Origin of the sequence: Nocardia aurea, from assembly GCF_003123685.1 — a bacterium.
GTDB lineage: Bacteria > Actinomycetota > Actinomycetes > Mycobacteriales > Mycobacteriaceae > Nocardia > Nocardia aurea.
Map to the genome: position 1 here is coordinate 519045 of NZ_QCYJ01000005.1, position 55815 is coordinate 574859.

Here is a 55815-nt window from a genome sequence, read left to right on the forward strand (position 1 = left end):
CGACGGCCGGTGTGGTCGCACCGGGGTAGAGCCGGGTCGCCTTGTCGAAGGTCACCGTTGCCATGAAAAATTCACATCCCATCACCGGCAGGAACGTGCCGGACGATCCGAGTACAGGGCTCGCGAATGGTAACGGATGCGCGCCTGATCCGACCGCCGCACTTCGCGGATCGGACAACCTCGGCGCCCGCGCGGCCCTCGCGCCGGGTCGGGCGTCATCGGAGCAGGTCGTCGACCATGGTGTTCGCGAGTCCGAAGGCGGTGGTCATGCCGATGCCGGAGGTCACCGAGACCACCCGCAGGCCGGGCGCGGGCTCGGCGACGAGGAATTCGGCGCGCGGAGACGTCGCGTAGATCCCGCGCCAACGCCACAGCACCCGCAGGGGTCGTCCGAACAGGCGCGCGCCCTCGCGCAGCAGGAGTTCGGCGTCGTGTTCGTCATCGAACGGCGGGGGCGTCCGGGCGTAGTGGTGGGTGTCGCCGAGAACCAGTGCGCCGTCGGGGCGCTGGGTCGACATGAGATTCATGACGACGTCGAGCAGTTCCGGAGATTCGCGCGCGATGCGCTCGCGCACGCGCGCGGCCGACGGCATGGCCGACAGTCCGCCGTAGCGCAGCATCGATGTCCCGGTGAGCAGCGCGGATTCCAGGCGCAGGTCACCGGCGTCGACTTCGAGCATCTGGAGTCGGCAGCGGTGGACCGACCATTCCTCGGCCAGATCGGGGAACAACCGGTCGACATCGTGTCCGACGGCGTGCACGGCGCGGCGTCCGCGCAGATCGCCGCGCGAGGTGCGCACGACCACCGCGCCCTCGGTCGATTCGATCCGGCCGACATGGGTGCCTCGATGGAATCGCACGCCGCGGTCCGAGAGCCAGGCGGCCAGCGCCGGTACGGCTTCGCGGGGGTCGACGCGCAGATCGAGCGGTAGCAGCGCGGCCCCGGTGACGGTCCCGGCGGCCACGGGGAGGGCGGCGATCGCCTCATCGCCGAGCAGTGTCACCTGGTCGCCGCCGCGTTCGTCGCGGAACTCCTCGAGCAAGGCGCGTTCGTCGTCACCGCGCGCGAGAACAAAACTCGAAGTGCGGCCGCGAGCGCGCACCGGCGGCCAGGGCGGAACGGTCCGCGTACGCCCGATTACCCGGTGAACAGGCGTTCGGAGGCGGCCAGCGGCGGGCATATCGCGGAGATCTGGGCCACCAGATGCCACGGTCGGGCGGTGTCGGTGGTGGCCTTACCGCTGGTGAGGACGGCGCCCGCGAGACCGCGTGCCGGGTCGGCCCAGCCGTACTGGGTGGTCAGGCCGCTGCGGCCGAAGTGCGTCGCGGTGTCGCGGCCGAATTTCGATCTGCGGCCGCCCAATTCGAATCCGGCGCGACTGACCCGGCCCGCGAGGCCGGGTAGCCACGGCGCCGGGGCGACGGCGGCGCGCAGGGTGTCCGGCTCGAGAACTCGGACACCGTCGAGTTCGCCTCCGCGCGTGAGGATTTCGTAGAAGCGGGACAGTTCGTAGGCGGTGGTCACGAGATTTCCCGACGGGAGTTCGGCGGTCAGGAAGGACGCGGTCGCGGCGTCGGATCGGGAGGGTCCGCCCATGCCGCCGCCGAGTGCCTTGCGCGCCACGAACCGGGACAGTCGGGTCGGGTCGGGTCCGGTCTTGACGCTGGGCACCACGCGGTCGACATCGACGGGATCGACGCCGAAGTTGTTCCAGCGGAAGCCCAGCGGGGTGAGCACGCGTTCGTCGAGGTGTTCGCGCATTCGCTTGCCGGTGGCGCGTTGGACCAGCAGTCGCTGGATCAGTCCGCTGGTCAGCGCGTGGTAGACGCGGAACCGACCCGGCGGCCAGCTGGGAACCAGATCCGTGAGACCCCGTACCGCCAACTCCTCGTCGACGATCAGCTGGAAACCCCGGTAGGGCTTGGTGACGAACGGCACGCCCGCCGAATGCGCGAGCACGTGACCGATGGTGATCGCCGATTTACCGTTGGCCGCGAATTCCGGAATGTATTCGGCCACCCGATCTTCCAGGCCGAATACGCCCTGTTCGACGAGCATGGACATCACCGTCGCCGCGACGCCCTTGGCGGTGGAGAAACCGCAGAAGGGGGTTTCCGTGGTCGCGAGCACCTTGTCCGCGTCGGGGGCGTCGCGTGGGCCGTTGCCCCAGCCGTGCCCGATCGCGCGATTCAGGATGATCTGTCCACGGTGACGCAGGCAGATCTGGATGGCGGGGGTGGTGCCGAGCCGGTACCACGACTGCACCGAGGACCACAGCGCTTCGATATCGGCGCGGGTCGGTCCCCCGTCGGTCGGGGCGTCTTCGTGACCGACGGTCGTCACCGAGTCCAGGTCGGTGGTCACGGTCACCAGGGTGTCGGGAGCTGGCTTCACCTCGGCGAGCCTATCGACCGGACCTGATCGGCGGCTGAGTGCCGCGCTAGCCGGGATGGACGACCATGACGGGGCACTTCGCTCGCTGGACCAGCGTCGCGCTGGTCGAACCGAGCATGAACCGGGCGAATCGCCCGTGTCCCCGGCTGCCGACCACGAGCAGCCGCGCCGTCTGCGACCAGGACAGCAGTTGATCGCGCGGCGTCCCGCGTTCGACGCGGCGCTGTAGGTCGACGGACGGGTAGCGCTCCCGCCAGCCCGCCAACCGCTCGGCGAGCAACGCCCGATCGGGCGCCGACACGTCGACGGGTTCGTCGGACGCCGCGAGCAGGCGGGAGAACCGGCCCGCGTACGGGTCGGCCCAGCTGTGCACCGCGATCAGCGGGGCGGAGGCCACGGCGGCTTCCCGGAAGGCCACACCGGTCGCGGCGTCACTGACCGGGCTGCCGTCGATCCCGACCACCACCGGCGCGGAGGGTGCCGCCTGGGATTCCCCGGCGCGGACGACGACCACCGCGCCGCGTGCGCGACTGACGACCGACAGCAGGATCGATCCGAGGCGGCCGATCCCGAGGCTGTCGGTGGGGCCGCCGAGGACGACGAGGTGCGCGGATTCCGAACAGTCGACCAGTAGTTGGCCGGGGTCACCCGATTCGAGTCGCGGGGTGATCGCCGGGGCGGCCGAATCGGTCTGCTCGGCGAGCCGGGTCGCCTCGGTGACGATCGACTCGCCGATCGCGGTCGTCTGCTCGCGGGATCGCACCGCGAACCCGTCGGTGTCGAGATCCATGCCGTGGACGATCACCAGTTCGCGTTGCCGTCGCGCCGCCGCCGTGGCCGCCCAGCGCACCGCCGCGTCGGATGCCTCTGTGCCGTCGACACCGACCACGACCGGCGCCGATGCCAGCGAATGCGGGTCGACGGAATCGGAGCGGGTCACGGGCGGACCCGGAGGGGGAGATCGGTCACCGCGGCCTCCGTTCGGATGTGCTTCGATACGGCGAGTCCGGGCGCGGCCCACCTCGCGAGCGTCACCGACGGACCCCGTCGCGGCGCTCCGAAACGCCCGAAGGTGATGTTGCCACGATATTGCCGATGGTGGGTCGTGTCGACCGTATCGGTCTCGGGAACGATCACCGGGCCGGATGACGATCACGGCGGTAGCCTCGATCGGGGAACCCACCCGAGTGACGAGGAGCGCCCGATGAGCCGTCCTGTTCGTATCGGAGTTCAGCTGCAACCACAGCACGCGCCCACCTACGGACTGATCCGCGACGCGGTGTTGCGCAGCGAGGACGCCGGTGTCGACATCGTGTTCAACTGGGACCATTTCTTTCCGCTGACCGGCGACCCGGCCGGTGCGCATTTCGAATGCTGGACCATGCTCGGCGCGTTCGCCGAACAGACCGAACGGGTGGAGATCGGCGCGCTGGTCACCGGCGGCGGCTACCGCAACCCCGATCTGCTCGCCGATATGGCTCGCACCGTCGACCACATCAGCGGCGGGCGGCTGATCCTCGGCCTCGGCGCGGGCTGGTTCGAACGTGACTACGACGAATACGGCTACGACTTCGGCACGCCGGGCACTCGCCTGGCCCTGCTGAAGGAGAGCTTGGAACGCCTCACCGCCCGGCTGGCGAAGCTGAATCCGGCACCGACGCGCGAGATTCCGATCCTCATCGGCGGTGGCGGGGAGAAGAAGACCCTGCGACTGGTCGCCCAGTACGCGCATATGTGGCACACCTTCGCCGATCTGGACGTCCTCGCGCACAAGAACAAGGTGCTCGCCGAGCATTGCGACGCCGTCGGCACCGATCAGTCGCGTATCGAGCGTTCGGTGCAGTGGCCGGGGGGCGAGCGGGCGGCCGAATTCGTCGCCGCGGGTGTCACGACGTTCACGGTCGGCGTCAGTGGACCGTCCTATGACCTGAGCGAAGTGATCGGCGCTATCCGTTGGCGCGACGAGGTGAACCCGGAGCCGGTCACCGGGATCGCCTGAGCGCGACCCGGCCCGCGTCGAGCCGCCGGGCCGACCGTATGCCGGGTGCCTTCCGCTCACCGTGAGCGAAACAGGATCGGCAGGAAACGGGCGCGACCGTGGTGGATTGCCACAGGGTAACCGGGACCCTGAGGCTAGGGTTTTTCACATGGCTGGTCTGCCCGCTGTGCGGTCTCGTGCGTTGATCGCCGTGCTGTTGCTCGCTGTCGCGTTCCTGGCGGCGGGCTGCGGTTCCGGCGACGATTCGACGACGGGACGTGATCTGTGTTCGCCGCCGGGTCTGAGCGCGGCCTCCGCCGCGCCCACGAATCTGGCGTCCTCGGCGTCGGCGGGACCGGACCGGTTCACCACCGCGAGTTCGGTGCCGCCGCAGTCCATCGATATCGGCAAACTCGGCCTCATCACGCCGGGCACGCTCAGTGTCGGCACGCTGTCGGACGCCCCGCCGAGTATCTGCGTGAACGCGCAGGGGGCGTTCACCGGTTTCGACAACCAACTGCTCGAGGCGGTAGCCGCGAAAATCGGTCTGCGGGTGGAGTTCTCCGGCACCGAGTTCGCCGGATTGCTGGCGCAGGTGGCGGGTAGGCGTTTCGACGTCGGCTCCTCCAACATCACCACCACCGACGCGCGCCGTCAGCTGGTCGGATTCACCAACGGTTACGACTTCGGCTATTTCGCGCTCGTCGTCCCCGCGGGCAGTCCGGTGAAGGGATTCGCCGACCTGAATTCCGGCAGCAGGATCGCGGTGGTGCAGGGCACGGTGCAGGACGATTACGTCGTCAACACCCTGAAGCTGGATCCGGTGAAATTCCCGGATTACAACACCGCTTACGCGAATTTGAAATCAGGTCAGGTCGACGCCTGGGTCGCGCCGTCGGCGCAGGCGGAGGGGGCGATCAAGCCGGGTGACGGCACGGCGGTCGTCCAGAATGCCTTCAGTCTGGACAATTTCGCGGCCTGGGCGGTCGGCAAAGGTAATCAGCCCCTCATCGACGCGCTCAACAGCGGACTCGACGCGGTGATCGCCGACGGCACCTACGCGCGCCTCTATGCCGACTGGGTGCCCCGCCAACTTCCGCCGGGCTGGAAACCCGGCTCGAAGGCCGCCCCGGTGCCGCAGCTGCCGGATTTCGCGGCCGTCGCCGCCGAACAGCAATCCGACGACACCGCGCCGAACGCCCCGAAATCGACATTCCAGCAGTTGCGCGAGACCTTCTTCGACTGGTCGCTCTACCGCGAGGCCTTTCCGGATCTGTTGCGGACCGGCCTGCCCAATACCCTGATTCTCGCGGTGGTTTCGGGATTCCTCGGCACCGTCATCGGCATGCTCCTCGCGGTGGCCGGTATTTCGAGAACTCGCTGGTTGCGCTGGCCCGCACGGGTGTACACCGATACCTTCCGCGGCCTGCCCGCCGTGGTGATCATCCTGTTGATCGGCCTCGGCGTCGGGCCGGTGGTCAAGAATCTCACCGGCAACAATCCGTACTGGCTCGGCGCCGTCGCCCTCGCGCTGCTGGCTTCCGCCTATATCGGGGAGATATTCCGTTCCGGCATCCAGTCCGTCGAGCCGGGGCAATTGGAAGCGGCCCGCGCCATCGGATTCGGGTACACCCAGTCCATGGTGCTGGTGGTGATTCCGCAGGGCGTGCGGCGAGTGCTGCCCGCGTTGATGAATCAATTCATCGCGCTCATCAAGGATTCCTCGCTGATCTACTTCCTCGGCCTGCTCGCCAGTCAGCGCGAATTGTTCGCGGTCGGACGTGATCTCAACGCGCAGACCGGAAATCTGTCGCCGTTGGTCGCCGCCGGTCTGGTGTATCTCGCGCTGACCATTCCGCTGACGCACCTGGTCAACTACATCGATCGGCGCATGCGCACCGGAAGGCCCGACCGGCCCATCGATGAACTCGAACAGGCAACCATCACGGAAGGACGCTGACCGATGAGCGAGACGACCACCGGCGCCGCCCTGACCGGGACCGACCTGCATCTGACCCTCGGCAACAATCACGTACTGCGCGGTATCGACATCCATGTCGACGCGGGCCGCACGGCCACCGTCATCGGTCCGTCGGGTTCGGGTAAGTCCACATTGCTGCGGGTGCTGAACCGCCTGTACGAACCCGATCGCGGCGATGTGCTGCTGGACGGGAAATCGGTGCTCACCGAAGATCCCGACCGGCTGCGTCAGCGCATCGGCATGGTTTTCCAGCAGTTCAATCTCTTCCCGCATATGACCGTCGTGCAGAACGTGGCACTAGGGCCGCGCAAATTACGCGGATTGTCCAAGGAGGCCGCGCGGGCCGCGGCGATCGAGCAGCTCGAGATCGTCGGGCTGGCCGAGAAGGCGAACGCGCGGCCGGCGAATCTGTCCGGTGGTCAGCAGCAGCGGGTGGCCATCGCGCGTGCGCTGGCCATGCGCCCGCAGATCATGTTCTTCGACGAGGCCACCTCGGCGCTGGACCCGGAATTGGTCAAGGGTGTGCTCGCGCTCATGGCCGAGCTCGCCTCCGGCGGTATGTCCATGGTCGTGGTGACCCACGAGATGGGTTTCGCGCGCAGCGTCTCCGACAGCGTCGTCTTCATGGACGCGGGACAGGTCGTCGAGACGGGTACGCCCGACGCGCTCTTCGAGGACGCGCAGACCGACCGGCTGCGCAGATTCCTGTCTCAGGTGCTCTGATCACGATCCGGCATACTGTCGGTTACCTGCAATGATGCGCACCTGATAATGTGTTCACGTTCACAGATTCACCTGTCCGTCGGTATGGAGGAGGCATTCTGATGACTACAGCACATGTCGAGCACACCGAACACGCGCACGTCCACGGGCCCGACTGCGGGCACGTCGCGGTACCGCACGGCGACCACGTCGACTACGTCCACGACGGACATCTGCACCGCGCCCACGACGGACATTTCGACGAGTGCGAGCCTGTGGGTCATACCGAACACGCGACCCACGACCACGTGCACGGCGAGGGCTGCGGGCATGTCGCGGTGCCGCACGGTGATCACGTCGATTACGTCCACGACGGACATCGCCACGCCCCGCACAACGGGCACTACGACGAGCACTGACGGAGAAGCCCACACGCCGATCAGGTAGACCGACACCGGAGGACAGGGAAGACTCCGGTTGGGCGCCTACCTGGTCGCCACTTCGAGGAGCATGATCGCGGTCGGTCCCGCTCGGGCGGGGGTGATTGCCGCCGGGCCGATCGCGTCGGTGGATAGGACTAGAGTCGGCGCCGTGATCGAGGCGATCAAGATTCCGACCGAGGCAGGTACCTTCGACGCGCTGGCCTGCGGTGCGTCCGGCGGCAGGGAAGTGATGCTGCTGCACGGGTTTCCGGAGGCGGCGATCGAATGGGAATTCCAGCTCGGCGCGCTCGGCAACGGCGGATGTCAGGTCGTCGCCCCCGATCTGCGCGGCTACTCCCCCGGGGTCCGCCCGGAGCGGGTCGACGCCTATCGCGTGGAGGAATTCGTCGGCGATGTGATCGCGATCGCCGACGAACTCGGTTGGCAGCGTTTCGATCTCGTCGGCCACGACTCCGGCGGCTACATCGGTTGGTCGGCCGCCGCGGCGTATCCGCAGCGCGTCCGTACCCTCGCCGCCATCTCCACGCCGCATCCGGCGGCCTTCCTGCGCGCACTCACCGAGGACGAGGACCAGGCCCAGCGTTCCCAGTACTTCGAACTGCTACGCAGGCCGCGCGTCGCCGAACGGATCCTGCTCGCCGACGGCGCGACCGCACTGCGCAAGATCTTCGACTGGAAGATCCCCGAGGAGCGCGTCGAGGACTACATCCACCGGCTGACCCAGCCCGAGGCGCTCACCGCGGCACTGAACTGGTACCGCGCGCTGCACCTCGCGGGCCCCACGCCACCCGTCGACGTCCCCACCCTCTACGTCTGGAGCACCGAGGACACCGCCATCGGCTCCTTCGCCGCCCAGACCACCGCCGACCACGTCACCGGCCCCTACCGCTTCGAAATGCTCGAAGACATCTCCCATTGGATCCCCGAACAGGCCCCGGAAGCCCTCACCATGCTCCTGATGGAACACCTTCTGGCCCACCGGGGTTGACGGTATCGGCAGCCACATCGCGGTGGATTCCGCGTTCTTCGAGCATCCCGCGGCAGTGAGGTGGCTGTCATCATCTCGATGGCGGATTACGAGCGATTGCACGAACACGCCGACCTTCTCGATGCGTTGCGATTGCGGCGGATGCGCGAAGACGGCTACGAGGTCATGTCGATGTCGGAGATGCTCGATGCGCTGGGTGTCGATCCCGCCTCGGTCCTGGCTTCGTGAAAGCTCGATTTCACTCCGATGTCCTGAAGCAACTCCAGAACCTGCCTCGAGAGGTGTTCGAGAGCGCGCTGCACGCGATCGTCGATGATGAGCAGTTGGCCACGATCATGACCGTGGCCAAGAGATCGGACGCCTATCGCTGACTACGGGGTCGGGTCGGTGCTGACGGTGGCGAAGGCGGACCACAGGATGGGGGAGTACTCGATCGCGCCCTTGTCGCGCCAGTGCGCGGATCGGGCGCGTTGCCAGTCGGCGAGGGCGGCGATCGGGGTGGGGAGTTCGTGGGCGGCGTCGATCGCGCAGATGGTGTCCTGGAGGGGGCGGGCATCGGGGGGCGCGCCCGCGATGCGCTGAAAGGCGAGATCTGTCGGCAGCGGCCAGCGGCTCGCGGTGACGAGTTCGGCGCCGCCGTTGATCATGGCCGCGGTGAGGCCGAGTGCCTCGGAGAACCGGAGATCGCCGCCGCTCTCGCAGGCGATGAGCGCGACCCGGCTGGGCATCGGCCAGAGTTCGCTGCCCGCGCGCGGTGGCACGTCGAGGGTGTGGGTGCCCAACAGCAGGTCCTTGGCCGACAGCGGCCGGTGGGTTCGGGTGGGTTCGGCGAAACCGACGGAGTCGGCGGTGCACGCCAGGTGGAGTTCGGCGTTCTCGCTGCGCCCGGATTCGGGGGCGGCGGCGGTGACGTGGCCGACGTAGATCAGCCGGGCGGCCCCTCGGCGCAGGGTTTCGCCGAGCCAGTCGCGGTCCACATCGGTGCGGCGGAAGATCTCCGAGGGCGCGGTGACCGGCGGGACGATCCTGCCGCGTGCGGCGTACTCGGCGACGCGCTCGGTCAGCGGGGTCGATTCGCTCATGCGACCGAGTACCGAACCCAACGCGGAATCGGCGCGGAAACCAGGAATGCGCGGATCGAGCACTGCCACGACGGGCAGATCGCGGTCGTTTGCCCACGACCGGGCGATACGACCGGGCGCGTGCACGATGCCCGCGGGCGCGAGCAGGCTGATATCGGCGATATCGATCAGCCGCAAGGTCGGAGCGGGGGCGATGATCTCCCACGGCACCTGGGCCACCCGGGGCGACGGCTGCAATCGGATATGCGGACGCACCCCGTCGTGGTGCAGCGCCGCGAGCTGTTCGGCGAGCCCCGACGGCAGCAGTGCGCGGGAAAGCCGCTGGGCCAGGCTGTATTCGGCGTCCGGTGTGGCGAACGCGCCCCGCGTGAGGGCGTATTCGAGTCCGCTCGGATCGTTCGGATTCGGCAGTGCGGCGGCGAGCAGCCGCACTGCCTCGTCGATCGGCGCGGCGGGCAGCATGCTCGCGCCGCGCGGCGCGATACCGTCGACCCACCGCCACGACATGTACAGATCGCCCGCATCGGCCATCCGCACCAGAACGGTCGGCTGTTCGGCGTTCACGCGGTGACCACCCGGTCGTCGCGGACGCTGAGGCCGTACCGCTGCTCGGCCGCCGCGACATACGCCGCGAGCGCGATATGCCCGTCCGGCCCGACGGAAACACGCGGGGGCGGTGCGACCGGAAGCCCCGCGCTCGCGGCGACTTCGGCCAGTGCGGCCCCGAGCTGAAGCGCGCTCGCCCCGGCCCGGCGATCGGCGGTGAACGGTGTGGTACCGGCCATCAAGGTAGGCGTCTCGGTGCCGTCGAGCGCCGATTCCGCGCCGGGGTCGGTCACACCGTTGTCCTCAGCGAGCCGATCGGCGGCATCACGTCGATCATCGAGTGTGCTTGCCCGAGTCGGGCCGACGTCCCGGCTCGATGGTGTCGAGTCGTTTCCCGCCTCACCGGTTCCGGTGCCGTCGGTGTGCGCGCCGAGGAGATCGGTCGGCGGATCGAACAGTGCGAAGGGGAGCTGTGCCGGCTCCCGCACCTCCGACGGCGCGATATTCAGTGCCGTACCGGCACACTGGGTTTCGATCAGATCGGTGAGCAGCGGTCCGTCGCCGGACAGGTAGGCGAAGCGGAAGGCCATGCGCATGGCCGGGTCGGCGATCTGACGATTCCACTGTTCGCGCTGGTTACCGTTGCCGAAGGTATGGCGGACGGCGTCGATGGCGACGGCCGAGGTGACCGCGAGATTCGCGGCCGCGGTGAGGATTTCGGGTGCCGGGTGATCCATGGTGTCGAGAACGGCTTCGAGCAGCGTCGCGTGCCAGTAGTCGATCTGGGCGCAATGCAGGCCGAGGCCGCGTTCGGCGTAGGCGTGGAAGGCGGCGGCGATCAGTTGCTGCCCTTCGTGCATGTGCCCGGTCTGGAAGGCGACGGTCGCCAGCCGCACCTGGACGTCGGCGGCGTCGAGTACCGCGCCCGATGCCTGGAAATATTCGTAACCGCGCAGGTAGCGATCGTGGGCGCGGTCGAGATCGCCGCGGTTCTCGGCGAGGAATCCCATCGTCTTCAGCCCGATCCCGGCGCGGTGGCCGAGTCCGGCGCGTTCGAAATACTCCTGGCTCGCGTGCAGTAGCGGCTCGGCTTCATCGAGCCGATTCAGTCGCAGCATCATGGTCGCGGTGTTCTGCTGGGTCTCGGCGACGCCGTTGCGGTCCTGCGCGGATTCGAACGCGGCGAGCGCCTGCGCGGCGAAATCGACGGCGAGTTCCCGGTGGCCGGTCTCGAAATACGCGCCGGCCAGGTTCATCAGCGGATGTCCCGCCAATTGCGGAGCGAAACGTACTGCGGCGTCGAGTGATTCGGTGGCGATCTCGATGGTGTCGTGCCACCTCCCGCGATGGAAGGCCACCGCGCACAGTGACAGCAGACAGGCCACACGCAAGGTGCCGAACTCGTCGTTGTCGGCCAGGAGGGCACGCGCCTGTTCCAACGCGGACTGGGCCCGATCCAATTCACCGACGTGCTGAAGCGCTTGGGAATAGTTGACCAGCGCCGACGCGCGTTTCTCGATCGCGTCCGCCGGAATCTCCGACAGCGCTTCGTGATACCAGCCGATCGCGGTCGCGTGATCGCCGAGTTCGTCGGCCATGCTCGCGGCGTTGATCAGCGCGCTCGCCCGCAGCCCGCCCGTCGTGGTGCGCGCGGCCCGTTCGAAGATCCGCAATGCCTCGGCGACCTCGCCGCGCTGATAGGCGGCCGCGCCCTCGAGGAGCACTTCGCGACCGTCGTCGTGGGGTGAATCGCGGGTCATCAGAAATCGGAATCGTTTGCCGCTGCCGCGATCTCGGCCAGCAGTGGTGCGTCGAAGGCGGTGTCGTCCGCGTCTGCCGCTCGGGCGAGTCTGGCGGTCGCCAGATCCCGCACCCGTCGCCGGATCTCGGTGTCGTCGGGCGCGGCGAATCCGGGCGGGCCGAAACCCGCGACGGATATGCCGACGTCGGTGACCTGTCCCGCCACGGTCGGAGACGGGTCCACCGGACCTCGACCGATCCAGGTGTCGCCCACCAGCGACAATTCGATCTCGGCGAGCACCGCGTCGGCGCCGCCCGCCGCGCCGACGAGCGCCCGTGGCCGCAGATGGTCCGGTACGCCGGGAACGAGGTCGGGTGCGGCGACCGCGCGCACCAGCACCCGCGTCGCCCCCGAATCCCGTGTCACCTCCCAGGACACCGCGCGTTCGGAGGCGTCGACCAGGCCGGGCGGGCAGCCCCGCCAGTCCCAGCCGCCGACACCGCGCGTCAGTGTGAGGCCGCCCTCGTCGCCCTCGCCACCGGCGGCAAGTGCGTAATCGTCTTGGCGCGCAAGGGCATCGGCGGTCCGTGGGGCGAAGTCGGGCACCTCGGCATCCGCGCCGTCGACGAGTGCGTCACAGGCCTCGGTCAGGGTCGCGATCTCTTCCTCCAGCAGCCGCCGGTCCAGTGCGGCGATGCCGTCGATGGTCGACGCGGGCCACCAGCGGATCACCCAGTGCGCGTACGCGAGCCGCCACGCCTTCGCCACCAGATCCGGCCGGGCGGGCGGTGCGGGCAGTTCCACCGCGTGCCGATCGGCGGGCCGTAGTTCGGCGGCGGCCAGCGCGACCTCCTCACCGTAGACGGCCCACAGCCATTCCTGCGCGTCGTCGGGATGGTCGACCACCGCCGCCGGTGTCGCCTGTCCGGCCAGCAGACTCCAGGTGAGGTGCCCGCCCACGACTTCGAGAACGAGGGTGTCGGGATCCGGGGTTCCGTCGAGCACGGTCGGCGCGTCGGCGGGCGCGACGACCAGGAGTCCGTCACCGGTGCGGCGGATGCTCACGTCCGTCATCAGCTCGCCCTCGATTCGGTCTCGTCGGGATCCATGGCCAGGGTGAGGGCGCTGAGCGCGTTCTTCACCCTGGTCCGATGATCGAGGATCACCGATCGGGCCACGCCGTCGAGCAGATCCCACAGTTCGTCCGGCTCGAACACGCCCGTCTCGCGGACATCGCGACCGTGCAGCCGGACCCACAGTCTGCGCAGGTACGGACGCCACGGCGTGCGCAGTTCGGCCGCGATCACGGCGAGGGGGTTGTCCGGGGCGAGCGTCGAGGTGGTGTCGAGCATGAGCCTGCGTGCCTGGAGGACATACGCCTCGCGTTGCCAGCGGCTGTTGATGGCGCGCTGCGCGGCGGTCTCGTCATCCGTCTGCGTCACATCCGTCGCGACCGCTTCGGTGCGCGACCGACGCGCTATCCGCCCCGAGGGATGGTCGGCGATATCGGAGACCACCGCCACCCGTCGCGGTCCCAGTGGGCGGCTGTCGATCGGCGCGAGTCCTGTCGCCAGTACCGCCCCGGCGGCGGCTGTCACCCGAAGCGATTCGTCCAGCAGTGCCCACGGTGCGCAGCTGCGGGCGATCTCGTTGGTGACCAGTTCGGGAATGGGTGGTAGTTCGGCTCTTTCGCTTGATGCCTGGAGCACGGTGAAGACCCGCTCGTAGACGGTCCGATCGAAGGGCAGGGCGAGCTTCGAGGTCGACGCGGACGCGCCGAGCGCGGGCCGAGGTGGCAGCGGATGTTCGGTGAGACCGAGTTCGCGCGCGCTCGATCCGGATTCGCGCTGCCACAGGGACAACCCGGAATGGGTGCCCGCGTGCGCGTCGATCAGCCGGTCGAGCGCCCGCTGTCCCGCGTCGCCGTCGCCCTCCCAGCGCGCCTGGGCCGCGGCGTCGAGCAATTCGGTGAGTTCGGCGTCGTGATCGGCCGGTGACGCGGTCGCCGGTCGACGACGCCACGCGAGTTCGATGAGTCCCACCAGCTCACGGGCTTTCGATTCCTCGGTGACGTGCTGTTTCAGCGCCTGGGTTGTCCGCCCCGCCGAGAATTCGTGGATATCGCGCAGCGTCTCCTCGGCGGCGGCGCGATCCTCGGCGGGATCCGGCATCCCCTTCGTCGTCGCGAGTTCGAAACAGCGTTGGAAGTACAGATCCTGGGGATGGCCCTCGGTGATGCGCAGGGTCCGGCGCACCTGTTTGAGCAGTGTGAACCAGGCCGCTGTCGCCCGCAGGACATCCGCGCTCGCGTGAATCCTGGTGGCGAGCAGCGTCGCACCGTCCTCGCTGAGGATCGGCCCGGCGCACTCGGGATTCTGCACGGGCCGGATCACGAGTGGATCCAGCACGAGTTTCACCGTGCGGCGCAAAGGCCCGCCGGAGGGACCGCTGAGCGGTTCGACGCCGTCGAGCCTGCGCCATACCTCGTCGAGCACCATGGCGCGCGGTCGTCGCATTCGACCAGGTTAACGGAGTTTCGGCGAATGCGGACCGCCCAAACCTGGGATCGGTAGGGCGCGCGGCCTTCATACCTTTTTGTCAACGGCGCCACCGAGGAGCCGAAGAAACAGACAGAGAAGGACAAAGAAATGAACACCAAGACCCGCTTCGCCGCCACCGCGATCGCCGCCTCCGCCACCCTGGCCCTCTTCGTCACCGGATGCAGCGACGACGCCTCCACCTCCACCCCGACCTCGAAGGCCCAGACCGCCACCTCGGCGGCCCCGGTCGCACCGGCGGGCGGCAAGTCGGCCGCGACGGTCGACGGCAAGGCGCTCGAGGCCAAGTTCGACACCACCTGCGCCAAGCAGGGCAGCACCCTGGCGCTGGCCCTCACCGATACCAACAGCTCGACCTACGGTCAGCTCAGCGTCAGTGCCAGCATCGAGGGTGACACGGTGCAGGCGGTCGGTATCGCGGGCAGCAAGGGCGGCTCCAACGGCCTGCCCTACGCAGTCGGCTACGGCAACGGCCAGCCGGGCGGTTCGGCCAAGCTGGTCAAGGACGGCAACACCTACAAGGTCACCGGCGAGGGCGTCGGCGTCCCGGACCTCACCAACCCGCTGGCCGGTCCCACCACCTCGAAATTCGAGATCACCTTCGCGTGCACGACCATCGTCGGCGCCTGATCCCCACCACGCCTCGAACTCCGCGCTCCCGCAGTGCATCGCGGGAGCGCGGATTCGAGTGCGATCCCCACCCCTCCGAAATCCGACGCAGTAAAGGAAAACCCATGAAGAACAAGGCCCGCGCTCTGGCTCTCGCCCTCGGCGTTCTCGCGATCGGCTACTACTTCTGGCACGGACTCACCTTCGACAGCGGCGATCCCTACGTACTCGCCTGGGTGGGTTGGCAGATGTCGCTGCCGATCATCGCCCTGACGATCGTCCCGATAGTCTTCGCCTTCACCGCCGACGGCATCCTGCCCGCGCTGACCGGCCTGAACAGCTCCGAATTCCAGGGCGGACAGATGGGCCTGGGCACCGTGCGGTCGTTCCGCCACACCGGCGTGACCCTCAACGACCAGCCGCAGGTGCGCATCGAGTTCAGCGTCGAGGGCGCGGACGGCAAGGTCTTCCCGTCCACCGCGCGGATGATCGTGCCGCTGACCGAACTCGCGCTGCTTCGCCCCGGCGTGGTGCTGCCGGTGCGATACCTGCCCGGCCGCACCGACAAGGTCGAGGTCGACATGTCGGGTAACGGCGCCGAGGCGCAGCGCGCGATGAACGCCTCGATGATGCGGAAGGGTTTCACGACCGAGGCCAAACTCGATATCGCCGAACGCGGTATCCGGGCGCAGGCCGTGGTGCAGTCGCTCTCGGTGCCGGGCGAGATCCGCGACGGACATTCCAAGATCGAGCTCGCGCTGCGCGTCACCCGGCCCGACGGTTCCACCTTCGGCACCCGCGTGGAGAAATTCCTGCCGCCGACCGCCGTCGGATACGTCCAGGTCGGGCGGATCGTGCAGGTGTCCTACCTGCCCGAGAACGAGCTGGAGGTCGTGCTGACGCTGCCGGTCAATGCCTGATCCCCACCGCCCCGGGTCCGACGTCCACCACGACAGATCTCCGCCGATCCCGGCGTTCGCGACACACGCGGGCGCCGGGATTTTCGCGTCGGCACCCTCTCGGCTAACTGAGGGTTACCTAATTGGTCAGGCGTTCACCTTTCGGTTTCCTCCGGATAGTCTGAGGCGTTTAGCGTGCGGCGCGTCGGATCAATCCAGGGAGTCATCGTGATCTCGAAACCCCTCGCCCTCTTCGTGAAGCATGACGGCCAGTCCGCCCGTGCGTCCGTGACGTGCGAATACAAATGCGCCAACGCCTGTTTCCACGAGGCGCCCAACACCTCGGCGGGGGCGTACTTCGGCGATATCGTCAGCTCCTTGAACCGGCGCGGCCTGATCAAGGGCGGTGCCGCTGCGGTCCTCGCGGTCGGGGCGGGCAGCGCGCTCGCCGCCTGTGGCGACGACGACGCCTCGGCGAATTCGGTCACCCCCACCTACACTCCCGCGGGATCCGCCGGTACCGGCACGAGTTTCACCGCCGTCGCGCCCAACAAGGAAGACGCGCTGGTGATCCCCGACGGCTATCAGCAGTCCGTCGTCATCCGCTGGGGTGATCCCCTCTTCGCCGACGCGCCCGCTTTCGATTTCGACAAGCAGACCCCGGCGGCGCAGGCCAGGCAGTTCGGCTACAACAACGATTTCGCGGCACTGCTGCCCATCGAGGGCCAGCCGAATTCCTATCTGCTGGTGGTCAATCACGAATACACCACCGGCCCGCAAATGTTCCGGGGCTACAACAAGGATGCCCCGACCGACGAGCAGATCGCGATCACCAAAGCCGCGCACGGGCTCACCGTCGTCGAGGTGAAGGGCGAATCCGCTACCGGCAAACTGACGCCGGTCTTCGGCAAATACAACCGTCGGATCACCGCCGACACCGAATTCACGCTGACCGGCCCCGCCGCGGGCACCATCTTCACCAAGACCTCCGCCGACCCGAGCGGCACCAAGGTGCTCGGCACCTTCGCCAACTGCGCGGGCGGGGTCACCCCGTGGGGCACGGTGCTTTCCGGCGAGGAGAATTTCCACGGATACTTCGCCAACGGCGACAAGATCAGCGATCCGCTCGACAAGCCGCGCGCCAAGCGGTACGGATATCCCAAGGGCGCGACCACGCCGAACCAGTGGGAGCGCACCGACAAGCGTTTCGACCTCGCGCAGGAACCCAACGAAGGCAACCGATTCGGATATGTCATCGAGGTCGACCCGTGGGATCCCGCCTCGACGCCGGTGAAACACTCGGCGATGGGCAGGCTCAAGCACGAGGGCGCCAATATCTACGTGACCAAGGCGGGCGACGTCGTCTCCTACACCGGTGACGACGAACGCTTCGACTACATGTACAAATTCGTGTCCTCCCGCAAGATCCAGTCGGGCAGCGGAGCGGCCAGCACGCGGCACAATATGACGATTCTCGACGCGGGCACCCTCTATGTCGCCAAGCTGAGCGGCGATCATCCGGACAAGGTCGACGGCTCGGGCACGGTGCCGTCCGACAAGGGTTTCACCGGCAAGGGCCAGTGGATTCCGCTGCTGGAGACCGGATCCGACGGTAAGGGCAAATCGCTGGTCGAGGGCATGTCCGCCGCCGAGGTCGCCGTGTTCACCAGGCTCGCCGCCGACAAGGTCGGCGCGACCAAGATGGACCGGCCCGAGGATTTCGAGGCCAATCCCTACACCGGCAAGGTGTACGTCGCCCTGACCAACAACGACAATCGCGGCAAGGACAGCACCGTCGCAGGCCCCGACGAGGCCAACCCCCGCAAACTGAACAAGAACGGTCAGGTCCTCGAAATCGACGACGACCACACCGGAACCGAATTCACCTGGTCGTTGCTGCTGGTCTGCGGCGACCCGGCCGCCGCCGACACCTATTTCGCGGGATTCGACAAGACGAAGGTCAGCCCGATCTCTTGCCCGGACAATCTGGCCTTCGACGCCTACGGCAATCTGTGGATCTCCACCGACGGCAACGCCCTCAAAACCAACGACGGCCTGTTCTCGGTGGTCCTGGACGGACCCAATCGCGGTGAGACCAAACAGTTCCTGACGGTGCCGAAGGGCGCGGAGACCTGCGGCCCGATCGTCACCGAATCCCGCGTGATCGTCTGCGTGCAGCACCCGGGCGAAGCCGACGACGCCACCCCGGAGAACCCGCTCTCGCACTGGCCCGACGGCGGTACCGCCCAGCCGCGTCCCTCGGTCGCGGTGGTGTGGAAGAACAACGGCCGCATCGGCGTCTAGCTGTCAGCGAGGCCGCCGCCCGGACGCATTCGGGTAGCGGCCCTTGCGGGATCAGCCGCTGCCGGTCAGGCCGCCCATATGCGCGAAGCGGGCGAAATCGCCCTGGGCGCCGCTGTATACGTTGACGTCGGTGCGGCCCGAGATGCCGGGGATGCTGCCGCTGTCGGTGGTCTGCCAGAACGTCCAGGTGGGCCAGCCGCCGGGGACCTCGGGCTGGTCGTTGCCCCGGTAGTCGGCGATCCAGAGCGGATAGGCGGTGAACGCGTTCGTATTCGCCATCGCCGACTTCCAGAAATTCGGATACGTGTAGATGATCGGCATGCGGCCGGTCAGCGTGCGCACCGTGTTCAGGTAGCGGTGGGTCCAGTCGATGAGACCGGCCGGGTCGAGGCCGCCGGAATGTTCCATGTCGAGGACGGGCGGCAGGTCGAGTGGGCCGTTCTGGCCGAGCACCACCGCCGCGTACAGCGCCGCCTGCGGTTCGGGCGGCAGGCCGGGCTGGGCGTAGTGGTAGGTCCCGCGAGCGACGCCTGCGGCGCGCATCAGCAGGCTGTCGGGCACGAAATAGGGGTTCACGTAGCTGAGCCCCTCGGTCGCCTTCACCATGGCGAACTGATGTCCGGACCGTCGCACGGCGAACCAGTCGATCATCCTGCCGTCGATGTGCTGCCACGACGACACATCGGGGCCGGTCGGCGTCGCCTGCGCGGTCTGTGTGGTCGCTGTGAGGATGCTGCCCAGTGCGATGCCGGACAATGCGATCACGCGTATCGATCTCCAACGAGTTCTGTGCATGATGTTTGACGATAGCCAATAGCTTTGACCGTCACCAGTGGGGCTGGTGATGTATTCGCCAGCAGTTCGCCAGGGAGAATTATCCGAGCCAGTCCAGCACCGAAGCGGCGGTCCACGACTGCTGCATGCTGCCGAGCGGTTCGCCGGTGAACGGTTCGTAGTACTCGGCGAAACTACCGTCGCTGGCCTGGCGCAAACCCTCGGCGCGCAACGTGTAGGAGCGCTCGGCCCAGCCGCGGCGGGCGAAAACCCACGAGAACAGCCAGCTCATGACCGGCCAGACCGGACCGCGCCAGTACTCGCGGGACCGGAAGTCCTTGGACACCGGGGAAGTCGACGGCGGCAGGTGGTAGCGCAGATCGGGATGACCGCAGTAGCGCGGCCCCTCGAACAGGCGCAGCAGGCTGCGTTCGGTATCGCGTGGCAGGCCGCCGCACAGCAGCGGGGCGAAGACGGACAGGGTTTCGGTGTTGATCCACCGTTGCAGCCGGACATCGAAATCGCGTGCCGCGCCGGTCCTGGCGTCGGCGGTGGCGACGACGCCCGCGCGGAAGCGATCGGCCCAGGCGTAGAGGTCGCGCACATCGGCGTTGGGCTGTTTGTACTCCTCGCCGATATTGGCGAGCACCTCGCAGGCCAGCGCGAAGATCGCGGTGACGAAAACGTCCTCCACGGCGAAACTCATACTAGAGGCGAGCAGATAGTCGTCGTATCCGGCGCGGCGCATCTGCTCGACCAGCCACAGGTAGCGGTCGTACTCGCGGTCACTCGGGCGCTGCGTCGGATCGGAGACGATCACGGTGTCCTCGCGCCGGTACGGCGGCAGCGCGCCGGGGACCACATTCTCGTAGGCCCGGTCCCAGCGCGGTGAGTTGTCCATGCCGGATTCCCAGCCGTGGTACAGCGTGATGCGCCCGTTCTCCTTCGGATCGCGGGCGTGCGCGAGCCAACGGTGCCAGCGCACCAGATCCGGCCACCGGCGATTGAGGAATTCCTCCGCGACCGCCCTGGTGCTGCGGCCGTGCCTGCGCGAATGGTCCAGGATGCGTTGCACCGCGATGGCGTGCACGGGCGGCTGGGTGATACCGGACGTGTCGGGGCCGTCCGGGGCATTGGCGGCGAGTTTCCTGCACTCCCAGCGCGCGGGGCCGGGGAAGTATCCGTCGACGCCGTTGGCGAACACGATGTGCGGGATCATTCCGTTCTTCCATTGCGCGGACAGCAGCGTGTCCAGTTCCACCACCGCGCGTTCGACGCTCAGCGGTGCCAGCCCGACCGACACGAATGCCGCGTCCCAGCTCCACATGTGCGGATAGAGCCGGGGCGCGGCACTGGTCATGGTGCCCAGATCATTTCCCCGCAGCAGATAGGCGGCGCGGGCCGCGAGCTGTGTTGGGGTGAACCCCGGATGTGCCATCCACCTATTCTCCGACGACACCCGGGAATATGCCTGCTCAGTGGTGTGTTTCCGGACACCGCGTCGTCGCCGGCCGATTCACTCCCGTCCATCCTGCCGTCGACCGGCAGATGTACGGCGACACGCGGCGGCGGCCTTCGCGCGCTGCCACTACGGTGGGGCGCATGACCGCCGTGACCAGCCTGCCGAAGCCGACCGCCTTGATCACCGGTGCCAGCCGGGGATTGGGCGCCGCCATCGCCCGTGAACTGGCGCCGACGCACGAATTGCTGCTCGGCGCCCGATCCGGTGATTCGCTGCGCGGAATACTCGAGGATCTGCCGGAGGCGACCGGCTGGCCGGTCTCGCTCACCGATTACGACGCCGTCGCCGAGGCCGTCGCCCCGATCACGCGGCTGGACGTGCTCGTGCACAACGCGGGTATCGCCGATCTCGGCACCATCGCCGAATCCTCGGTCGAGCAGTGGCGTAATACGTTGGAGGCCAACCTCATCGCTGTCGTCGAGTTGACGCGGCTGCTGTTGCCCGCTCTGCGCGTCGCGAGCGGTCACGTGGTGCTGGTCAATTCGGGCGCGGGCCTGCGTGCCCATCCGGGCTGGGCGCCCTACGCCGCGAGCAAATTCGGATTGCGCGCCTTCGGTGACGCGCTGCGTCAGGAGGAACCGCAGCTGCGGGTCACCTCGATCCATCCGGGGCGTATCGATACCGATATGCAGCGCGCGATCGTCGCGGGTGAGGGGCGCGAGTACCGGCCGGAGGAATTCCTCACCCCGGAGACCGTCGCGAGCGCGATCCGCAATGCCGTCGAGACGCCGCGCGACGGCCATCCCACCGAGATCGTGCTGCGTCCGTACTGATCGGGGCCTGCGTGACATACCTCCCGACCGCTTGGACTCTTTAGTCCTAATTGTCTCGGTTTGCTTACAGGTGCGTGGTGTTCACCCGGTGGACAGATCGGGTGGATACAGTCCGGGCTGTTCGCCCCGGCCATGGTCCGCCGACGGGTGGCGTGCACCAGTCCGAGCAGACCCGAAGGTATGGATCATGGAACGTCGTCGTTTGTTGTCGATGCTCGCCGCCGGTACGGCCATGGCGTTGACCGGTTGTGCCGTGGCCGAAGGCGACCCGATCAAAAGTGGATCCGCCGACGGCGTTCCCGTCCTGCCGCCCGCGACACCGGCGCCGCGCCCGCAACTGCCGCCCCCGCCCGGTGGACCCAAGACGCCAATCGCCGCGCAGACCATCACCGCGCTGCCCGGCCGTGGCTCCAGCATGGCGCTGACCGTCGACGACGGCGCGAGCCCCGAGGTGGTCGGCGCCTACATCCGCTTCGCCAAGGACACCGGCGCCCGCTTCACCTTCTTCGTCACCGCGTACTACGACTCGTGGACGATCCACCGCGACGAACTGCGCCCCCTGGTGGATTCGGGCCAGATCCAGCTGGCCAACCACACCTGGGACCACGCCGACCTCACCGCCATCTCCGCGAGCGCCGTCTCCTCACAGCTCTCGCGCGCGAAAACCTACTTGCACAACACCTTCGGCGTTGACGGCACCCCGTACTACCGGCCGCCCTTCGGCAGGCACAACGCCACCGTCGACCGGGTCGCCGCCGACCTCGGCTACACCGTCCCGGTGATGTGGTACGGCTCCCTCTCCGACTCCGGCGTGATCACCGAGGAATACCTCATCGAATGCGCCCACAAGTACTTCAACCCACAGACCATCGTCATCGGCCACGCCAACGCCCCCGCCGTCACCCACTGCTACGGCCAACTCGTCGACATCATCCGGGAACGCAACCTGTCCATGGTCACCCTCGACGACGTCCTCCTCCCCCCGACCTGAGGATCTCTTTACCTTAGGTGGTTGTAAATGTCAAACAACTGAAATCTGATTCAACGGTATAGAGTTGTAGGACATTCGTCGCCCACCTGCGGAGCGGTCATGGACGTGCGCCAGCACATAGTGAGGTTGTTGCGGCGCGCCGGTGTCCGTGTTTCCGGGGGCGACAACGAAGAGTTGGTGATCGCCGGACCGCGGGGATCGGTGACGCTGCAAGTGAAAGTGTCGCAGCGGCGACTGACCGTCAGCAGGCTGGGAATTTCCGAACCCGCCGCGCCACGGACCTTGTACGTGGCACCGAGTGCCGCGGCAGGTGTCGAGAAGGCCGCTCGCGCGGGCGTTGTCGACCTGCTCACCAGCGATCCGCCGCTGGTGATCCTCGACGGCGAGGTGCTGCTCGGGCCCGCGGCTGCCGGACGAAATCTCGGGCGGACCGCGTGGGGTCGATGGGCGGTACAGCGGATATTGGCGGTCGCGCGAGAGCCGATGACCCAGACGGAATTGGCGACGATTGTCGGCGTCAGCCAGCAGGCCGTGTCGAAAGCCCTGAGGCGCATTCCGGAGGCGGTACACGGTGGCGACGGGTGGTCGGCCCCGACCGACCTGCTGGATACGTGGTTGCGCGCGTATCCGGGTCCGGGCGGCGCTGTCGCCGCGTGGTACGGGCTCGACGACCCGGCGAGTCAGGCCGATGCCGCCCTGGGGTTGCTGTCGGAACTCGCTCTGCCATCGGCGCTTTCGGGAGATCTTGCCGCCGATATGCTGTCACCCTGGCGAATCCCGTCTACGGTGCGGTTGTACGTCCCGGAGCATGTCGACTTCACGCCGATCGGTATGAGTCCCGCCGAGGCGTCGGACGCCACGATGGTCATCGTGGTTCCCGAGGATCCGACGGTATTCCACGTCGCATCACGTCGTGGTCCGCGTGCGGGAAAACTCCTTGCCGATCCGGCGATCGTGCTGTGGGATCTGCTCAACACCAGCACCGGGCCTGCCGTGGAGGAGGCCGCGGCGACATTGCGTTCGGCAATAGGCGAGGGGGCGGTGCATGTCTGAGACGAAAAGGTTCGCGGTACAGATACTTTCGACATCGAACGCGTCCTACCTGGGATTTCGGGCTCTCGCGGATCTCGCGCGCGCGGCAGAGGGAATCGATGCCGATAGCGAGGACGGTGGATACCGCGTCATCGGTGGACACATGGTGCAGCTGCTGATCCACGCGTATCCGACGCCGACGCTCCAGATCCGGGGTACCGCCGATGCCGACGCGGGCGTGAGCCTTCCGATAGCGGCGGGCAAGTATCTCCACTACCGGCTGGAAACCCTCGGATACGAGACGGTGAAAGGGAACCGTTACGGCAAAGACAGCGACTTCGGCCGGTTGGCAGTCGATCTATTGGTCCCGTTCGGACGTGTCGGGGTGCCCAACGACGTCGGCGGTCGCGGATTCGACAGCGCGCCCGGGCTCAGTATGGCGATCAGCGCGAAACCTGTCGCGATAGATGCGCAGGTGACACTTCGCGACGGGAACCGGATCGAATTCACCGTGCTGACACCCGATGTCGAGGCCGCCGTCGTGCTGAAAGCTCTCGCGTGGAGTTATCGCCACGCGGACAAGGACATCGCCGACCTGAATTCGCTGTTCGAGATCGTGAATCACCATCGCACCGCGATCGGAGTCTGGAAACTCGACCAGGAGGGGCTCACTGCCACGCGCCGTGATGCGGTGGCGGCGCTCGACAGGCTGGTATCGGCGATCGAGCGACGTCGAGTCGATCAGGGGCTGTTCGGTTCGAGCGCGGCGCGTTTCACCGCGCTGGTTCGCCGCCACACCCGTTCGATGGACCGGGTGTAGCGGCTTTCGAGCTGATTCCGCCGCAGGTGTGCGAGTGATTGCCCGGCGGCGGGGGATCAGGCGACGATGTTGATCAGGCGGCCGGGGACGACGATCAGTTTGCGGGGTGTGGCGCCGTTCAGGATGGCGGCGATCTTCTCTTCCGCCAGGGCGGCGGCTTCGATGGTGGGGGTGTCGGCGTCGGCGGGGACGCGGATTCGGCCGCGCACCTTGCCGTTGACCTGGATCGGGTATTCCACCGATTCGTCCACCAGCAGGGCCGGGTCGGCGACCGGGAAGGGGCCGTGGGCCAGGGATTCGGGGTGGCCGAGGCGCTCCCACAGTTCCTCGGCGATATGCGGTGAGAGCGGGGCGAGCATCAGGACCAGGGATTCCACGACCAGGCGCGGTGCGCCGCCGGGGTAGGTCTTGGTGAGGTGGTTGGTGAGTTCGATGAGTTTCGCGCCCGCGGTGTTGTCGCGCAGCGCGGCCAAATCCTCGTCCACGCCCGCGATGGTCTTGTGCAGCAGACGCTGGGTCTCGTCGGAGGCGACGTCTTCGGTGACGCGCACCGCGCCGGTCTCCTCGTCGACGACCAGGCGCCAGATGCGCTGGAGGAAGCGGTGCGCGCCGACGACATCCTTGGTCGCCCACGGCCGCGAGGTGTCGAGCGGACCCATCGACATCTCGTAGAAGCGGAAGGTGTCGGCGCCGTAGAGGTCGCACATCTCGTCGGGCGAGATGGCGTTCTTGAGCGATTTGCCGATCTTGCCGTACTCCTGGAATACCCGGATCTCGGTTCCGGTCGCGTCGGTCCAGTAGAACGTGCCGTCGCGTTCGACGACCTCGGCGGCGGGTACGTACGCGCCGCGCTCGTCGGTGTAGGCGTGGGCCTGGATGTAGCCCTGGTTGAACAGTCGCCGGTAAGGTTCACACCCGCTGACCTCGCCCAGGTCGAACAGCACCTTCTGCCAGAACCGCGCGTACAGCAGATGCAGCACCGCGTGCTCGACGCCGCCGACGTACAGGTCGACGCCGCCGGGATCGGTGGGACCGTGTTCGGCCGTGCGCGGGCCGAGCCAGTACGTCTCGTTCTCCTTCGCGCAGAACTCGTCGGTATTGGTCGGGTCCGCGTAACGCAGCTGGTACCAGGAACTTCCGGCCCAGTTCGGCATGACGTTGGTGTCGCGCTGGTACTTCTTCGGCCCGTCGCCCAGGTCGAGTTCGACATTGACCCAGTCGGTGGCCTTGGCCAGCGGCGGCGAGGGTTCGGAATCCGCGTCGTTCGGGTCGAAGGTCACCGGCGCGAAATCGTCCAACTCCGGAAGCAGTACCGGCAGCATGGATTCCGGCAGGGCGTGCGGTGCGCCGTCCTCGTCGTAGACGATCGGGAAGGGTTCACCCCAGTAGCGCTGACGGGCGAACAGCCAGTCGCGCAGTTTGTACTGGATGGTGCCCTTGCCGTGGCCGTCCTGTTCGAGCCTGGCGGTGATCGTCGCCTTGGCTTCCTCGACCGAGAGTCCGTCCAGGTAGTCGGAATTGATCAGCGCGCCGTCGCCGCTGTACGCGGCTTCGGTGACGTCGCCGCCGGAGATGACCTGCCGGATGGGCAATCCCAGCGCGGTGGCGAAATCCCAGTCGCGCTGATCGTGGCCGGGCACGGCCATGATCGCGCCGGTGCCGTAACCGCTGAGCACGTAGTCGGCGATGAATACCGGCACCGCGGCGCCGCTTGCCGGGTTGACGGCGTGAACACCGAGGAAGACGCCGGTCTTCTCCTTGTTCTCCTGGCGCTCCAGATCGGTTTTGGCCGCGATCGACGCCCGGTAGGCGGCGACGGCTTCGGCGGGGGTGGCCGCGCCGTCGTTGGTCCAGCGCGGATCGGTGCCTTCCGGCCATGCCGACGCCGTCAGTTCGTCGACCAGATCGTGTTCGGGCGCGAGCACCACGTAGGTCGCGCCGAACAGGGTGTCGGGGCGGGTGGTGAACACCTCGATCCGCGCACCGTCGACGTCGAATTTCACCTGTGCGCCGCGCGAACGCCCGATCCAGTTGCGCTGCATGGACTTCACGTTGTCCGGCCAGTCCAGCAGTTCGAGATCGTCGACCAGGCGGTCGGAGTAGGCGGTGATGCGCATCATCCACTGCCACAGCCGCTTACGGAAGACGGGGAAGTTGCCGCGTTCGCTGCGACCGTCGGCGGTGACCTCTTCGTTCGACAGCACGGTGCCGAGACCCGGACACCAGTTGACCACCGAATCGGTTTGGTACACCAGACGATAGGAGTCGATCACGGCCCGGCGCTCGGACGGCTGCATCGTCGCCCAGTCGCGGCCCTCGGGCGCGGGCCTCGCGCCGGAGGCGAACTGATCCTCCAGTTCCGCGATCGGACGGGCCCGTCCCAGTTCCAGGTCGTACCACGCGTTGTAGATGCGCAGGAAGATCCACTGCGTCCAGCGGTAGTACTCCGGATCGGTCGTCGCGAAGGAGCGACGGCGGTCGTGGCCGAGCCCGAGCCGGTCCAGCTGCCGCTGCATGGTGGCGATATTGGCTTCGGTGGTGTCACGCGGATGCGCGCCGGTCTGCACCGCGTACTGCTCGGCGGGCAGGCCGAAGGCGTCGTAGCCGAGCGCGTGCAGCACATTGCGGCCGTTCATCCGGTGGTACCGGGCGAAGACGTCGGTGGCGATATATCCGAGCGGATGTCCTACGTGCAGGCCCGCGCCGGACGGGTACGGGAACATGTCCTGCACGAACAGCTTGTCCGGCGGGGTGTCACCGGCCAGTGGACCGGTCGGGTTGGGCGCGTGGAAGGTGCCGCGCTCCTCCCATAGCCGCTGCCACCGGCTCTCGAGGCGGCCCGCGAGGTCGGCGTTGTACCTGTGCTCGGGTACATCGCTTTCGGTTGCACGAGTGTCCTGCACGGTCCTGCCTTCTTGTTCTCGCGAATTTCCGGACAAAGTATCCGGGACATTTTTCCTGGGACGAACTACGTGATACAGGGTAGAACGTCCGGGTCGTCGGACCGAAAACCGGAGCGCCCCGCGATCCGCGCGCGTCGGTGCGATACCCTGCCTGGGTGTTCGTCGTCGCTCTCGCCCTGTTCGTACTGGCCTTGGTCGCCATCGCGACCGGCGTGCTCGGACTGACCGGCAAACTTCCGCGCAACAGGTTCGTCGGTGTCCACACCGAGGACGCGCTGTCCACCGAGGAGACCTTCCGCATCGCGAACCACGTCGCGGCGCCGACTTCGGTCGCGGCGGGCCTGCTGCTCTTCGCGGGCGGCCTGATCGCCTCCGCCGCGAACTGGGGCATCGCCCTCGGTGTCGCCGCCGTCACCATGGTCGTCGCGCTGTTCACCCTCGGCGCGGGCGTCAACGCGGCGGGCCGCGCCATCGCCGGGCTCGTGCCCGTGCGCGAGGAGGGCGGCTGCGGCCAGTCCTGCGGTGCGTGCTCGCTGCGCGACACCTGCGCTCCCGCGAACTGAATCGCTCCCACGCACCGAATCCACTCCCGGTCCCGACCGGAGATCTCCGAACGATCGTGTCGCCCGTCCCGTAATTGTGCTGGCGGCCGGTCGGCGATCGGACGTACCCTTGTGACACGGCTTCTCGGGGGAGGGCTGTCGGGGGGAGATTCTCATGGGGATACGTGTCGTATCCGTGTCGTTGTTCGTCTTCGGTCTTCTGGTGCTCTGGCCGAATCTCTGGCTGGGCCTCGGCCTGATCGCGGTGTCGGTGATGCTCGGCTACATGGTCGTCGTGGACCGTCGGGGATGGGATTCGCGCCGTAGACGCGATCGCTGGGCCGCCGCGAGCGATCGGCCGGTCAACCGGTATCGCGGCTACGGTGGCGCTTCCGGCTGCGGAGGTGGGAGCGGAGGCGGTGGCGGATATTACAGCGGTGGTGACAGCGGCGGCAGCAGCAGCAGCAGTTGCGGCGGTGGCTGCGGCGGTGGTGGCGGAGGCGGCTGCGGTGGTGGCGGAGGCGGATGCGGCGGCGGGGGTGGCTGAACCGGCCGATCCTCGGACCGACGCGACGATCCCGTTGCATCGTGCACCCCGGACGCGATATCCGGGGTGCGGCGGCTCTAGCGGTCGCTCGGGCGATGTCGCGGCCGCGGCCGAACACCACTCGGTGACGAAATCCGCGCGGACCGAGATCCGCGTGAGCGAACGGGGAGGAACCGATGATCGCATTCGGAGTGGCGGCGATACTGTTCGTCGGCCTGCTGGTGGTCTGGTCGAACACCTGGCTCGGTATCGGGCTGATCGTCCTGGCGATCGGTATCGGTTACGTGGCCTCGGTCCGCGAGAACCGCAATCCACGGCGCAATCGCCGGCGCTGGGCCGCCGCGAGCGGTGGCGCCGAGGCCGGGAGCTGGGACAGCGGCAGCAGCTGTGGAGGCGGCAGTAGCTGTAGCGGCGGGAGCGGCAGCGGGAGCAGTTGTAGTGGCGGTAGCAGTTGCGGCGGCGGCAGTAGCTGCGGCGGTGGCGGCGGTGGATGTGGCGGCGGCAGCTGACCGAGAACCACCGCCGCACCCGCTCACCTCAGCGTCGCCAACGCGGCGAGTACCGCCAGATCCGCCGTCGGATCACCGACGGCGATCCGCGCACTGCCGTCCGGATAGCATTTCGCGCTGATCCCGGCCCGGCGCAGCGCGGTGGCCACGCCGGGGCCCGGCAGATACAGGAAATTCGCGTGGCTGCGCGGCACGTCGATACCGCAGGACCGCAACGAGTTCCGTAGGTTCTCGCGCGCGGTGGTGATCCGATGGATACGCAGCCGTAGCTCCGGTGCTGCCGCGTAGGAGGCGCCGACGGCGGCGGTCGCGCACGCGCTCATCCCGAACGGCAGTTGCAGCCTGCGTACCCGCCCGATCAGCTCGCGTCCGCCGTACACGTACCCGATCCGCAGGCCCGCCAGCCCGTAGGCCTTCGAGAAGGTGCGCAGGATCAACAGATTCGGATGTCTGCGCAACAGCGCCGCGTTGTCGAGCCGGTCGGCCTCGGCGAGGAATTCGACATAGGCCTCGTCCAAGACCACGGGCACCCGGCTCGGCACCGAGGCGAGGAAGGTTTTCAGCTCCCCCGCCGGGATCACCGTGCCGGTCGGATTGTGCGGCCGACAGACGACGATCAGCGAGGTCCGCTTCTCGATCGCCCGCCGCATCGCCCGCAGATCCTGTTCGCCGGTCCGGTCCAGCGGGACCGGGACCAGATTCAGCCCGGCCATATCGGCCATGATCGGATATCCGTCGAAGGTCGGCGAACCGACGACGAGTTCCGATCCCGGTGTGGTCAGCGTTTGGATGATCTGTAGGGCCACCCCGGTGGCGCCCGACCCGACCACCACCTGATCCGGATCGACGCCGAGATGACGCGCGATCAGTGCCGGTAGCCGCTGCGGATAGAACTCCGGATACCGATTCGATCGCGCCAGCTCGCTATGCAACGCGTGCAGCACCGATGGCAGCGGCGGGAACGGATTCTCGCTCAGGCTCAGGTCGAATTCCGCGGCCGCGCGCTTCGCCGGGTGCCGCCGTGACGAGGGGGCCTCATCGATCAGGCGCATGCTCATCGCCGTACCTCATCCATTGGCCGCACCCCAACGCACAGCCGCCGCCGCCGCGAAATCGCCCGCGTGCGCGAAGGCCGACAACAGCACCACCGATCCGTTGCGCAGTCCGCCCGCCCTGTTCGTGACATCGAGGGTGACGGGAATGCCTGCGGCGAAAAGGTTTCCGCAGGTGTCGAAGGTGTCGGGATGACGTTCGGCGGGCAGTTCGAGCGCGTCGTGCCAGTTGCGCAGGAACAGCCGGTTGGGCTGGTTGGTGACGAAGGTATCGATATCGCGGCCCTTCACCCCGATCCGATCGCACACCGCGAGCGCTACTTCCGGGACCAGTCGGTTACCGCGCGCGAACACCTTGGTGACCTTGGATTCGGTGAAGCTGACGCAGCCCTGCCCCTCGCCCGGCTCCCAGTATTTGCGGTCGCTGTTGGTCGAGAAATCCATATCGCCCGCGAATTCGGGATAGGTGCGGGATTCGATATCGAGAATCGGCGCGCTGTCGTCCTTGACGAGCAGTCCGACCCCGCACCCGTCGCCCGGCACGGGGGCCTGGGCGAGTTTGCGTATGTCGCTCTGCGTGAACACCGGTCCGGCGCAGTTCTGGGTCGCCACGATCAGCGCGGTGCGCGCGTCGGTGGTCTGCAACACCATGCGCGCGATCGACATCATGTGCACGAAGGCCGCGCACCCGCCGTTGTGCACGTCGTAGACGAAACTCGGGCGGGCACCGAGCCGCCGGGCGATCTCGGGCCCGGCGCCGAGTACCGGATTGTCCGGCAGTTGGGTGTGGGTGATCAGCACATCGATATTCGACGCGAAATCGGACCCGTGCCGGTCGATCAGCGGGGCGACGGCGCGTTCGGCCATATCCACCGCGGTCTCGTCGCGCGCCACGTGGTGGCGTCCCGACGGCGAGCGGAACATGACGTTCTTCGCCATCCGGTCCGAACGCGAGAACTGGGTGAAGTATTCGGTGCCGACCGGTTCGCCGGGCAGATAGCTCGACACGTCGACGAGACTGACGGTGGGCAGCCCGAAGGTGTCGGGGTTGCGGGGATCCATGGTCACTTCATCCATTCGGGTGTGAGCGGCAGGCCGTGGGCGGCGCGGTACTCGCAGATCGCCTTGAGGTTGTCCATTTCGAGTTGGTGTCCGGCGGAGAACATGTCCCAGAAGTCGCCGACCCAGACCGGCCGTTTCGGCGGGGCGGTTTCCGGATAGGGGTTCTCGTCGTAGAAGGGGTGCTTGCAGTTGTTCCAGAGCACCACCGACCCGGGCTTGTTGAACACCACCTGAGCGTCGATGACGCGCATAAGGTAGATCATCCAGAGGTGTTTGCCCTGGTCCCAGGCGCAGTGGTAGTCCACGGTCATGGCGTCGGGATTGGCGACGGTCCTGGTGTAGATCTCGGTGGCGTCGCCGAGCCGGTCGTAGGCCAGCCAGAGACCGGGTTCGTCGGTTTCGACGAATCCGCGCAGGCTGTAGGTCCATTCCTCGAGCGACCTGGTGTCGGAGAGATATTCGTAGACCTCACGCGGCGGCGCCGCGATATACGCCTGGACCGGGCAGTACTCACCGAAGACCTGGTCGTGCGGATACACCGACCGGAGCATGTCCACGATGATCGGCGTGGTCGCGTCCTTGTCGGAGTTCTCGATACGTAGCACCCCGGGCACCACGTCTTCGGGGATATCGCTGAGGGCGGGCAGCGCGCTGATGGTCACGGGTTCCTCCTGAGGGATTCGAGGGATGTCAGGAACGGGACGAAAGGCGGGATCTCGTCGGGATCGCATTCGATCGAGAGGAACGAGGGTCCCTCGGTGTCGAGGCAACGGCCGAGCGCTTCGGTGAGTTCGGCGGAATCGCGGACGGAGAAGGCGGGCAGTTCCGGGAACATCGCGCCGACCCCTTCGCCCAACTGCGACGGGCGGAAACGGTTGAAGCTGTAGCGATCCCGGTAGAAGAGCTGTTCTCGGGTGAGACACATGGCGTGCGCGTTGTTGTTGAGCACGACGAAGGTGACGGGCAGTTGGTGCTCGACGGCGGTGTGCACTTCCATGCCGTGCATGAAGAACGCGCCGTCGCCCGCGATGACCACGGTGCGGCGCGGGCCGTTCGGGCCGCGTCCGCGCGCGAACGCCGACCCGATCCCCGCGCCGAAGGCGTAACCCATCCCGCCCATACCGAGCGCGACCACGAACCGGCCGCCGCGTGGCACCCGCAGGTGGTGCACGACGGCCGAACCGGTATTGCCCGCGTCGGCGAAGACATCGGTGCCCGCGGGCAGCGCGGCGTCGATGGCTTCGACCACTTCCCGATAGCGCAGTCCAGGCCCCTGTGCGGCGGGCACGTCCAGAACTGTCAGCGGGGCGGCTGGTCGATCGTCGACAGGTGTTGCCGCACCGGCGAATTCGGTGGCGATGGCCTCGAGTGTGGCGGCCAGGTCGGTGCTGTAGGCGTGGGTCGCGGGCAGGTGCGGAGGCTGAATCCCGATGCTGGCGACCGGGGTGTCGGCGAGCAGACCGGCCAGGCCCGCACCCGCCATCACCGGCATAGGTGTGCCGACGAGCAGGCACAGCGCCGCCGAGCGCAGCGCCGCGGCCAGTTCGGGATGTCCCATACTGCCCGCGACGCCGCAGAAACCGGGATCGGTGTTGTCGTAGGCGTCCTTGGCGTCCGGAGTCACACCGACAGGAGCGTCCAATACCGCTGCCAGCGTTGCTAATTCGGCGCGCGCGTCATCGCGGGCCACCTGATCGCCCGCGATGATGACGATTTTGCCGGTGCGTCTGGCTTCGGCGAGTGCCGCACGCACCCGGGCCGACCCGGGTCGGTCCTCGCGGTGGGTGCGCGGCGGCATCCGGAACGGTGGGCTCGCGATCTCGGACTGCTGCACGTCTTTGGGCAGCAGGAGCACGGCGGGTCCACCGCGCTCGGCCGCGTCGACCGCCTTGGTCAACAGGTCGGGCAGTTCGGTGGCGTGCTCGACGCGAGCACAGAACCGGCTGATCTCGCCGAAGAGCCGGGTGGCGTCGATGGTGCCCGCGAGTCCGCTGGAGTCCTGGAAGGCTCCTTTGCCTTCCAGCGTGGTCGGCGGCTGTCCGATCAGGGCCAGTACCGGTACTCGCGAGGCATACGATTCGGCAAGTCCGGCAACGAGATTCATCGCACCGCCGCCCGATGTCGCGGCCACGACGCCGAGTCGTGCTGTGCTGCGGGCATATCCGTCGGCCATGGTGGCCGCCGAGAACTCGTGTTTGGCGATCACCCCGGTGACGGCGTCGGGCGCGTCGAAGACCGCGTCGTACAGATCCTCGATATTGGCTCCGTCGACACCGAAGATATGACGCGCTCCCGCGGTCGATACCGCCTGAACCAGGTAATCCACGACTCTGCTCGGCATGGGCGCTCCTTCCAGCAGCGACACTCCTGACGGCGTTGCGCGCTCGTCGGACCAATTGCCTTGTACACGAGGGATACGGTGCAGCTCGGCGAGTGGTTCAACGTTGTCGAAAACTTTCGTAGACGACTTCTCGGTGGGTCGCCGACGGCCGGAAAAGTCCCTCTTGCAATGTACGTATACATCTACGTATAGTGGGTTCATGCCGAACAAGACGATCTACGTTTCCGACGACGATCTCCCCCTGTTCCAGCGGGCGCAGGAGCTGGTCGGCGGTAACCTCTCCGGCGCGGTGACCACGGCGCTGCGCCGTCTCATCGAAGTGGAGGAGGGCCGGCAGGAGGGTTTCGAGGAGACCATTCTCCGGGTCGGGCACAACGGGGTCAGGCAGGTGCGGTTCTCCGGTGCGCTGCTCGGCGAGTGGAGCGACCAGAACGAGACCCGGATGGAACATGTCCGGGTGTACCGCACCCGCAAGGGCAAGATCGCGATGCACGCCCAGTACTCGAACTGGGTGGACTACCCGACCGATGCCAAGAACTGGCTCAGCGACCTCAAGAACTGGCGTCGCATGCTCGGTGTGGGTGAACAGGACTGGGGCGACTTCCTTTTCGAGGTGGTCGACACGGTGGCGGATCTGAAAGGCAAGATCCCGGACAAGCTCTACGAACGGGTCGTGAGCATCGCCGACCGGCCTCCGGTGGAGGATCTCGACATCTGACCCGTCGGGCCGAAAGGCCTTCTCGGACAACGTAACAACACATATCCGACCTCACCGCGACGTCCCCCAGGGGGCGTTGTCGATCAAACATGCTCTTATACGCATCAATGTATGTATTGGAAGGAAGATCATGGTCAACGGGCATCAAGCACCCGCGATCTCGGCGCTCGGCCTGCGCAAGGCCTACGGCGACCACACGGTGCTCGACGGCATCGATCTCACGGTTCCCCGGGGCAGCATCTTCTCGCTGCTCGGCCCCAACGGCGCGGGCAAGACCACCACCGTGCAGATCCTGTCCACCCTGATCAGGGCGGACGGCGGCGAAATCCGCGTCGGTGGACACGATCTCGCCTCCGATCCGCGTTCGGTACGCGGTGTCATCGGGGTGACGGGGCAGTTCGCGGCGGTCGACGAACTGCTTACCGGACGGGAGAACCTGCTCCTGATGGGCGATCTGCACCACCTGCCGCGCCGCGAGAGCAAGCGACTGGCCGCCGATCTGCTGGCCCGCTTCGATCTGGTCGAAGCCGCTGACAAGGTGGCGAGCACCTACTCCGGCGGTATGACCAGGCGGCTCGACCTGGCGATGACCCTGGTCGGCGATCCGCGGATCATCTTCCTCGACGAGCCGACCACCGGACTCGATCCGCGCAGCAGGCGCACCATGTGGGAGATCATCCGAGGCCTGGTCGACGACTACGGCGTCACCGTCTTCCTCACCACCCAGTACCTCGAGGAAGCCGACCAACTCGCCGACCGGATCGCGGTGCTCGACAACGGCCGCCTGGTCGCCGAGGGCACGGCCGCCGAGCTGAAACGGCTGGTTCCCGGCGGTCATATCCGCCTGCGATTCGCCGACCGCGCCGGACTGGAGGCCGCCGCGCGCTCCCTGGGCGACGGCGCCCGCGAGGACGGGAGCGAGGAGTTCACCCTGGCTGTCCCGAGCGACGGCGGTGTCGCGGCCCTGCGCGCCGTACTCGACCGTCTCGACGCCGATCAGGTCGCCGTCGAAGGCCTGGCCGTGCACACCCCGAATCTCGACGACGTATTCCTCACCCTCACCGGACATTCCACGACCGACAAGGAGACCGCGGCATGAGCGCCTCGACCCGTGTACTGACCGACTCGGCGACCATGCTGCGGCGGAATCTGCTGCACGCCAAGCGTTATCCGAGTATGACCTTCAGCGTCGTGCTGATGCCGGTCGTCCTGCTGCTGATCTTCAACTACGTCTTCGGCGGCGCGTTGGAGAAATCCTCCGGCGGCAACTACATCGACTATCTCGCCCCCGGCATGCTGCTGATGATTCCGGCGTACCTGACGGTGTCGGTGGCGGTCTCGATCGCCACCGACAGCAGCAAGGGCATCGTCAACAGGTTCCGGACCATGGATATCGCGCCGTCGTCCATGCTGACCGGACATGTCATCGGCACCCTGATCCAGGGCATCATCGGCAGCGTGATCATGCTGCTCGTCGCACTGGCGATCGGGTTCAGGCCGGACGCGAACCCGATGGAATGGGTCGCCGTGCTCGGACTGATCGCACTGGTCGTGCTGTCGTTCAGCTGGTTGTCGGTGGCCCTCGGCCTGCTGTCGCCGAATCCCGAGGGCGCGAGCAATATGTTGTTCCCCGTCGTCCTGCTGCCCTTCCTCGGCAGCGGACTCGTCGCCACCGAGACCATGCCGGTCGGCCTGCGCCAGTTCGCCGAATACCAGCCGTTCACCCCGTTCACCGAGACGATTCGGGGACTGCTGATGGGAACCGAGATCGGCAACAACGGCTACCTGTCGATCGGGTGGGGCGTCGTGATCGGAGTCGGCGGTTACCTGTGGGCGAAATCCGTCTTCGCCGAGCAGACCTCACGCTGATCACGTGACGAAACGATCCCCGGCGAGTGAATCGCCGGGGATCGTTGTCGTGCACCGGGATCAGACCGACGCGGAGAGAACGACTCGGCCCGAACTCAGCGACTTGATCTGCACACTGCTGATCTGGTCCGGTGGCAGGTCGATCGTGCTGTCCACGGTCAGGACGGTGTCCGGTCCGGCGGGCCACTGGCTCACGTCGAACGCCCGACCGTCCTTGCTGTTGACGATCAGCCCGAAATTCCAGCTGTAGTTGTAGCCACCCGGCGCGTAAGTGCAGGTCATCACGACGCGGGTACGCCCGGCGTCGGTCACGATCTTCACATCCGCCGATACCGGGGTCGGTTCGAGCGGTTCCATCGCGCGTTCGGCGAACACCACCTGATCGGTGGTCGCGGGCTCGTCGGTCGACACCAGCGAGGTGGCGATGGGAATGCTGATGACCGCCGCCGCGGCAGCCGCGAGCAGCGCACCCCCCGCCGCCGTCCACCGGCCGCGTCTACGCCTGCGTTCGGCCGCGTCGGCCAGACGCGGCAGCAATTCGGGAACCGGCGGGATATCCGATTCGGCCGACGGCTGTTCGGGCGAATCCAGCATCGCCATCGCCGTCTCGGTGTCGACGAGGGAGAGCATGCCCGGCAAGCCCGCCAATTCGGCCACGGCCGCCTGGCATTCGGGGCAGTGCGCGAGGTGCTCCTCGTATTCCTGGCGCTCGGTTCGGCTGAGGGAGCCGAGCACGTACGGCGCATCCCACGTGGCGTAGCCGTCGGTCTTCGATCCCGACATACTCCCGCCTGCGATCTCCGTCATTTGTTCGTCACCCCCATCTCCTGTAGAGCCAGTCGTAGCGCCCGCATGCCGTAGTGCATTCGGGATTTCACCGTGCCCGGTGGAATATCGAGTTCCTCGGCGATCTGATGCGTGGAAAGTCCTCGGTAGTAGGCCCGCACGATCACCTCGCGGTGATCGGCGCTGAGTTTGCCGAGCGCGTCCGCGACGAGCCAGCCGTCGAGGGCACGGTCGGACTGGTCGGGCGTGGCCTGCTCGGGCGGGCTGTCGGTGCGGAATTCGCGCCTGCTGCGGGCGCTGCGATGCTCATCCACGGCGAGATTGCGCGCCACCGTGAACAGCCATGCCCTGGCCGATGTCGTCGACTGGTCGAGTACGTTCGGCCGTTGCCAGGCGCGCAGCAGTGTCTCCTGCACGATGTCCTCGGCCCGTCCCGGATCTCGTACCAGCCCGACCGTGTACCGCCAGAGCACCGCCGCGTGTTCGCGATACAGCGCCTGCATCAGCTCGGAATTGTCGTCCGGGCGCGGCGTGCGCTGTCCGCGTTGTGTCAGTGCCCGCAGGCGTCCGGTCCGCGCCGGTGGTTCCGCGCCGGGCCGGCCGTCCAGCGGTCCCGATCTGTTCCCCATCGAACCGCCTGATCAGTCGTCGCGTTTCATACTGTGTCTCCTTGTTCGTGGAGTACACGAGGCCGGGCCCGGGCCGGTTCAACGCGGATGTCAATTGCGTTCGAGTTCGATCGGGTGGGTGGCGAGCAGCGAGAGCGGCAGCGGCTGCCTGCGCAGCACATCGGCCCACAGATCCGCGCGATCGGCGCTGATCGGGTCCGAAGGCAGCGCGGACACCACGATCCAGTCGTTGTTCTGCAATTCGCCTTCCAGCTGCCCGAACGTCCAGCCCGCGTAGCCCGCGAAAACACGAAGCCCCTCCAGCAGCGGGGCGATCCGCTCGGGATCGGCGTCGAGATCGACCAGCACCACCCGGCCGTCGATCCGGCGCAGACCGGGCACGCCCTGGATCGACACGCCGACGCGCAGCGTGCCGAGGCACAGTGCCGCCTCGCGTTTGACCGGACCGCCCACGAACAGCGTGGCGGGCGTCGCGGCGAGCTCGGACCAGCGGGGCAGCACATCCTCGACGGTCGCCTCGCTGGGGCGGTTCAGCACCACCCCGAGGCTTCCGCCCTCGTTGTGCTCGATGATGTACACGACGGTCCGCCGGAACGTGGCTTCGACCAGTTCGGTCGAGGAGACCAGCAGAGATCCCGCACGGACAACCTGTTCGCCCTGCCTGGCGTCTCGGCGGCGACGATCACCGTGCCCGCCGTGAGTTTGCCGTTCATCCGGTTCATCTCCGCGTGCCACTCCGACATCATCGCAGCTGGATCGGCTTTCCGCACCGGTGGCCGTCCCGATCGTCCCGATAGCGCGGGCATCGTAGGCTCGGCGTTATGCAACCCCCCGAGGTGATCCTCGACAACGCCGACGCCGTGTACGACTTCTACCTGGACCATCGGCAGAACCGGTGGAAGGCCCTCGCGGCGTATGCCCTGCTCGGCCGTCGTTACCGTCCTCGGGTCAGCTACGCCGACGGTGCGCGCGAGCAACTCCGGGCCCTGGTGCGATCCGGTCGGCCGACGATCTACTCGATCAACCACCTGTCCCAGAGCGATCCCTACACCGTCGCCGCGACGGCCTGGCGCAGCCCGCTGCGCTCGATCATCGGCAGGGTGCGCGTGCTCGCCAAGGACGAACTGTTCATCGAAGCGGGTCAGCGGCGCAGCGTCGACATGATGGGCGGCATTCCGGTCTTCCGCGGCAAGGACCACGGCATCAGAGCGGTGAACGCGGCCGGTCAGCGCATGATGGACATCTGCGCGCAGCGGCTCGCGCGCGGCGACCACCTGGCGATATTCCCGGAGGGCACCTGCAACGAGGTCGATCCGACGCAGGTGCAGGCGGTGGGCAGCGGAATCGGGCATATCGCGTTCCGCGCGATGAAACTCGGCGTGAGTCCGGCACTGGTGAGCATCGGGCTCAGTTACGGGCCGAGGGCCGATCCGGCGATCGCGCCGACCAAGGAGGAGGCGAAATCCGCCAGTTTCTATTTCCGCCCGCCGATCGCCGAACTCCCCGCCAAACCCGGCGACATCGCCCGCTCGGCCCGCGACGATCTGCAATCGGCGTTGGACGGCGCGATCGCGAACTACTGAGGAAGGCCGAGTCGTTCGCGCGCCCAGTGCGGCACCGACGCCACGTACTCACCGTGGGTTTCCACAAAATGCTTGACCATCGGGCACAGGGGCAGGATGCCGTACCCCTCGGCACGGGAGCTGTCGAGCGCGGACCGCACGAGGTCGCGGCCGATGCCCTGGCCCTCGTACATCGAATAGACCTCGGTGTGCACGAAACCCCGCTCGGAGGCGGTGTCCTGATACTCGGCGTAGCCGGCGATGTCACCGTCGACGTAGATCTCGAAGCGTTCAAGCGCGGTGTTGTTACGGACCTCGGTCGACATGGCTCGACGCTACTCCGCCGGGTGGGTTCGTCGCGCAGCGCAACGCAGCCCCGATTGTGAATTCATTGATTCGACTTGTCCCACGGTGCGCGCCCCACGCAGAATGCTCTTGGTCGCGTCGCATGCCGCACGGTATCGGCCCGGCGGAGGTGCGAGCATGATGAGGACATTCGGACGCGGGTCGCCGCGCCTGTCGCGCACGATCGGCGCGTTGGCGGTCACCGGCGCGCTCGGCGCCTCGCTGATCACGGGATCGGCCGCCGCGGAACCTTCCGAGGTGGCGTTCGGCGCCTGTCCGGAAGGTGCGGTGAGCGCGGACCGCGACGTGCGATGCGCCGTCGTCAGCGTGCCGATGGACTACACGCGACCCGACGGCCCCCGCATCGACCTCACCGTCAGCCGGATCGCCGCCACCGGCGAGCGCCGCGGCGCGATCTTCGCGAATCCGGGCGGACCGGGCGCCGACGCGCTCGACTACTGGGCCCGCCGCACCGATGCGCTGCCCGCCGAACTCGGCGCCGAATTCGACAGGATCGCGGTGCAGCCGCGCGGATTGCGTTGGGCCACACCGCTGAGCTGCGCCACCGGCGCCGAAGGCGACGAGGTCTCGCTCGGCGGCGGGGATCGCGACGCGATCAAGAAAGCGTGCGACGCCGCCCAACCCGGTTACCTCGACACCATCACCACCGAGAACACCGCCCGCGATATGGACGCCGTCCGCGCGGCGCTCGGCCTGGAACGCATCGACTTCCTCGGCACCTCCTACGGCACCTACCTGGGGGCGGTGTACGCGTCGCTGTTCCCGGAGCGGGTGGACCGGATGGTGCTCGATTCCAATGTGCATCCGGGCTGGGTGTGGAACGAGGAATTCGCCCAGCAGCAGGTCGCGGGGAAACGTCGTCTCGACGATCTGTTCGCCTGGATCGCCGACCACAACACCGAATACCACCTCGGCGACACCGCCTTGCAGGTGTATCGCAACTGGGTGCGACTGGTTTCCGATCAGGGCGGCGGCTGGTACGCCAACCTGACACCGCCGCCCGCGAAAGTCTCCGACCTGCCGGGGCAACTGCCGGAACCGCTCGCCGAGATAGCGCGCGACGGCGTCAACGGGACCGTGGAACAGGCGGGCAAGGTCCAGAATCTGGTCCGCACACTGCTGTCGGGCGGCGGGTCGGCCCGGGTGCCGCTGGTCGGCGCGACCGCCGTCGCCACCTACACCCGCTCGTACTGGCCGACCTTCGCCAAGGCGATGGCCGAGGCCAACACCGACCCGGCCAACGTCGCGCGGCTGCTCGCCATCGAAGGCGCGACCGCGGGCGACCCCACCGGCCGTTTCGTCTTCTCGGCCATCACCTGCAACGAGAACGCGGTGCAGCCGCGCCCGGAACTGCTCGCCTCCGCCGTCGCCACCATCGCCTCCGGCGGCAATGCCATGGACGCCCGCGCCGACCTGGTCCGCTCCGGAATGAGTTGCGGATCCTGGCGTCCGGTCACCGAGCCGGTCCCGATCTCGGGCGCGGGTCTGCGCACCCGACCGCTCCTACTCCAGAGCCGCTACGACGCCCTGACCGAATACGAGGGCGGCCCCGCCCTGGCGCAGGCCGTCAACGGCTCCCTGATCACCGTCGACGGCGGTGATCACGGCACCTTCGGCCGCGCCAACCCCGCCGTCGACAACGCCGTCCTCACCTATTTGCGTACCGGCGAGGTCACCATCGATCGCGCGGATCAGGCCCCTCTCGGTTGAGTTCGCGTCGGTGGCAACCCGTCGATCGTCCGCACCGACTGCGTACTGGCGAGGTCACCTCGACCGGGCCAACAGACCATCGGTGAGGTCGCGCCTCGGGGCAATCGGTGTCGAATCGAGGAGAACCGCGTCGGCGTCCCCCGAGGGGTGCGGTCGAGTCGAGGATGCTCGGCTCCTGGGCGCGCCAGCGGTGGCGGCGGTGGGGGTGGCGGCACAGAATGTCGAGATGAACTCCGTGCGCCGGGTGGTGCTCGCTCCCGACAAATTCAAGGGGTCGTCGAGTGCGCCCGAGGTGGCCGGGGCTCTCGCCACGGGAATCGCGCGGGTTCGCCCCGATACGGAGTTGGTGCTGATGCCGGTCGCCGACGGCGGCGACGGGACGGTGGACGCGTTCGTCGCGGCGGGGTGGCGGCGGATCGAGGTGGACGCGCCGGGGCCGACCGGAGTGGTGGGTGTGGCGACCTACGCGCTGCGCGGAGGGACGGCCGTCGTCGAGTTGGCGGCGGCGGTGGGGTTGGTGAAACTGCCTCGAGGTGTGCCCGATCCGCTCGGCGCGAGCACCTTCGGACTGGGGGTGGTGATCGCGGACGCGCTCGACAAGGGAGCCGTCGAGATCGTGATCGGCCTGGGCGGGAGCGCGTCAAGCGACGGCGGGGCCGGAATGCTGCGGGCGCTCGGCGTGCGCGTACTGGACCGGCGGGGCGATGAAGTGCCGCGCGGGGGCGCGGCGCTGGCCGATGCGGTCGCGCTGGATCGCTCGGGAATCCATCCCGGGGTCGCCGCGACGCGGTTCGTCCTCGCCTGCGATGTGGACAACCCGCTGCTCGGGCCGCGCGGTGCGGTCGCGGTCTACGCTCCGCAGAAGGGCGCCGATGCCGCGCAGCTGGCGATATTGGAAGCGGCACTGACGAATTGGGCCACCGTCGCGGGTGTCGAGTTCGCCGAGCGGCCGGGCGCGGGTGCGGCGGGCGGCACCGGATTCGGCGCGATGGCGCTGCTCGGCGCCGAGGTGCGCAGCGGTATCGCGGTGATACTCGAACTGCTCGATTTCGCCGCCCTCCTCGACGGCGCAGACCTCGTCGTCACGGGCGAGGGTTCCCTCGATGAACAGAGCCTGCACGGCAAGGCTCCGATCGGTGTGTGCGAGGCGGCGCGCAAGGCGGGCGTGCCCGTTATCGCCGCCGTCGGCCGTAATCTCCTGACTCCGGTACGAATTCGCTCGGCGGGCTTCACCACCTGCTATGCCCTCACGGACCTGGAATCCGATCCTCGACGGTGCATGGCGCACGCGCGGTCGCTGCTGGAGGACGTCGGCGCGACGATCGCCCGCGAGCACCTGGGGGCCTGAACGTCCGCTTCACGGCGGAGAGGCGACACCACGGTCTTGCGCCGTCCCACCGCCCCCGCGCCGCGCGGAAACGTCGCGCTCAGCCCGCCGAGGCCAGATTGTCGAGCAATCGACGGCGGTGCCTGTCACCCCATTGCTCGAGGGGACGCAGCGCGAGGCGCAATTCCTCGCCGAGCGGGGTGAGCGAATACTCGACCCGCGGCGGTATCTCCGCGAACACCTCGCGGTGCACGACACCGCCCGCCTCCAACTGCCGCAGATTTTCCGCGAGCACCTTCTCGCTCACGCCGGTCAGTAGTTTGCGCAACCTCCCGAAACGTTGCGGCCCGGCTTCGAGCGCCCACATCAGGTGCAGCTTCCATTTCCCTCCGACGACGTCGATCGCCACCGACATACCGCAGACCTCGTGATCTGTCTCACTACTCATGCGGGGCGCACCCTTTCCGACGGTATTTCGAACCTCACGGTAAGCAACCCGACCCTGACGTGCGGTCTTCCCACCTCCGGCCGCGCGGACGACGATGAATTCGGCGCCGATCAGTGTACGAATCGAGAACCGAAGGGACACAACATGTCCGAGCAGAGTATCCGCCGATCCGTCTCCGTGCTCGGCCTCGGCCCGATGGGGCAGGCCATGGTGCGGGCCTTCCTCGCCGCCGGTGTCGAGGTGACGGTGTGGAATCGCAGCGGTGCCAAAGCCGACGCGATGGCCGAACTCGGCGCCGAGCGGGCGGACACCGTCGCCGACGCGCTCGCGGCCAACGAGGTGATCGTCGTGAGCCTGACCCACTACGCCGCGATGTACGACGTCCTCGGCCCGGGGGTCGAGCGGTTGCCGGGCAAGGTGATCGTCAACCTCTCCTCCGATTCACCGCGTCGGGCCCGCGCGGGCGCGGCCTGGGTGCGTGAGCGCGGAGCGCAATTCCTTTCCGGCGGAGTGATGTCGGCGGGTGACGATATCGCGCACCCGGCCTCCTACATCTTCTACAGCGGACCGAGGGAGGTCTTCGACGCGCATTCGGCACTGCTGCGGCCACTGAGCCCCCAGGAATACCTCGGCGCCGACGACGGGCTCGCGCAGATCTTCTACCAGGGACTGCTCACCATTTTCCATCCGTGGCTGCTCGCCTTCGACCAGGCGACCGCGATGATCGAGCGTTCCGGTCACGACATCGCCCGGTTCCTGCCCTTCGCCATCCGGTCCAGCGCGGCCTTCCCGCATTTCATGACCGAGTTCTCGGCGGCGAACGCGGCGGGCGGATGGGCCGATATCGCCGGGCTGCGAATGATGGACGCGGGCGCGGAGCACATCATCGACGCGAGTGCGGACGTCGGCGTGGACGCGACGTTCTCCCGGATCGCGCAGACCTTCTGGCAGGCAGCGATCGTCGCGAGCGAAGGGGCTGGCCGCGCGGTGTCGACCTACGAACTCATGCGCGGTGCGGCGGAACCGGTTTCGTGACCGGCGGGCCTACCGCGCGCGAATTCCGACGAAATGAGAGCACTGCTCTTGACAGTGGCGGGCGAAACGTGGAACATTGTTCTCAACAGAGAGCAGTGCTCACAACAAGGAGTCGAGATGAACGCCAGCACCCGCTATATCGCCCCCGCCGGATTCGAGTCCGTGATGAATCGCTTCTTCAACCTGCTGCCCGGACTCGGCATCAGCGTGATGGGGTCGCGGCTGCTCGCGGTGAAGGGGCGCAAGAGCGGGGAATGGCGCACGACGATGGTCAATCTGATGATCGACGAGGACGGTGCCCGCTACCTGGTCGCCCCGCGCGGCCAGACCCAGTGGGTGCGCAATCTGCGGGTGGCGGGCGGCGGCGAACTGCGCCTGGGCCGCAAGGCCGAGGCCTTCACGGCCACCGAGGTCGCCGATGCCGACAAGGTTCCGCTGCTGCGCCTCTACCTGCGCAAATGGGGGTGGGAAGTCGGCAAATTCTTCGAAGGGGTCACCAAGGACGCCACCGACGACCAGTTGGCCGAGATCGCACCGGGATTCCCGGTCTTCCGGATCGCGTGAGACGTCACGACGTGCGCGTCGCCAGGAATTCCACGGCCGCCGCGTACCCCGCGACGCCCATCCCGGCGATCACCGCCGTCGCGATCCCGGAGATATAGGAGTGGTGCCGGAATTCCTCCCTGGCGTGCACGTTGCTGATGTGCACCTCCACGATCGGCACCTCGGGGATGACCAGCGCGTCACGCAGCGCCACCGACGTATGGGTCAACCCGCCGGGATTGATGACGATCCCCGATTCCGCCCCGCGTGCTAGATGAATGCGATCGATCAGCGCGCCTTCGGAATTCGATTGGAACGCGACGATCTCCCGGTCGAACCGCGCCGCGGTCACTCGACACAGTTCGACCACGTCGTCGAGGGTTTCCGAACCGTAGACCTCCGGCTGGCGGACGCCGAGCGTGTTCAGGTTCGGGCCATTGAGGATCAGGATCGGGGCGGCCATGGGAGAGACTTTAATGGCGTCCCGGCCTGATCGGACAAACTCTCACCGGTGATCGAGGATCCCGCGCGCGGAGCCCGGGATCGTCCGTTCGGGCCGGATCGTCTAGAGCCCCTTCGGCCCTTCCGACCGCAGATCGTCCACCTTGGTCATGGCGGCGCGCAGTTCCTCCAGCCACGCCTCCGCGTGCTTACCCGCGAGTTTGACCGTCCAGGCCAACGCGTCGGAGCGGGAGCGCGCGACCCCGGAATCGACCAGGGTGTCGAGAACCTTGCGTTCGGGTTGACGCAACCGGGTCATGACGGGCACCGCCTGGTGCGTGAACATGATTCGCTCGCCGTCGACCGTCACGCCCCAGGCGACGCTGCGCCCGTACCGGTGCTGGGCCTCGCCCGCGATCTGCATGCGCGCCGGGCGGGTGGATTCGCGGAAACGCGAGATCACCCCTTCTTTGGTGGCGCGGGGGATTTCGGCGGTGGGGGCTTCCGCGTCGCCGTCGGTGGGGCCGGCCGGTCGCTCGGGTTTCGGTAGCGGGAGTTCGCCGATGACGAAGATTTCGTCGCGGTCGATCTCGATCAGCGGCGCGCCGACGAACCAGTCACTCGGCAATCTTCCGGCGAACCAGTCGGGTACATCGGCGGGGTCGGGTAGATCCGCCTGCTGCCAGCCGCCCGGCCTGCCGAAATTCCGTCCCCGGTGGTCATGTCTCATGGGGAGTCACCTTCTTCTCTGATCCGCGCTTCGTGCAGTGTTTGCGCTGACGGCGGAGTGTTGATTACAAGATTACGTCGCAAAACCCCGGGGTGGTTCCGCTCTGCGTGAAACCGGTCTCGTTGGGGTAATCCACTATGGAAGGCGCCGATGACGGCGGTGGATGCGTGTCGGGGGAGTTCCGAAATGGCGACGTTCACGGTAATTCCCCAAACGTGCGTTCCGCCCGGTACGGTAGCGGCGCCGGTTATCGCCTTGTGACTGGACAGCGCTCAGGATCCGCCTTCTCGGTGACGGGATTTCGGGCACAATCGATACCGCTGAGCATGGGTAACGGCCCGGCTACAGGGCGCCAACGAGCAGGTAATTTCAGGTACGGTGGTCTTGTTACTGGAGTGACAAGAGTGAAGAGTGGGCGATATGGATGGTCGGGGATCCCGCCGCTTCAGCGTCCGGGGCGCATTGGCACTCGCGGGGGCAGCGGCTGTAGCGATCGCACTGGGTTCGTGTGGATTCCAGGCGGAACCCAATGAGGCGGAAGGCATCGTCGAGCGGTTCACCGAACTGCTCGACAAACAGGATTACAAAGAGGCCGCGGAGCTGACTTCCTACCCCAACGGGGCTCAGGCAACCCTCAAGCAAATGTTCGAGGGCTTGCAGCCGGGGAAGGTCGACTACCAGAAGACCCAATTCATCGGCTTGGACTCGCAGTCGGCGATCTTCAGCATGGATGTCGACTGGAATTTCGGCGAGAACAAGACCTGGGACTACAGCATCCAGGGCACGGTCCGCAAACTCGCGATCGGCTGGCGGATCTCCTGGGAGCCGGGCATCGTCATGCCGCAGCTGTCGAATAACCGCACGGCCAAACTGGTCCGCACCCTGCCCGCGCCCGCGCCCAGGGTCGTCGACATCACCGGCGCGCCGCTCATGCACGAGCAGGTCATCAATGTCATCAAGATCGATCCGACCAAGACGTCGGATCCGGTCGCCTCCACCGACGCGCTCGCCAAAGCCATCGAGCCGGTCGCGCCGCTGATCACCGGCCCGTCGCTGATGCAGCAGCTGGCGACATCGCAGGGTAAACCGGTGATCGCGGTCAACCTGCGCGAAGGCGATTTCGAGATCCTCGAGCCCGCGATGGCGCCCATCCCCGGTGTGGTGATGGAAAAGCAGCCGCGCCTGATCTCCTCGGATCGCCGGGTCTGGTCCCCGCAGCTGGACGCGTTGCGCAAGGTCTGGCAGGACAGCCAGGAGCAGCATTCCGGTTGGGGTGTGCAGATCTACGAGGCCGACGGCAAATTCGTCGGACAGGTAGCCGGATACCAGGGCCCGCCGGGACCCGATATCGCCGGGGCGATGGATCAACGGCTGCAACGCGCGGCCGAGGACGCGGTGGTCAGCGTCGGCACCCCGGCTTCGATCGTCGCGATCCAGCCGTCCAGCGGCGCGGTCGTCGCCGTCGCCCAGAACAGCCAGGCCAGCGCGCACGGTTCGGTGGCCTTCACCGGGCTGTACCCGGTCGGGCGTAATATCGAACTGTTCCGCAATCTCGCCGCCGTCACCGAACATAAACAGCCGCAGGACATCTCGGTACAGGAAGCGGCCGAGGCCGCGAGCCGACTCGGTGTCGGCGTCGATTTCCGGGTGCCCGGCCTCGACGAGGTCACCGGACGCCTCGCGATCGCCGGACGCAGCGCAGAACAGGTCCGTCAGGGCGGCGGTTCCGACGCGGTGCTGGCCAGCCCCTTCGGTATGGCCATCGCGGCGGCCGCGATCGCGCGCGGCGAGATTCCGGCCCCGGCGATCGAGGTCGGTCGCCCCGGCAGCACCGACGCGAAACTCGAACCGCTGCCGGGCGATGTCGCCGACCGCCTGCGCGCCATGCTGCGAGACGGCGCGGGGAGCCCGGAATTCGCCGGTTTGCGCTCCTACCGCGACGTCACCGGTTTCGCCGCGACGGCGGGCGCGGACGGCTGGCTGCTCGCCACCATGGGCGACCTCGCCTTCGCCATCCACATCAACGACATCGACAGCGGCGACGCCGCCACCCGGATGGCCGCCCGCATGCTCCAATCGCTGGCCAGCCCCGAACCCTGATCCGGGAGTGTCACGTCACCACGTCACGTCGGGCAATTCGATATCGATCGGGAACGGGCGGTCGACCTTCACTCGATTGCGGAAGATCCCGGTCGGCGCGTAGCCGCCCTCGGGGAGTAGCTCGAAGGTGTAGACGACGATGGCATCGGCTTCGTTCTCCACTCGCCAGAAACACTTGATCCCTGCTTCCGCGTACTGGGCGGGGCGGAGCACGCGATCCCTGGTCTTGGTCCTGGGCGACATCACTTCGATGACCAGGTGGACGACTTCCGGTGGGAAGGACAGGGATTCGGCGCTCACCGCGGTGCGCGTCACCGCGAGAACATCCGGTTCGGGAACCGTCGGACCGAGGTCGACTCCTTGCTCGGTGGCGATCACCGCCGCTGCTGTCTCCAGATTCGGATCAGTGGCCGAGGAGTTTGCGCCAGTGGGCGCGTAGCGGGTGTTTGGCGGTGACCGAGCCGAATCGGATGCTGCCCTGGACGACGAGGTGGAGGGGTCCGAGTGGGGGGCCGGTGCGGACTTTGTTGTTGACGCTGGAACCGATGAGGTCGACGCCGTCGAGGTCGACGGTGGCCTCGGCGGGGACGATGAGATTGAGCGAACTGCAGTAGTCGTCGACGTGCAGTTCGACCACCTGGGTCGACATGATCGCCTCGGTGAAATCCAGGGTGACGCCGGAGAGCCAGCTGTTCAGCACCAGCGTCGGCGGTACCTGCCACGGGCCACGGCGGTTGACACCGGACATGCGCGTTCGGATGACATTGCCCGGCACGGCGACCGGTGGGCGTCGGTAGGGCGGCATCGGGCGCGGCCGCTGGAACGAGGGCGCGGCGTTGACGAAATGCGTCTGCGGTGCGGCGGGCCTGCCGACGAGTTGCACGCCGGGCAGGTCTATCAGCACCGAGTTGAGTTCACCTCGGGTCTTGGCGGCCAGGGCGGTGTCCATCCGCTCGGTGAACTCGCCGAGCGAGAGCATCCCCAGGCCGACCGCGCGTTGCAACAACTGACCGACATGCTCGCGCTCGGCGTCGGATACGCGCAGTTCACGATCGCCCACAGCGCCGCCGCCATTCGATACCGATTCGGGGCCGCCCATGGAATCGAGGTTACCGACGATCGTGGGTGCGCGGCATCAGGGCAATCCCGGATTCTCGGAATTCGGGGCGGGGAGTGTCGATCGGCATTCCACGACCGTCGCAACCCGCGTCTTCGACCGATCGAAGAGCTGTTTCTCGTCCTCGAGAATTTCGGGTAGCGGCTGATTCCGCGCGACGCCCGCGGCGATGGCCTCGGCGGTCGCCCGGTCGGCGACCCACAGTTCGGTGATGACGTCGAACGGCAGTTCCTCGTCGCCGACCGGGTCGAGATAGTTGCGGACGTACCCGAGTAGTCCGCGCGAGTACTTCTCGCCGAATTTGGAGTGAATGTTCTCGTAGTAGTCGCGGAAGTCCGCCACCGACATGCCCGGTCGACGTTTGAGGAAGAGCAGAACCTTGTGGACCCGCGGCGCTGCCGCGTCGCGGGCGTGCGAATCGGTCATCGAGAGCTCCCGGCGGTGTCGGCTATCGGGCCGCGGCGGCGAAAGCCGTCAGTTCCCTGGCGACGTCGGGGCCGCTCGGGGTGTAGATGACTTCCCGCACACCGCGTTCGGCCAGCCTGGTCAGTTCGGCGCGGATCGCGTCGGGTTCGCCGATCATCGAGGGGAATCCGCCGTCGAATCCGGTCAGCGGCAGATCGCGTTCGGTCAGGTGGGTGACATGGCCCTGGTGGGTGAGCAGATGACGCTCTCCTTCGGGGGCGAGTTGTTCCACTTCGGCCCGCCACCGCGCTCCGCCCGGCATCGCGTCGACGGCCCTGGGTCCGGCGATGGCGTAGGCCTCGTGATACGCCACGGCCCGCCACGGGCCGACGGCCTCGCGGACCCGCCTGCTCTCGCGGTGTTCACCCGGTTCGAGGACGGTGCCGGCCCGCATGGTCGCCGTGGGCAGGGTGGGGTGCGGGTGCTGTCCGATGATGCCGTCGGCGACGCGCCCCGCCAGTTCGATCGCGCGCGGACCGAAGGCGCTCAACCAGATCTGCGCGTCGACCGGACGCGGCGCGGCCAACCCTTCGGCGTGCAGCATCCTGACCGGACTGTCGTCGATCGTCACGGTCTGCCCTTCGAGCAGGCCGCGAACCGCCGACAGGTATTCGCCGACCATCTTCAGCGACAGCGGCGCCCGGCCCATGGTGCGGCGCGCGGTGGCTCCGGTGCCGAAGCAGACACGGAACCGGCCGCCGGAGATTCGAGCGACGGTCGCGATGGATGACGCCATGGCCATCTCCGATCGCTCGCTCGGAATCGAGACCGCGGTGCCGAAACCGATGCGGGAGGTGCGGCTCGCGGCGAGCGCGAGGTGCGCGAACGGGTCCTCCCACAGCGGAGCCGATCCGAAGATCCACACCCGCGCGTAGCCGCACTCCTCGGCCAACGCGGCCAGATCGCTGAATTCGGGGCCGGGTGGCAGCCCGCACGACAGCTCTACGGGCGTGTTCTCCGGATTCGGCATGGGGTCATATAATCATACGATCGCGTCTAGTTGGAAGAGGTGGTGCGATCACTACGGGACAGCGACGGCCGGGACGACCGACCAGGACCGAGACGCGACAACTCGTCGAACGGCTGCGCGAAGCGGCGGTCGAGACCTTCCTCGCGTGCGGCTACGACGGCACGACCATGGAGGCGATCGCGCGGGCGGCGGGCATCACCAAACAGACGCTGTACGCCCGCTATCCGGACAAGCGTGCGGTTTTCGCCGAGGTGATCCCCTGGGCGATGTCGCGACGTGACTCGCGGGCGGTGTCCGCGCCGCCCGAGGGTGCCGACCTGCGCGCATCACTCACGGCGATCGGCCGTGAAGCCCTGGCCAGGGTCGCCGATCCGCGCCTGGTGAAACTGCAACGGATCGCCATGAGCGAATCGGCCAGATTCCCCGAATTCGCCCTCAGCGCCGAAACCATGGCGTGGTCGCCGCGGTTGCGCGCGGTGATGGACATCCTGCGACGGCACCGCGACGCCGGTGAACTCGATATCGCGGACGACGAACTCGATATCGCCGCCGAACATTTCCTCGTCCTCGTGGAGGCCCAGCCCTGGCGCTTGGCCGAATTCGGTGTCTATCGCAGCGATGAACAGACCGAAAGACATCTGCGCTACGCGATCACGCTGTTCCTGCGCGGCGTCGAGCCGCGATCCGGCGGGTCCGGGTGAGCTATTCGAGCCCCTGCTCGATCGCGTACCTGGTCAGCTCGACCCGGTTGGCGAGCTGGAGTTTTCGCAGCGTGGCCTGGACGTGGTTCTCCACGGTCCGATGACTCAGTCCGAGCCGCGTGGCGATCTGTTTCGCGGACAGACCCTTCGCCACCATCCGCAGTACCTCGGTCTCCCGGTCGGTCAGGGCGGGGCGGTGCGGCTCGTCCGGTTCGGCGGGTGCGGTCGCCATGCGCCGGTATTCGCCGAGGACCAGTCCCGCGAGTCCCGGCGTGAAAACCGGCTGCCCCGCCGCGGTCGCCCGGACGGCGTCGATCAATTCGGTGGCCGAAGCGCTCTTGACCAGATAACCCGACGCGCCTGCCTTGATCGCGTCGAGCACATCGTCGCGTTCGGCGGAGGCCGACAGGACCAGCACTCGGCTCTGCGGCGAGACCCGCAGGACCTCGGCGGTCGCCTGCGCGCCGTTGCCGTCGGGCAGTTGCATATCCATCAGCACGACCGCGGGTCGCACCGCCGCCGCCCGCCTGGTCGCCGCGCCGACCCCGTCCGCGGTGGCGGCCACCGTGAATCCGGCCTCGGTGAGGTCGCGGGACACGCCGTCACGCCACATCGGGTGATCGTCGACGACCATCACCGAAATGGCGCCTCCGGTGGCGTCGTCGGTCATCGCGTACCTCCCGTGTCGGTTCCGACCTGATCGCTCGGCTGTGTCGCCGAGCCGATTCCGGTCAATCGTGCCAGATCGGGTGGTACCGGGCGGAGACTCGAGCGGGCAGCGTCGGGCAGATGGGCGAGGCCGAACGACCGCGGGGGGAGCGACCACCTCATCCACGCGGAACGCGGAACTCCCATTCGACGCCCTCACCCGAACCCTCGGTGAGTAATTCCGCCGTCCCGCCGAGACTCGCGATACGCCCGACGATAGAACGCGACACCCCCATCCGGCCTTCGGCCTCGGCCTGTTCCAGACGCCCCGACTCGATGCCGACACCGTCGTCGCGCACGCTGACGATGAGCTCGTCGCCGGTGTCCTCCAGCAGCACATAGGTTTTCGCGTCGGGTCCGGCGTGCAGTCCGACATTGGACAGCGCTGTCGCCACCGCGGCCACGATCTCCGTCGCGGCCCAACGGCCGATCCGCACGGGTTCGCCCGGTGTCGAGACCGAAACGTTCGGCGTCGCGTGCGCGGTCAGCAGCGGGCGCAGATCCACCTCGGTGCCGCCCTCGTCGGCGCGTACGCCCTGTTCGGAGATCAGGACCCGGAGCGCGATCTCCTGCTCACCGGCCCGCTGCGCCAATTCCTCGGTGGGCCCGCCGATTTCGCCGCCACGGCGTTTGATGTAGCTGAGCACCTGCAGCACTCCGTCGTGTACCTCGCGTGCCAGACGTTCGCGTTCCTCGGCGGCGGCGGTGAGGCGGACGGCGCGCTGGAGTTGTTCCTGCGCTCTGCGCGCGGTGTTCGCGGCAAGGCCGAGCGCCAGCCCGACCGATACCAGCACCGGCATGGTGGCATCGGCCCACACGTCCTGGCCCCACTGGTCGCGAACGGTGATGATGACGGTGGAGATCAGTACGCCCGAGGCGATTCCGAGGATCGGCCCGCGCAAAATCGCGGCCGAGATCACCGCGTTCGCGGCCCACATGGTGGTCGGCAGGGTCTGGTGTCCGTGGTACCAGTCGTAATCGGCCACCAGCCGGGTGGCGCAGATCAGGCCGATCACCACGAGGTGGTCACCGATCACCACCCACGTCCGGACCCGCGCCACATTCGTCACGTGCCAATGCGAGAGCAGCAGCGCCGACGCACCGGACCACACCGCCATCAGGGCGATGAAAACCCAGCTCAGACGCTGATTCTGGTAGTACTGCACCGAAGCGACCTGCTGACCGATCGCGTACAGCAGGGTGACCAGCCGGAATGCCTGTACCGCCCGCCACAGCGGCGCGGTAGCGGCATCGGAGGGGTCGAGTTCTGTCGTCAGGCGCTCGCCGGTCCAGCGATCACCTGTCCGCATCGCCGCGCCCGTCCCCGTCGTCGGGTTTCCGCAGCAGGACGGTCTCGTGACGCAATGTCGCGGCCACGTCGAACCGGTCGGGGTCGGGATCCCGATCCGGTTCGGCCGAGAACATTCGGCCCGATTCCCCGGTCTGTAGATCCTCGAACGCCTCTTCCGGACTGTCGGCGAACAGCGACCGGATCGCCGTGTTCATCACCGCCACGAACGGCACCGCGAGCAGACCGCCCGCGATACCGCCGAGCACCACGCCCGCGGTGATCGCGAGCACCACCGCCAGCGGGTGGATGCTCACCGCCCGGCCGAGCAGCAGGGGTTGCAGCACATGACTTTCCAGCTGCATCACCGCGATGATGATGCCGAGCACGATCAACGCCGTGACCGGCCCCTTGGTCACCAGGGCGATGAAGACCGCGATGAAACCGGCCAGGAACGCGCCGATGATCGGGATGAACGCGCTGATGAAGACCAGCGAGGCCAGCGGCAGCGCCAGCGGGACACCGAGTATCGCCAGGCCCGCGCCGATGCCGATGGCGTCGACCGCCGCCACCGCGACCGTCGCGCGCACGAATCCGACCAGCGTTCCGAAGCCGAGTTGTCCGGCAAGGCGCACGCGCTCGCGATGGGGTGTCGGCACGATCCGGGTGACGAACTCCCAGATCTGATCGCCGCCGTAGAGGAAGAAGATCAGGATGAACAGGGTCAGGAAGGTGCCGGTGAGTATGTGGCCGATCGCCGTCGCGGTGGTCAGCGCGCCGCTGGTCACGCTGTCCTGATTGGACTGGATCATCTTGACGATCGTGTCGCCGATATTGCGGATCTGCTCGTTGCTCATATGCGGCGGACCGTTGATCAGCCAGTCCTGGATCTTGTGGATGCTGTGGGTGATCTCGTCCGACAGTTGCGGGACACCGGCGACGAACTGTTCCACGACGAAGGTCATGATGCCCGCGACGATGCCGAGCGATCCGACCAGCGCGACGAAAACCCCCACCCAGCGCGGCACGCCGAGACGTTGCATCCAATCCACAAGCGGCGCCAGCAGTCCGGCGGCGAGCAGCGCGATGGCGAGCGGGATCACCACCGTCGCGAGTCGCTGCACCACCATGGCGAGTACGTACACCGCCGCGAAGATGACCAGCAGCCGCCACGACCACTCCGCCGACTGCCGGACCAGCGGGTGCACCGCGTCCGCTGCCCCGGCTCTGCGTGCGGGACTCTGCTTCTGGTCGCTCACCTCCGCGAGCCTAACCGGCGCGCGTGGGTGAGGTCGGTCCCCCGTGATCGGCGGGCGGGTGGCCGAGCCGTCGACGGGTCCGGCGCGCAACCACCACGATATGCCCGGATGATCGAAACGCTAGATTGGTGCACGTGTCGGCGCCCTTGGAAGCGGTCAAACAGACCATGCGAACGCGCTGGCCGCTGTACCTGACGTCGATGCTGTTGGCCAACGCCTTCGGCGCGGTGCTGGTGTGGGCGTTCATCCAATATGGACTCCCGGTTCCGGAAGGGGAGGCGGCCGGCGCGCGGCGCGTCGGGCTCCTCGTTCCCGCCCTGGTATTCATCACCGGGGGGCTGTTGAGTCTGGCGGCGTCGGCGTTGATGCTGCGCCCGGTGATGCGCTGGCAGATGCGCGGCGGGCCGCCGAGCCGCCAGGAGCAGATGGCCGCCCTGCACGCACCGCTGCGCCAGGCGTTCGTGCACCTGGTGCTGTGGCTGGTCGGCGGCGCGGTGCTGGCCGCGCTGATCATCTCCGCCACGCCCGAACTCGCCGGGGCCGTCATCGTCACCGAATGCATGGCGGCGACCATCGTGTTCGGCTTCACCTACATGCTCGGCGAACGCATTCTGCGTCCGGTCGCCGCCGAGGCGCTGACCGCGGGCACCTTCGACCACACGCTGACCCCCGGCGTCGGCACGCGCATGGGCATGACCTGGGGGATGGGCACCTTCGCCCCGACCATCGCGATCGTGCTGCTGTGCGTCACCCAGATCACCTCGGACGTGAAATTCTCCGCGCAGTCGCTGGCGATCTCGATCCTGCTGCTCTCCGGCGTGGTGATCATGCAGGCGCTCGCGCTGTCGATGCTCACCGGATCCAGCATCTCCGATCCGGTCCGCCAGCTCAGCCAGGCCATCGACCGGGTGCAGGAGGGAGCGCGCGACGTCCAGGTCGAGGTCTTCGACGGCAGCGAGATCGGTCTGCTCCAGGTCGGCTTCAACCGGATGATGGAGGAGGCGGCCAAACGTCGTCAGCTCCAGGAACTCTTCGGTCAGCACGTCGGCGAGGAGGTCGCCCAGCGAGCCCTCGACTACGGCACCGAACTCGGCGGCGAGACCAGGTTCGTCGCGGTGCTGTTCGTCGACATGGTCGGGTCGACCGCGGCCGCCGCCGAACGTCCGCCGACCGAGGTCGTCGGTCTGCTCAACGAATTCTTCCGGATCGTCGTCGACGTCATCGACCGCCACCACGGATTCGTCAACAAATTCGTCGGCGACGCCGCGCTCGCGATCTTCGGCGCGCCGCTGGACCGGCCGGACGCGCCGACCGCCGCGCTGGCCGCCGGTCGCGACCTGCGCGAGGCATTGCGCGAGGTACCCGGACTCGATATCGGAATCGGCGTTTCCGCCGGCCTGGCCGTCGCGGGGAATATCGGTGCGGCGAACCGATTCGAGTACACGGTCATCGGCGACCCGGTCAACGAAGCCTCCCGTCTGACCGAACTGGCCAAGGACCAGCCGGGCCGGGTGCTGGCTTCCGGTAGCGCGCTGTATTTCGCCGACGAGAGCGAGCAGCGGTTGTGGATATCCGGCGAAGAGGTGCAGTTGCGCGGACGGCGACGCAAGACCCGACTCGCGTGGCCGAAGGACAACGGTGGGCCGACCGTGGATGCAGACAGCGAAACGACGGGTAGTTAGGCTGACCGCGTGAGCGCCAACGGGGAGACAGTGGGTAGGCCCCCGTCCCAGCCCCCGCCCCAACCGGCGACACGGCGTCGCGGCAGATTCCGCTGGGTCAAGTGGGTTCTCGGTGTCGCGCTCGCCGCACTGCTGATCGCCGAGGGCTTCTACCTCTGGCCGCGCCTGCACGAATCCTGGCAGAGTCTCACCGAGATCCACTGGGGTTGGCTCGCGGCGGGCGTCTGGTTCCAGGCGCTGTCCATGAGCGGATTCGGACGGGTGCAG

57 protein-coding genes and 1 pseudogene (2 of these 58 running past the window's edge) are annotated in these 55815 nt (G+C 67.6%); 29 read left to right on the forward strand and 29 right to left on the reverse strand.

Annotation, left to right across the window (positions count from 1 at the left end; genetic code table 11):
- The 4 genes from DAT37_RS03000 to DAT37_RS03015 form a co-directional block, all read right to left on the reverse strand.
- On the reverse strand, positions 1-64 hold the beginning of the coding sequence (locus DAT37_RS03000; protein WP_109523259.1) for an ABC transporter ATP-binding protein. The gene continues 1028 nt to the left of window position 1, outside the view; only the first 64 of its 1092 coding nucleotides appear in the window; it begins with the start codon at positions 62-64; the stop codon falls past the left edge of the window.
- Positions 65-215: 151 nt separating this feature from the next.
- Complete coding sequence (locus DAT37_RS03005) at positions 216-1181, reverse strand: FAD-dependent oxidoreductase (RefSeq protein ID WP_109523060.1); 966 nt, start codon at positions 1179-1181, stop codon at positions 216-218.
- A complete protein-coding gene (locus DAT37_RS03010) occupies positions 1139-2395 on the reverse strand; it encodes a beta-lactamase family protein (protein WP_232839460.1) in 1257 nt (418 codons plus the stop codon). Before DAT37_RS03010 ends, DAT37_RS03005 begins: the two co-directional genes overlap by 43 nt.
- A gap of 46 nt (positions 2396-2441) precedes the next feature.
- The gene (locus DAT37_RS03015; RefSeq protein WP_109523061.1) at positions 2442-3335 is read right to left on the reverse strand and encodes a universal stress protein; all 894 of its coding nucleotides are present in this window, start codon (positions 3333-3335) and stop codon (positions 2442-2444) included.
- 264 nt (positions 3336-3599) lie between these two features.
- Between DAT37_RS03015 and DAT37_RS03025 the strand changes: the two genes are divergently transcribed.
- The 7 genes and pseudogenes from DAT37_RS03025 (at position 3600) to DAT37_RS43795 (ending at position 8858) form a co-directional block, all read left to right on the forward strand.
- A complete protein-coding gene (locus tag DAT37_RS03025; RefSeq protein ID WP_109523063.1) occupies positions 3600-4394 on the forward strand; it encodes an LLM class F420-dependent oxidoreductase in 795 nt (264 codons plus the stop codon).
- Between the two features lie 148 nt (positions 4395-4542).
- A complete protein-coding gene (locus DAT37_RS03030) occupies positions 4543-6333 on the forward strand; it encodes an ABC transporter substrate-binding protein/permease (RefSeq protein WP_109523064.1) in 1791 nt (596 codons plus the stop codon).
- Between the two features lie 3 nt (positions 6334-6336).
- A complete protein-coding gene (locus DAT37_RS03035; protein ID WP_109523065.1) occupies positions 6337-7077 on the forward strand; it encodes an amino acid ABC transporter ATP-binding protein in 741 nt (246 codons plus the stop codon).
- Positions 7078-7178: 101 nt separating this feature from the next.
- Positions 7179-7475, forward strand: coding sequence for a hypothetical protein (locus tag DAT37_RS03040; RefSeq protein WP_109523066.1), 297 nt, complete (start codon positions 7179-7181; stop codon positions 7473-7475).
- 172 nt (positions 7476-7647) lie between these two features.
- Positions 7648-8487, forward strand: coding sequence for an alpha/beta fold hydrolase (locus DAT37_RS03045; RefSeq protein ID WP_232839461.1), 840 nt, complete (start codon positions 7648-7650; stop codon positions 8485-8487).
- A gap of 54 nt (positions 8488-8541) precedes the next feature.
- A pseudogene (locus DAT37_RS03050) lies at positions 8542-8715 on the forward strand (hypothetical protein); the annotation flags it as partial.
- On the forward strand, positions 8712-8858 hold the full coding sequence (locus DAT37_RS43795) for a hypothetical protein (protein WP_157978250.1): 147 nt from the start codon (positions 8712-8714) through the stop codon (positions 8856-8858). The pseudogene DAT37_RS03050 and the gene DAT37_RS43795, both read left to right, overlap by 4 nt.
- Here the strand turns inward: DAT37_RS43795 and DAT37_RS03055 are convergent, their stop codons facing one another.
- From DAT37_RS03055 to DAT37_RS03070, 4 genes are read right to left on the reverse strand one after another with little or no spacing between them, the layout of a single operon-like run.
- Positions 8859-10100, reverse strand: coding sequence for a CHAT domain-containing protein (locus tag DAT37_RS03055; RefSeq protein ID WP_109523263.1), 1242 nt, complete (start codon positions 10098-10100; stop codon positions 8859-8861). It abuts the gene before it with no gap.
- 29 nt (positions 10101-10129) lie between these two features.
- A complete protein-coding gene (locus DAT37_RS03060) occupies positions 10130-11875 on the reverse strand; it encodes a tetratricopeptide repeat protein (RefSeq protein WP_109523067.1) in 1746 nt (581 codons plus the stop codon).
- Positions 11875-12930, reverse strand: coding sequence for a hypothetical protein (locus DAT37_RS03065; RefSeq protein WP_109523068.1), 1056 nt, complete (start codon positions 12928-12930; stop codon positions 11875-11877). The genes DAT37_RS03060 and DAT37_RS03065 overlap by 1 nt, the downstream gene beginning before the upstream one ends.
- Complete coding sequence (locus DAT37_RS03070) at positions 12930-14354, reverse strand: hypothetical protein (RefSeq protein WP_109523069.1); 1425 nt, start codon at positions 14352-14354, stop codon at positions 12930-12932. Before DAT37_RS03070 ends, DAT37_RS03065 begins: the two co-directional genes overlap by 1 nt.
- Before the next feature lie 150 nt (positions 14355-14504).
- On the opposite strand from DAT37_RS03070, the gene DAT37_RS03075 reads away from it, so the two are divergent.
- The 3 genes from DAT37_RS03075 (at position 14505) to DAT37_RS03085 (ending at position 18226) form a co-directional block, all read left to right on the forward strand.
- On the forward strand, positions 14505-15044 hold the full coding sequence (locus DAT37_RS03075) for a lipoprotein LpqH (protein ID WP_109523070.1): 540 nt from the start codon (positions 14505-14507) through the stop codon (positions 15042-15044).
- Positions 15045-15148: 104 nt separating this feature from the next.
- A complete protein-coding gene (locus tag DAT37_RS03080; protein WP_109523071.1) occupies positions 15149-15943 on the forward strand; it encodes a hypothetical protein in 795 nt (264 codons plus the stop codon).
- A gap of 207 nt (positions 15944-16150) precedes the next feature.
- Positions 16151-18226, forward strand: coding sequence for a PhoX family protein (locus DAT37_RS03085; protein WP_109523264.1), 2076 nt, complete (start codon positions 16151-16153; stop codon positions 18224-18226).
- 51 nt (positions 18227-18277) lie between these two features.
- Here DAT37_RS03085 and DAT37_RS03090 read toward each other — a convergent pair whose 3' ends face one another.
- Positions 18278-19021 (reverse strand): glycoside hydrolase family 25 protein, encoded by a 744-nt coding sequence (locus DAT37_RS03090; protein WP_109523072.1) that lies wholly within the window; start codon positions 19019-19021, stop codon positions 18278-18280.
- 79 nt (positions 19022-19100) lie between these two features.
- A complete protein-coding gene (ggh, locus tag DAT37_RS03095) occupies positions 19101-20438 on the reverse strand; it encodes a glucosylglycerate hydrolase (protein ID WP_109523073.1) in 1338 nt (445 codons plus the stop codon).
- A 164-nt stretch (positions 20439-20602) separates the two neighbouring features.
- On the opposite strand from ggh, the gene DAT37_RS03100 reads away from it, so the two are divergent.
- The 4 genes from DAT37_RS03100 (at position 20603) to DAT37_RS03115 (ending at position 24138) form a co-directional block, all read left to right on the forward strand.
- The gene (locus tag DAT37_RS03100) at positions 20603-21295 is read left to right on the forward strand and encodes an SDR family oxidoreductase (RefSeq protein ID WP_109523074.1); all 693 of its coding nucleotides are present in this window, start codon (positions 20603-20605) and stop codon (positions 21293-21295) included.
- A gap of 187 nt (positions 21296-21482) precedes the next feature.
- The gene (locus tag DAT37_RS03105; RefSeq protein ID WP_109523075.1) at positions 21483-22286 is read left to right on the forward strand and encodes a polysaccharide deacetylase family protein; all 804 of its coding nucleotides are present in this window, start codon (positions 21483-21485) and stop codon (positions 22284-22286) included.
- A gap of 99 nt (positions 22287-22385) precedes the next feature.
- Positions 22386-23339, forward strand: coding sequence for a helix-turn-helix domain-containing protein (locus DAT37_RS03110; protein ID WP_109523076.1), 954 nt, complete (start codon positions 22386-22388; stop codon positions 23337-23339).
- Positions 23332-24138 (forward strand): hypothetical protein, encoded by an 807-nt coding sequence (locus DAT37_RS03115; RefSeq protein WP_109523077.1) that lies wholly within the window; start codon positions 23332-23334, stop codon positions 24136-24138. Before DAT37_RS03110 ends, DAT37_RS03115 begins: the two co-directional genes overlap by 8 nt.
- A 56-nt stretch (positions 24139-24194) precedes the next feature.
- On the opposite strand, the gene leuS is transcribed toward DAT37_RS03115, so the two are convergent.
- The gene (leuS, locus tag DAT37_RS03120) at positions 24195-27041 is read right to left on the reverse strand and encodes a leucine--tRNA ligase (RefSeq protein ID WP_109523078.1); all 2847 of its coding nucleotides are present in this window, start codon (positions 27039-27041) and stop codon (positions 24195-24197) included.
- A gap of 155 nt (positions 27042-27196) precedes the next feature.
- On the opposite strand from leuS, the gene DAT37_RS03125 reads away from it, so the two are divergent.
- The 3 genes from DAT37_RS03125 (at position 27197) to DAT37_RS44760 (ending at position 28639) form a co-directional block, all read left to right on the forward strand.
- The gene (locus DAT37_RS03125) at positions 27197-27604 is read left to right on the forward strand and encodes an SdpI family protein (RefSeq protein ID WP_109523079.1); all 408 of its coding nucleotides are present in this window, start codon (positions 27197-27199) and stop codon (positions 27602-27604) included.
- 154 nt (positions 27605-27758) lie between these two features.
- Entirely contained in the window at positions 27759-28130 is a 372-nt protein-coding gene (locus DAT37_RS03130) for a hypothetical protein (RefSeq protein WP_109523080.1), read from the forward strand.
- A 176-nt stretch (positions 28131-28306) separates the two neighbouring features.
- A complete protein-coding gene (locus DAT37_RS44760) occupies positions 28307-28639 on the forward strand; it encodes a hypothetical protein (RefSeq protein ID WP_198654054.1) in 333 nt (110 codons plus the stop codon).
- Between the two features lie 23 nt (positions 28640-28662).
- On the opposite strand, the gene DAT37_RS03140 is transcribed toward DAT37_RS44760, so the two are convergent.
- Genes DAT37_RS03140 through DAT37_RS03155 form a run of 4 tightly spaced genes read right to left on the reverse strand, consistent with a single transcriptional unit; the run spans position 28663 to position 33094 of the window.
- The gene (locus tag DAT37_RS03140) at positions 28663-29697 is read right to left on the reverse strand and encodes an aminotransferase class I/II-fold pyridoxal phosphate-dependent enzyme (RefSeq protein ID WP_109523081.1); all 1035 of its coding nucleotides are present in this window, start codon (positions 29695-29697) and stop codon (positions 28663-28665) included.
- Between the two features lie 9 nt (positions 29698-29706).
- On the reverse strand, positions 29707-30753 hold the full coding sequence (locus DAT37_RS03145; RefSeq protein WP_109523082.1) for a 3-oxoacyl-ACP synthase III family protein: 1047 nt from the start codon (positions 30751-30753) through the stop codon (positions 29707-29709).
- 2 nt (positions 30754-30755) lie between these two features.
- The gene (locus tag DAT37_RS03150; protein WP_109523083.1) at positions 30756-31415 is read right to left on the reverse strand and encodes an SRPBCC family protein; all 660 of its coding nucleotides are present in this window, start codon (positions 31413-31415) and stop codon (positions 30756-30758) included.
- On the reverse strand, positions 31412-33094 hold the full coding sequence (locus tag DAT37_RS03155) for a thiamine pyrophosphate-binding protein (protein WP_109523266.1): 1683 nt from the start codon (positions 33092-33094) through the stop codon (positions 31412-31414). The genes DAT37_RS03150 and DAT37_RS03155 overlap by 4 nt, the downstream gene beginning before the upstream one ends.
- A 199-nt stretch (positions 33095-33293) precedes the next feature.
- On the opposite strand from DAT37_RS03155, the gene DAT37_RS03160 reads away from it, so the two are divergent.
- From DAT37_RS03160 to DAT37_RS03170, 3 genes are all read left to right on the forward strand, one after another.
- Positions 33294-33812 carry an EXLDI protein gene (locus DAT37_RS03160; RefSeq protein WP_109523084.1) on the forward strand — a complete coding sequence of 173 codons (519 nt, stop codon included), beginning with the start codon at positions 33294-33296 and terminating at the stop codon, positions 33810-33812.
- Positions 33813-33942: 130 nt separating this feature from the next.
- Entirely contained in the window at positions 33943-34911 is a 969-nt protein-coding gene (locus DAT37_RS03165; RefSeq protein WP_109523085.1) for an ATP-binding cassette domain-containing protein, read from the forward strand.
- On the forward strand, positions 34908-35681 hold the full coding sequence (locus DAT37_RS03170; RefSeq protein ID WP_109523086.1) for an ABC transporter permease: 774 nt from the start codon (positions 34908-34910) through the stop codon (positions 35679-35681). Before DAT37_RS03165 ends, DAT37_RS03170 begins: the two co-directional genes overlap by 4 nt.
- Before the next feature lie 60 nt (positions 35682-35741).
- Here the strand turns inward: DAT37_RS03170 and DAT37_RS03175 are convergent, their stop codons facing one another.
- From DAT37_RS03175 to DAT37_RS03185, 3 genes are all read right to left on the reverse strand, one after another.
- Positions 35742-36488, reverse strand: a complete 747-nt coding sequence (locus DAT37_RS03175; RefSeq protein ID WP_232839463.1) for an anti-sigma factor family protein — start codon at positions 36486-36488, stop codon at positions 35742-35744.
- Positions 36485-37096 (reverse strand): sigma-70 family RNA polymerase sigma factor, encoded by a 612-nt coding sequence (locus tag DAT37_RS03180; protein ID WP_109523087.1) that lies wholly within the window; start codon positions 37094-37096, stop codon positions 36485-36487. The genes DAT37_RS03175 and DAT37_RS03180 overlap by 4 nt, the downstream gene beginning before the upstream one ends.
- Positions 37097-37186: 90 nt before the next feature.
- The gene (locus DAT37_RS03185) at positions 37187-37831 is read right to left on the reverse strand and encodes a YqgE/AlgH family protein (protein WP_109523088.1); all 645 of its coding nucleotides are present in this window, start codon (positions 37829-37831) and stop codon (positions 37187-37189) included.
- Between the two features lie 86 nt (positions 37832-37917).
- Here DAT37_RS03185 and DAT37_RS03190 point away from each other — a divergent pair, with 86 nt between their 5' ends.
- Positions 37918-38679 (forward strand): lysophospholipid acyltransferase family protein, encoded by a 762-nt coding sequence (locus tag DAT37_RS03190; protein WP_109523089.1) that lies wholly within the window; start codon positions 37918-37920, stop codon positions 38677-38679.
- Here the strand turns inward: DAT37_RS03190 and DAT37_RS03195 are convergent.
- Positions 38673-38984 carry a GNAT family N-acetyltransferase gene (locus DAT37_RS03195; RefSeq protein ID WP_109523090.1) on the reverse strand — a complete coding sequence of 104 codons (312 nt, stop codon included), beginning with the start codon at positions 38982-38984 and terminating at the stop codon, positions 38673-38675. The genes DAT37_RS03190 and DAT37_RS03195 overlap by 7 nt on opposite strands.
- Before the next feature lie 157 nt (positions 38985-39141).
- On the opposite strand from DAT37_RS03195, the gene DAT37_RS03200 reads away from it, so the two are divergent.
- Together DAT37_RS03200 and DAT37_RS03205 are read left to right on the forward strand one after the other, a co-directional pair.
- On the forward strand, positions 39142-40734 hold the full coding sequence (locus tag DAT37_RS03200) for an alpha/beta hydrolase (protein ID WP_109523268.1): 1593 nt from the start codon (positions 39142-39144) through the stop codon (positions 40732-40734).
- Positions 40735-40960: 226 nt separating this feature from the next.
- Positions 40961-42082, forward strand: a complete 1122-nt coding sequence (locus DAT37_RS03205) for a glycerate kinase (RefSeq protein ID WP_232839464.1) — start codon at positions 40961-40963, stop codon at positions 42080-42082.
- A gap of 79 nt (positions 42083-42161) precedes the next feature.
- Here the strand turns inward: DAT37_RS03205 and DAT37_RS03210 are convergent, their stop codons facing one another.
- A complete protein-coding gene (locus tag DAT37_RS03210; RefSeq protein WP_109523091.1) occupies positions 42162-42509 on the reverse strand; it encodes a winged helix-turn-helix transcriptional regulator in 348 nt (115 codons plus the stop codon).
- A gap of 144 nt (positions 42510-42653) precedes the next feature.
- Between DAT37_RS03210 and DAT37_RS03215 the strand changes: the two genes are divergently transcribed.
- Positions 42654-43544: an NAD(P)-dependent oxidoreductase gene (locus DAT37_RS03215; protein ID WP_109523092.1), complete on the forward strand. Its 891-nt coding sequence runs from the start codon at positions 42654-42656 to the stop codon at positions 43542-43544.
- A gap of 117 nt (positions 43545-43661) precedes the next feature.
- Positions 43662-44108: a nitroreductase/quinone reductase family protein gene (locus DAT37_RS03220; RefSeq protein ID WP_109523093.1), complete on the forward strand. Its 447-nt coding sequence runs from the start codon at positions 43662-43664 to the stop codon at positions 44106-44108.
- Between the two features lie 4 nt (positions 44109-44112).
- Here the strand turns inward: DAT37_RS03220 and aroQ are convergent, their stop codons facing one another.
- Positions 44113-44550, reverse strand: coding sequence for a type II 3-dehydroquinate dehydratase (gene aroQ / locus DAT37_RS03225; RefSeq protein ID WP_109523094.1), 438 nt, complete (start codon positions 44548-44550; stop codon positions 44113-44115).
- 102 nt (positions 44551-44652) lie between these two features.
- A complete protein-coding gene (locus DAT37_RS03230) occupies positions 44653-45258 on the reverse strand; it encodes a dihydrolipoyllysine-residue succinyltransferase component of 2-oxoglutarate dehydrogenase complex (protein ID WP_109523095.1) in 606 nt (201 codons plus the stop codon).
- Positions 45259-45678: 420 nt separating this feature from the next.
- Between DAT37_RS03230 and DAT37_RS03235 the strand changes: the two genes are divergently transcribed.
- Positions 45679-47358 carry an NTF2-like N-terminal transpeptidase domain-containing protein gene (locus DAT37_RS03235; protein WP_109523270.1) on the forward strand — a complete coding sequence of 560 codons (1680 nt, stop codon included), beginning with the start codon at positions 45679-45681 and terminating at the stop codon, positions 47356-47358.
- Between the two features lie 15 nt (positions 47359-47373).
- Here DAT37_RS03235 and DAT37_RS03240 read toward each other — a convergent pair whose 3' ends face one another.
- The 4 genes from DAT37_RS03240 to DAT37_RS03255 form a co-directional block, all read right to left on the reverse strand.
- The gene (locus DAT37_RS03240; protein ID WP_157978251.1) at positions 47374-47736 is read right to left on the reverse strand and encodes a Uma2 family endonuclease; all 363 of its coding nucleotides are present in this window, start codon (positions 47734-47736) and stop codon (positions 47374-47376) included.
- Between the two features lie 25 nt (positions 47737-47761).
- Complete coding sequence (locus tag DAT37_RS03245) at positions 47762-48418, reverse strand: DUF1707 SHOCT-like domain-containing protein (RefSeq protein WP_109523271.1); 657 nt, start codon at positions 48416-48418, stop codon at positions 47762-47764.
- A 75-nt stretch (positions 48419-48493) separates the two neighbouring features.
- A complete protein-coding gene (locus DAT37_RS03250; RefSeq protein ID WP_109523097.1) occupies positions 48494-48901 on the reverse strand; it encodes an EthD domain-containing protein in 408 nt (135 codons plus the stop codon).
- 22 nt (positions 48902-48923) lie between these two features.
- Positions 48924-49910, reverse strand: a complete 987-nt coding sequence (locus DAT37_RS03255) for an LLM class flavin-dependent oxidoreductase (RefSeq protein ID WP_109523098.1) — start codon at positions 49908-49910, stop codon at positions 48924-48926.
- A 113-nt stretch (positions 49911-50023) separates the two neighbouring features.
- On the opposite strand from DAT37_RS03255, the gene DAT37_RS03260 reads away from it, so the two are divergent.
- Positions 50024-50611: a TetR/AcrR family transcriptional regulator gene (locus DAT37_RS03260; protein ID WP_269814731.1), complete on the forward strand. Its 588-nt coding sequence runs from the start codon at positions 50024-50026 to the stop codon at positions 50609-50611.
- Position 50612: 1 nt separating this feature from the next.
- On the opposite strand, the gene DAT37_RS03265 is transcribed toward DAT37_RS03260, so the two are convergent.
- The 3 genes from DAT37_RS03265 to DAT37_RS03275 all read right to left on the reverse strand — a co-directional run bounded on the left by DAT37_RS03265 (position 50613) and on the right by DAT37_RS03275 (position 53866).
- Positions 50613-51281: a response regulator gene (locus DAT37_RS03265; RefSeq protein ID WP_109523099.1), complete on the reverse strand. Its 669-nt coding sequence runs from the start codon at positions 51279-51281 to the stop codon at positions 50613-50615.
- A gap of 157 nt (positions 51282-51438) precedes the next feature.
- A complete protein-coding gene (macS, locus tag DAT37_RS03270; protein WP_109523100.1) occupies positions 51439-52629 on the reverse strand; it encodes a MacS family sensor histidine kinase in 1191 nt (396 codons plus the stop codon).
- A complete protein-coding gene (locus DAT37_RS03275) occupies positions 52616-53866 on the reverse strand; it encodes an AI-2E family transporter (RefSeq protein ID WP_232839466.1) in 1251 nt (416 codons plus the stop codon). The genes macS and DAT37_RS03275 overlap by 14 nt, the downstream gene beginning before the upstream one ends.
- Positions 53867-54033: 167 nt before the next feature.
- Between DAT37_RS03275 and DAT37_RS03280 the strand changes: the two genes are divergently transcribed.
- Positions 54034-55548 (forward strand): adenylate/guanylate cyclase domain-containing protein, encoded by a 1515-nt coding sequence (locus DAT37_RS03280; protein ID WP_198654070.1) that lies wholly within the window; start codon positions 54034-54036, stop codon positions 55546-55548.
- Positions 55549-55557: 9 nt separating this feature from the next.
- On the forward strand, positions 55558-55815 hold the 5' end (the start) of the coding sequence (locus DAT37_RS03285; RefSeq protein WP_109523101.1) for a lysylphosphatidylglycerol synthase transmembrane domain-containing protein. Its footprint extends 843 nt past the window's final position; 258 of the gene's 1101 nt are visible here — the first part of the coding sequence; the start codon lies at positions 55558-55560; its stop codon lies beyond the right edge, outside the window.

Bases quoted from the DNA above. Each gene is read 5' to 3' on its own strand.
- DAT37_RS03130 (WP_109523080.1), top strand. From the start codon at position 27,759: ATGGGGATACGTGTCGTATCCGTGTCGTTGTTCGTCTTCGGTCTTCTG.
- DAT37_RS03025 (WP_109523063.1), top strand. From the start codon at position 3,600: ATGAGCCGTCCTGTTCGTATCGGAGTTCAGCTGCAACCACAGCACGCG.
- macS (WP_109523100.1), bottom strand. From the start codon at position 52,629: ATGCGGACAGGTGATCGCTGGACCGGCGAGCGCCTGACGACAGAACTC.
- DAT37_RS03160 (WP_109523084.1), top strand. From the start codon at position 33,294: ATGCCGAACAAGACGATCTACGTTTCCGACGACGATCTCCCCCTGTTC.
- DAT37_RS03190 (WP_109523089.1), top strand. From the start codon at position 37,918: ATGCAACCCCCCGAGGTGATCCTCGACAACGCCGACGCCGTGTACGAC.
- DAT37_RS03215 (WP_109523092.1), top strand. From the start codon at position 42,654: ATGTCCGAGCAGAGTATCCGCCGATCCGTCTCCGTGCTCGGCCTCGGC.
- DAT37_RS03065 (WP_109523068.1), bottom strand. From the start codon at position 12,930: ATGACGGACGTGAGCATCCGCCGCACCGGTGACGGACTCCTGGTCGTC.
- DAT37_RS03180 (WP_109523087.1), bottom strand. From the start codon at position 37,096: ATGGGGAACAGATCGGGACCGCTGGACGGCCGGCCCGGCGCGGAACCA.
- DAT37_RS03100 (WP_109523074.1), top strand. From the start codon at position 20,603: ATGACCGCCGTGACCAGCCTGCCGAAGCCGACCGCCTTGATCACCGGT.
- DAT37_RS03210 (WP_109523091.1), bottom strand. From the start codon at position 42,509: ATGAGTAGTGAGACAGATCACGAGGTCTGCGGTATGTCGGTGGCGATC.
- DAT37_RS03105 (WP_109523075.1), top strand. From the start codon at position 21,483: ATGGAACGTCGTCGTTTGTTGTCGATGCTCGCCGCCGGTACGGCCATG.
- DAT37_RS03055 (WP_109523263.1), bottom strand. From the start codon at position 10,100: ATGGCCGATGCGGGCGATCTGTACATGTCGTGGCGGTGGGTCGACGGT.
- DAT37_RS03200 (WP_109523268.1), top strand. From the start codon at position 39,142: ATGATGAGGACATTCGGACGCGGGTCGCCGCGCCTGTCGCGCACGATC.
- DAT37_RS03250 (WP_109523097.1), bottom strand. From the start codon at position 48,901: ATGACCGATTCGCACGCCCGCGACGCGGCAGCGCCGCGGGTCCACAAG.
- DAT37_RS03195 (WP_109523090.1), bottom strand. From the start codon at position 38,984: ATGTCGACCGAGGTCCGTAACAACACCGCGCTTGAACGCTTCGAGATC.
- DAT37_RS03060 (WP_109523067.1), bottom strand. From the start codon at position 11,875: ATGACCCGCGATTCACCCCACGACGACGGTCGCGAAGTGCTCCTCGAG.
- DAT37_RS03220 (WP_109523093.1), top strand. From the start codon at position 43,662: ATGAACGCCAGCACCCGCTATATCGCCCCCGCCGGATTCGAGTCCGTG.
- DAT37_RS03170 (WP_109523086.1), top strand. From the start codon at position 34,908: ATGAGCGCCTCGACCCGTGTACTGACCGACTCGGCGACCATGCTGCGG.
- DAT37_RS03070 (WP_109523069.1), bottom strand. From the start codon at position 14,354: ATGGTGCTCGACGAGGTATGGCGCAGGCTCGACGGCGTCGAACCGCTC.
- DAT37_RS03165 (WP_109523085.1), top strand. From the start codon at position 33,943: ATGGTCAACGGGCATCAAGCACCCGCGATCTCGGCGCTCGGCCTGCGC.
- DAT37_RS03230 (WP_109523095.1), bottom strand. From the start codon at position 45,258: ATGAGACATGACCACCGGGGACGGAATTTCGGCAGGCCGGGCGGCTGG.
- DAT37_RS03040 (WP_109523066.1), top strand. From the start codon at position 7,179: ATGACTACAGCACATGTCGAGCACACCGAACACGCGCACGTCCACGGG.
- DAT37_RS44760 (WP_198654054.1), top strand. From the start codon at position 28,307: ATGATCGCATTCGGAGTGGCGGCGATACTGTTCGTCGGCCTGCTGGTG.
- DAT37_RS03030 (WP_109523064.1), top strand. From the start codon at position 4,543: ATGGCTGGTCTGCCCGCTGTGCGGTCTCGTGCGTTGATCGCCGTGCTG.
- DAT37_RS03155 (WP_109523266.1), bottom strand. From the start codon at position 33,094: ATGCCGAGCAGAGTCGTGGATTACCTGGTTCAGGCGGTATCGACCGCG.
- DAT37_RS03235 (WP_109523270.1), top strand. From the start codon at position 45,679: ATGGATGGTCGGGGATCCCGCCGCTTCAGCGTCCGGGGCGCATTGGCA.
- aroQ (WP_109523094.1), bottom strand. From the start codon at position 44,550: ATGGCCGCCCCGATCCTGATCCTCAATGGCCCGAACCTGAACACGCTC.
- DAT37_RS03110 (WP_109523076.1), top strand. From the start codon at position 22,386: ATGGACGTGCGCCAGCACATAGTGAGGTTGTTGCGGCGCGCCGGTGTC.
- DAT37_RS03280 (WP_198654070.1), top strand. From the start codon at position 54,034: ATGCGAACGCGCTGGCCGCTGTACCTGACGTCGATGCTGTTGGCCAAC.
- DAT37_RS03205 (WP_232839464.1), top strand. From the start codon at position 40,961: ATGAACTCCGTGCGCCGGGTGGTGCTCGCTCCCGACAAATTCAAGGGG.
- DAT37_RS03175 (WP_232839463.1), bottom strand. From the start codon at position 36,488: ATGACGGAGATCGCAGGCGGGAGTATGTCGGGATCGAAGACCGACGGC.
- ggh (WP_109523073.1), bottom strand. From the start codon at position 20,438: ATGGCACATCCGGGGTTCACCCCAACACAGCTCGCGGCCCGCGCCGCC.
- DAT37_RS03255 (WP_109523098.1), bottom strand. From the start codon at position 49,910: ATGCCGAATCCGGAGAACACGCCCGTAGAGCTGTCGTGCGGGCTGCCA.
- DAT37_RS03140 (WP_109523081.1), bottom strand. From the start codon at position 29,697: ATGAGCATGCGCCTGATCGATGAGGCCCCCTCGTCACGGCGGCACCCG.
- DAT37_RS03115 (WP_109523077.1), top strand. From the start codon at position 23,332: ATGTCTGAGACGAAAAGGTTCGCGGTACAGATACTTTCGACATCGAAC.
- DAT37_RS03005 (WP_109523060.1), bottom strand. From the start codon at position 1,181: ATGCCCGCCGCTGGCCGCCTCCGAACGCCTGTTCACCGGGTAATCGGG.
- DAT37_RS03145 (WP_109523082.1), bottom strand. From the start codon at position 30,753: ATGGATCCCCGCAACCCCGACACCTTCGGGCTGCCCACCGTCAGTCTC.
- DAT37_RS03080 (WP_109523071.1), top strand. From the start codon at position 15,149: ATGAAGAACAAGGCCCGCGCTCTGGCTCTCGCCCTCGGCGTTCTCGCG.
- DAT37_RS03035 (WP_109523065.1), top strand. From the start codon at position 6,337: ATGAGCGAGACGACCACCGGCGCCGCCCTGACCGGGACCGACCTGCAT.
- DAT37_RS03265 (WP_109523099.1), bottom strand. From the start codon at position 51,281: ATGACCGACGACGCCACCGGAGGCGCCATTTCGGTGATGGTCGTCGAC.
- DAT37_RS03090 (WP_109523072.1), bottom strand. From the start codon at position 19,021: ATGCACAGAACTCGTTGGAGATCGATACGCGTGATCGCATTGTCCGGC.
- DAT37_RS03075 (WP_109523070.1), top strand. From the start codon at position 14,505: ATGAACACCAAGACCCGCTTCGCCGCCACCGCGATCGCCGCCTCCGCC.